The sequence below is a fragment of the Leifsonia sp. NCR5 genome (assembly GCF_002105485.1).
In the GTDB taxonomy this organism is placed as follows: Bacteria; Actinomycetota; Actinomycetes; order Actinomycetales; family Microbacteriaceae; genus Leifsonia.
This window is the reverse complement of record NZ_NCSR01000005.1, coordinates 1-57671: the sequence shown is the minus strand read 5'-3', so window position 1 is coordinate 57671 and position 57671 is coordinate 1. Positions and strand designations below refer to the sequence as shown.

Below are 57671 nucleotides of genomic sequence, written 5' to 3'. Positions count from 1 at the left end.
GTGCGGATCGTGGCGGAGAGCGGTGTGCACACGCTCGCGCTCGGCGACGCGTCCGACCTCGGGTACGCGGCGCTCGCCGCGGCGGTGGTCCGGTTCGCGGCGGGCGGGGATGCGCCGGTCGGCCGGGAGCGCACGCTCGCCGTGTACCGCACCGCCCTCCGGGCGGCCGCCGTCGCGCGCGGCGCGCTGCCGGAGACCGTGGGAGCGCCGGCATGACGGGCACGGTGACGCTGCGGACAGCATCCACGTCGGACGACACGGCGATCGCTGCACTCTGGGCGGAGGCCTTCGCGGAGCCGGGGATGCTCGCCCAGTGGGAGCTCGATCCGAACAGGCACGCCTCCACCATCGTCGCCGAGGACGGCAGCGGGGTGATCGGGAGCGTGTATCTGCTCGATCACGGCCTGCGCAGCGCGGGCGGACGGATCGCGCGCGTGCTCGGGCTCGCGAATGTCGCCGTCGCCACGCGGGCACGCGGCAGGGGCGTCGCGCGGATGCTGACCGACGAGGCCGTGGCGTACGGCCGGCGCACCGGCTACGACTGGGCGCTCCTCTTCACCGGGACTCCGCACGTCTATCGCGGTGCGGGGTTCGTGGTCTTCCAGCAGCGCAGGCGCCGGATCGGGTCGCTCGCATCCCCGGATGGCGACGGCGGGCGCCCGGGCGGGATCGGCAGACGGCCCATCTTCGGCCTCGCGCCGGAACACCTCTCCACCATCCACGACGCGGCGACGGCGGCGCTGCCGCTCAGTGCGGTGCGCGACGAACTCGGCTGGCGGCGCGCATACGGCTGGTATGCGGGCGCCGACGTTTACCTCGCGACCGGACGCGACGCCAGGGAGGCGGCGTACGCGATCGTCCGCACCGCGGGCACGCAGCACGGCGGCGCAGACGCCGCCGTGCTCGAAGCGGGAGGCAGCCCCGAGGCGCTCACCGCTGTCGGCCACGCGGTGCGCGCCGACCTCGCAGCAGCAGGCGTCTCGACCATCGAATTCGACCTGCCGGGCGGCCAGCCGTTCGACGCCCTCGTGGATGCGTTGAGCAGCGACGCCGCCTGGCAGCCGGACGGGACCGGCATGATCCACCCGCTCGACGGGACGCTCGCCGACGCGCTCGCGACAGCCGAGCATCCATCGGCCCACCACTGGACGGGAGACTACCTGTGACAGCACTCGGAGCACGGCAGGCTGTGCCGCACACGGACGCGGCCATCGGCATCGCCCGGCGCGACATCACGCCCCCGGCCGGGATCAGGGCGAAGAACTGGGGGCCGGCGGACTGGGAGCGCTCGGAGGGAGCGCACCGTCCGATGACGCTGACGGCGCTCGCCGTGGGCGACGCAGAGCCCGTGCTGCTGATCGCGGTCGACGGGACGTGGTGGCGCAGGGTCGACGACGAATGGTCGGTGCGCTCGCGGGTGCTCGACGCGCTGGGGCTCCGCGACGACCAGCTGATGATCGCCCTGTCGCACACGCACGCCGGTCCGGTGCTCTGCTCCGCAGACGCCGACCTCGACGGGGGCGACCTCATCCCCGGCTATTTGGACAGGCTCGCCGAGGCCGCCACGGACGCCGGCCGCGAGGCGCTGCAGTCCGCGGAGCCCGCCAGCATCGACTGGACCACCGGTCGGTGCTCGCTCGCGGCCGACCGCGAACTCGACCTCGACGGACGCGCGCTCGTCGGGTTCAACCCCGACGCGGAGACCGCTGACGACACGGTGCTGGTGGGCAGGGTCAGCGCGGCGGACGGCACGACGCTCGCGACCATCGTCAACTACGCCTGCCACCCGACCACGCTGGCCTGGCAGAACAGGCTGGTGTCTCCGGACTACGTCGGCGCGATGCGCGAACTCGTCGAAGAGCAGACTGGGGCGGCCTGCCTCTTCCTGCAGGGCGCATCCGGCGAGCTGGCCCCGCGCGAGCAGTACACGGGAGACCTCGGCGTCGCCGACCGGCACGGCAGGGCGCTCGGGCACGCGGTGCTCTCCGCCCTCGACCTCCTCCCTGCGCCTGGGCACGAACTCGAACTGTCCGCGGTGGTCGAGTCCGGCGCCCCGCTCGCGATGTGGACCGAGACCATACAGACGCAGAGCGACGCTATCGCGACCAGCAGGGATGCGGTGCTCCTCGACCTCGCGCCCCTCCCCACCATCGAGGAGCTGGAAGAGCGGTGGGCGGACATCGACCCGCGCAGCAGGGCCGAACGTCTCGGCAGGGCGCGCAACCTGCGCGACGGCTACGTCCTGGGTGAGCAAGTCGAGCATCCGGTGTGGACGTGGCTGCTCGGAGACGCTGTGGTCGTCGCGCATCCCGGAGAGGCGTACTCGCGGCTGCAGCGCACGCTCCGCTCCGCGTTCCCCGGCCGCCCCGTCGTCGTGATGAACCTCACCAACGGGCCGGGTTTCGTCTACCTCCCAACGCGCGACGCGTACGAGCGCGGCGCGTACCAGGCCTGGCAGACCCCGCTCGCCCCCGGCTCCCTCGACAGGCTCGAGGACGCAGCCGTGTCCGCCATCCGCACGATCATCGAGGAGCAGCAATGACAGCGTCACCCGTTCCACCTCGCACCCCCGCAAGCACGCGCCGCGGGCTGATCGTCGGTCTGAGCGCGGCTGCGCTCGGCGGCGTCGGCGTGCTCAACGCCGCCGCCCCGGCGGAGGCGACCGCACCGCAGAAGCCGGGAGCGTCCGGGGAGGTGCAGCAGGCCAGGACGGTCGCCGATCTCGGCAGGATCCAGGCGAAGGACGGCCAGCTCGCCATCGCGGCCGGATACCGCACGCCCGGCGACGCAGGACGCCTGATCTACCGGGGCGCCAGCGCGAAGGGCACGAAGGTGAACGGCGGCACCGTCGTCCCCGGCAAGAACGGGACCGTCTGGGTGCTGCAGCACGACGGCACCCTCGACTTCCGTGTCTTCGGCATCGACGGGCCGGGCCGGGCGGCAGACGACGCGCTCGACGCGATGGTCGGCGACCCCACCGTCGAGCGGATCGAGGCGCACACCGACCTCAACTTCGTGCGGCGCCACGTCTTCACCCGCTCCCGCATCGAACTCGACTTCGGCGGCCATCTCATCACCACGGAGGGCATCGCGGCGAACAGCCACGACAACCCGTTCGGCGCCGTCCTCTTCTTCACGGGAACGCCGGAGGGTGCTGCCGTGCAGTACGCGCTGGCGGAGGCGTGGCCGGAGCTGACAGACGCGGTCTCCGTGCCGGACGCCTCGGTGTTCCCCGTCGACAGCTGGTGGGCGGTGCAGTGCGCACCCGTCGCGGGCGGAGGAGGGGATGAGCGGGAGCTGCAGCGCTTCGTCCGCGTGACGCAGCAGCTCGACGCCACGCACATCCGGGTCGACTACCTGAACGGCTGGCCGCTCGAAGCCGGCCGCAGCCTCAGCTGGCGCAAGGTCGCGCCGGTGGAGCGCGTGCGCGTGCGCAACATGCGCTTCGTGGGGTCGGGGCCGTACACCGGGCCGACCGACGGCTCGCTCCCCGACGCCCGCGAACTCACCGGATCGCACCCGACGGCCTTCGAGTACGCCGTGCACTGCGACGTGTCCGACATCCATGCCACGCACACCTGGTGGCCGGTGGTGATGCGCCGCTGGAACACCCACTTCGTCACGGAACGCTGCTCGATCGAGAACCCGCCGACTGTCTTCTACGGCGGCGCCGGCTACCTCACCCAGCAGATCTACTGCCTCTACGGGCACGTCCGCGACTGCGCGTCCTCGAACGCCAGGCACCTCAACGACCTCACCGCCAGCGCGTACTGCATGGTGGAGAACTGCCACGGCGACGGCGACGACCAGGGCGGCAACCCGTTCACCACCCACGGCCAGTACGAGCACGACCTCACGTTCATCGGATGCTCGGGCCTGATGGACATCGCCAACTCCGGAGCGCAGTGGGGCACGTCGGCGAAACGCATCACGGTGCGCGACCATGTCTGCTCCTGGTTCGTCGCCGGCACCAAGATCACCGACCTGACCCTCGAGAACGTGCGGGTCATCGGGCGGTCGACCTTCGACCCCCAGGCGACGCTCACGATAAACGCGGACGGCGCCCAGCTGCGTGGATGCACGGCAGGGCTGTTCGCCGTCGGCCAGCGCAGCGCGCGCTCCACCCGCCCGACGGTGATCGAGGACTGCACGTTCTCGCTGCCGAAGGGGCAGGTGCTGGTGCAGACGCCCGTGACGGCGACCGTCTCGTTCGTGCGCTGCCGCATCGACGGCATCGACGGCACCGTCGCCAGGGGGAGCGGGGCCGTCCGCTTCCACGACTGCGACCTGAGCGGCCCGGCGAAGGGCGACCCGTTCCAGCTCGCGGGAGCGGAGGTGACCGTGCGCGGAGGGACGCTCACCGGGGTCGCGCTGGTCGCGACGGCGGCGAAGGATCAGGTCGTCACCGTCGACGGCGCCCGGCTGAGCACAGACCGCACCGGCGGTGCGACGCTGAGCAGGGCGGCGGGGGCCGGCGTGGTCACCTGGCGGATCGACGGCGTGACCTCCTCAGCGCCGACGGGCACCCCGCACCTCGCGATCGAGTCCGGCGTCAACCACGCCAGAATCGTCGGCTCCCAATTCGGCGGGGGACGCATCCAGTTGCCGGACGCCGGCTTCGCAGCACCATCCACCCTGCTCTACGACGCGGCGATCGAGCGCGGCGTGGAGCGAACCGTTCCCGAACAGACGAAACGCATCATCGTCGGCGACAGCATCGTCGTCGACTGACACGAAAAGGAATCCACGGATGAACAGTGTTCAGGGCACCACCACCGATGCAGCATCCACCGCAGGCGCACCGGCGTCCGGTACGAGACGCGGCCTGATCGTCGGCCTCGGCGCCGTCGTGCTCGGCGGCGCGACCGCGATCGGCGCGGCCACCCCGGCCGACGCGGCCGTCGTGGCGAAGAGCAGCGGCTCCGGCTCGATCCGCCAGGCGCGGCTCGTGCGCGACCTCGCCGGCGTCAAGGCGTCCGACGGCGAGCTGATCGCGGTCGCCGGGTACAGCGTGCCGGGGGACGCGGGCGATCTCGTCTACCGCGGAGCGTCGCGCTTCGACGGCACGCCGAACGGCGGCACCGTCATCGCGGGCAAGAACGGCACGGTCTGGCTGCTGCAGCACTCCGGCACCGTCGACTTCCGGCAGTTCGGTGTCTTCGGGCCGGACAAACCGGCCGACGACGCTCTGGATGCGATGGTCGGCGACCCGGCCGTCTCGCGCATCGAGGCGCACACCGACCTGAACTTCCTGCGCAGGCACATCTTCACCCGCTCCGGACTCGAACTCGATTTCGGCGATCACCTGATGACCACGGAGGGCATCGCCGCCAACACGTACGACAACCCGTTCGGCGCCGTGATGTTCTTCTCCGGGGTGGTGACCAAGGACGTCCAGGTGGCCACTCTCGCCGAGGCGGTGCCCGATCTCGGCGACATCTTCCCGGTCGCCGACGCCAGCTGGTTCGCCGTGGACTCCTGGTACGCCGCCGACGTGAACGCGCTCAGCGGGCGCTGGGAGAAGGAGCTGCAGAAGCTCGTCCAGGTGACCCAGATCGTCGACCCGACCCACATCCGGGTGAACTACAAGAACGGCTGGCCGCTCGCCGAGGGGCGCACCATCACCTGGACCCGCGTCGAGCCCGTGCAGAACATCCGGATCAGCAACCTCGTCTTCCGGGGCAAAGGCACCGACCAGTACACCGGCTCGCACCCGATCGCGTTCGAGTACGCGGTGCGCTGCGACGTGGAGAGGGTGGTCGGCTCCCTCACCTTCTGGCCGCTGATCATGCGGCGCTGGAACACCTTCTACTCGACCATCGAGTGCACCCTCTCGAACCCCACATCCGTGACGTACGGCGGGGCGGGCTACCTGACCCAGCAGATCTACTGCCTGTACGGCTACGTCGCCAACTGCCACACCTCCAACGCCAGGCACCTCAACGACTTCACCGCGAGCGCGTACTCGATGGTCGAGAACTGCCACGGCGACGGAGACGACCAGGGCCCGTTCGTCACCCACGGCCAGTACGAGCACGACCTCACGTACACGGGCAACTCCGGGCTGATGACGTTCGCCAACTCGGGAGCGGCCTGGGGCTCGGCGGCCAAGCGCATCACGGTGCGCAAGCACGTCTGCTCCTGGTTCGTCGCGAGGGTCCGCATCACCGACCTCACCCTCGAAGACGTCAAGGTCATCGGCAAACCGTCGCTCGCGGGATCCGGGATGCTCTGGATCAACGCAGACGGCGCCCAGCTCACCGGATGCACGGCGGACAGCACGCTGGTGATCACGCAGTCGTCGTCCGCGTCGTCGCGGCCCACCGTGATCCGGGACTCCTGGTTCCGGTTCGCGGCGCCGGGCAACCTCACCGACGCCAGCGTGAAGGCTCCCGTCCTGTTCGACGCGACGACGCTCGAGAACGTGGGCGGCGTGAAGATCCTCGGCGCGGGCGACATCACCTTCCGCGACAGCAGGCTCGGCGCGGCGGCCGGTGCCGACGCCCTGCAGACCTCCTCCGCGAACACCCGTTTCGAGGGCACCGTGCTCGACGGAGTCTCCGTGCTCGCCGCCGGGACGGCCGCCCAGACTGTCGAGGTCGTCGGCGGGAGCCGCGTGTCCGGTGCGGGAGGGACGGGCATCGGCCGCGGCGGCAGCGCAGCGGTCACCGTGCTCTTCGCCGACAGCACCTTCGCCCGCTCGGACAACGGGAGCGCCCACGTGTCGCTGACCGGAGGGACGAACCACTACCGCGCATCCGGTTGCCGCTTCGACGGTGGCAAGCTCGAGTTGTCCGCTGCAGGCTTCGGGTCGGGATCGACCCTGCTGCACACGGCGAACGTCGAGACATCGGTGAAACGCGTCGGCTTCCCCGACGACTCGGACCGGGTCATCACCGCGGGCAACATCTCCGTCTGACCGGCACCGGCTCCAGCACGGCACGCACCAGCACATCAGCTCCACCAGAAAGGATCACCATGACCGCAACCCCCGCATCCACCCCCGTCGCCGTCGTCACCGGAGGGGCGGCCGGGATCGGCTGGGAGATCGGCCGCCGCCTGGCAGCGGACGGATACACGGTGGTCGCCGCCGACCTGGTGCCCGGCTTCACGGAGTCTGCACCGGTCGACGGGATCGTGCACCGCAGGCTCGACGTGACCGACCCGGAGGACGTCGCCGCGGTCTTCGACGGGATCGCGGCCGAGTTCGGCAGGATCGACGTGGTCGTGAACAACGCGGGCATCCAGCGTCACCGTGCGATCGAAGACCTGGCCTGGGACGAGTGGCGCGCGGTGGTCGACGTGAACCTGCACGGTGTCTTCCTCAGCCTGCAGGCGGCCGGACGGCACATGCTCGCGGCGGGAGGCGGACGCATCGTCAACATCTCCTCGATCTCGTCGCGCGGCTCGGCCGGGCGCGCGCCGTACGCGGCGACGAAGGCGGCGGTGATCGGCCTCACGGCCACGGCGGGCGCCGAGTGGGCGGCGCGGGGAGTCCGGGTGAACGCGGTGGCGCCCGGCTACGTGGACACCGGCGTCTTCCGCCAGGGGGTCGCGGCAGGCACCCTGAACGAGCAGACGATCCTCGCGCGCATACCGGCCGGTCGTCTCGCCCAGGCCGAGGAGATCGCGGCGGCGGTGTCGTTCCTCGTCTCCGATCAGGCGTCGTACATGAACGGCCAGACCATGTACGTGGACGGCGGCTTCATGGTCGACTACGGGGTGCCGCTGGCCTCGGTGCCGAAGCCGTGAGCGCCGTCGTCTCCTCCGCACCGGATGCGGTGGTGCGCGACCTCCGCACCTCCACCGTCTCCCTGCCGCTCGCCCGGCCCCTGCAGCTCGGCGCGATGACCGTCACCCGGCGCGAGTACGCCGCCGTGCGGGTCTCCGACGGCGAGGGCAGCACCGGGATCGCGTACGGGCTCACCCGCGAGGCTCCGATGGCCGAGCTGGTCGAGCGGCTGATCGCGCCGCACGTCGTCGGCGGAGAGCTGGACGTGCCGGCGCTCTGGGAGCGCGCACTGCGGGGGAGCGCCATCGTGGGGCGCGTCGGACTCGTGCGCCGGGCGATCGGCCTCGTGGACATCGCGCTCTGGGATCTGCTCGGCCGGCGCACCGGACGCCCGGTCTGGCAGCTCGTCGGCGCGGACGACAGCCCGCGGAAGGCGATGCTGGTCGCCGCGTATCCCACGCCTGGACGCAACGTGCACGACCTCGTGGACGAGGTCGTCTCGCAGGCCGAGGACGGCTGGCCGCTCGTCAAGCTGTCGCGCTCGCCGGACACGGCGCTGATGCGCGAGCTGCTCTCCACGCTGCGCAGGGAACTGCCGGCGACCACCGGCATCGTCGTGGACGTCGGCTTCGGCTGGCCGGACGCCGACACGGCCATCGCCGAGGTCGCCGAGTGGGGCGACCCGGAACTCGCCTGGCTGGAAGACCCCCTGCTGCCGGAGGACGTGACCGGGTGCGCGCGCCTGCGCAGCGCGACCGGCCTCCGCGTCGGAGTCGGTGACGAGGTCACAGACCCCGGCGTCCTCAAAGCCCTCGCCGATGGCGGCGCCATCGACCTGGCGCGGCTCGACGTCGTCGCCATCGGCGGGATCACCCCTGCGCTCGAGTTCGCCGCGTGGGCGGAAGACAGGGGGCTCCCGGTGTCCTGTCACATCAGCCCGGAGACGAGCGTGCACCTCGGCCACGGCGTCGGCGTCGAGACGTTCGGGCGCGGGCCCGGCGGCAACCCATACGACCCGTCGCCGCAGCTGGTGGTCGGCGGTCCGGTCTTCGCGGACGGCACGGCGCGGCCGACGGCGGAGCCCGGCCTCGGGTTCTCCTTCGCGCCGGGTACCTTCGACTTCGGGAGGAACGCATGAATCGCAGCGTCGTCGTCACCGGGAGCGGCAAAGGCATCGGCAGAGGGATCGCGGAACGGCTCACCGCGGACGGCTGGACCGTCGTGGGGGTCGAGCGGAGCGCATCCCGGTCGGTGGAGGACGGCGTCTGCGCGGCCGTCGTGATCGGAGACAGCGCGGACAGGGCCACCCACCTGCGCGCGGCCGACGAAGCGAGGGCTCTCGCGCCGCTCGGCGGCTGGGTCAACAACGCCGGGATCACCCGCCGCACCCCGCTGCACGACCTGGACGAGGCCGCCGTGCGCGAGCTCGTCGACATCAACGGCCTCGGCTACCTGTGGGGATGCTCGGCCGCGGTCTCCGCATTCGTCGACCAGGGCACGCCGGGCGCCATCGTCAACGTCGGCTCCATCCACGGCCGCGCGAGCTTCGTCGACCACGCGGCGTACGAGTTCACCAAGGGTGGCATCGACGCCCTGACCCGTAGCGTCGCCGTGACCTACGGGCCGTACGGGATCCGTGCGAACACCGTCGCTCCCGGCGGTGTGCGCACGCCCCACCTGGATGCGCAGATCGCCGCGGCCGCCGACCCGGCCGCCGAGGAGCGCGCCCTCGCAGACGGGCCGCCGATGCGCAGGATCGCCACCGTCGAGGAGGTCGCGGCGCTCGCCGCGTTCCTGCTCGGAGACGAGGCGTCGTATCTCAGCGGCCAGTCGATCGCGGTGGACGGCGCCTGGACGGCGGCGTTCGGCGCACCGCAGGCCGACGCCGCCATCGCGGAACGGTTCGGGCTCAGGCCTTGAGCATGGAGGCGCGGCGGATCAGACCGCCGTGCACGTCGAATGTCGCGATGGTCTCCGTGCCGACGCCGTCGTTGACCACGTTCTCCCTGGCCACCACCCAGCGGTCGCCGAACAGGGCCGTCGCGTCGATGCTGCAGCTCAGCAGCGGGTTGTCGAGGCGTCCGGCGTAGAACGCGCGGATGGCCTCCCTGCCCACCAGCGGCGCGTCGGCGACGCCGGTCACCACCGCATCGTCGGCGTACGTGGCGACGAAGGCCTCGAGGTCGTGCGCGTTGAACGCATCCACCTGTGCTGTCACGGTCTGAAGCGCGGCGAGTGCCGTCATCCGGTGTCTCCTTCTGTGTGCGGGTCGCGCGGTCGTCGGCTGTCGGTCAGTCGATGCGGACGCCGCCGTTGACGTCGTAGGTCGCGCCGGTCACGAAGCCCGCCTTCGGTGAAGCGAGGGTGCCGATGATCCAGGCCACGTCGTTCGGCGCGCCGAAGCGGCCGAGCGGGATGGAGGATTCGAGCGCGTCGTGCCCGTCGTCCGAGAGCTGGTCGGTGATCGCGCTCGTCACGGGTCCGGGGGTGACGGCGTTGACGCGGATGCCCTCGGCGGAGAGGTGCCTGGCGAAGCTGCGCGTGATCGCCAGGATGGCGCCCTTGCTCGCCGCGTAGTGCATCCCGGTCTGCAGCGCGCCGACCTGGCCGGCGATGGAGGAGAGGTTGATGACGGAGCGGTCGCCCTCGGCCGCGCGCAGCAGGGGGAGGGCAGCCCTGGTGAGCAGGAAGGTGCCTCGGCCGTTGGTCTCCATGACCGCATCCCACTCGTCGATGTCGATGTCGTCGAAGTGGCGGTACGGGCAGACGCCTCCGTTGTTGACGAGGACGTGCAGGTCTCCCCACGCCTCCGCGACCTCCGCCACGAGCGCGTCGATGGATGCGGGGGAGCGGAGGTCGAGCCTGCTGACGTGCACCTCCGGTGCGCCCGCCGCGGTGCAGAGCTCGGCGACGCGGAGCGCTGCCGCCTCTCCCGAGGTGTACGTGAGCCAGACGGCGTTGCCGTCGGTGGCGAGTTGCACGGCGGTCGCCGCGCCGATTCCGGAGCTGGCCCCTGTGACGAGTGAACGGCGAGGATTCATACCCAGAACGCTATAGCATTTCGTCCGGATCTGCCGCGAAGAGCGTGGGGATGTGGCGATAAAACGCTAGATGCTATAGCGTTTTGACATGACTTCCGACCTTGTCGTGATCACCGACTACGACCTGCCGGGCAGCGCTGCGGACGACACGCTGCGCGCCGCGGGCCTGACAGCGCGCCGGGCCGCCTCCGCCTCCGCCGACGACATCGTCGCCGCGGCAGAGGACGCATCCGCCCTGATCGTGCAGTGGGCGCCGATCACCGCCGACCTGCTCGACCGCCTCCCCTCCGTGCGCTTCATCAGCAGGCTGGGCATCGGCTACGACATGATCGACGTCGCCGCGGCGAGCGAGCGCGGCGTGCTCGTCGCCAACACCCCGGCGTACTGCATCGACGAGGTCGCGACGCACACCATCGCCATGATCCTCACGCTCGGCCGCGGCCTGGTCGGCTACGACCGCGCCGTGCGCAACGGCGAATGGTCGGCCGTCGCCGCATCCCCGATGGCCATGCGCCCGTCGGCGACCACCGTCGCCGTGGTCGGCTACGGCCGCATCGGCTCCCTCGTCGCCCTCCGCTGCCGGGCGCTCGGGTTCCGGGTGATCGTGGCGGACCCGGTCGTCCCTGCCGCGCGCATCCTGGCGGACGGGCTGGAGCCCGTCACCCTCGCCGACGCCGTCGCGCAGGCCGACGTGCTCACGCTGCACGCGCCGCTCACCGCCGCGACGCACCACCTGATCGGCCAGGCGGCGCTCTCGTCGATGAAGCAGGGAAGCGTCATCGTCAACACCTGCCGCGGCCCGCTCATCGACGAGGAGGCCCTGGCCGACGCGCTCGAAGCTGGCAGGCTCGCCGGGGCGGCGATCGACGTCTTCGCGACAGAACCGCTCCCGTCCAGCAGCAGGCTCAGGATGCTCGACAACGTGCTGCTCACCCCACACGCCGCCTGGTACTCTCCTCAGGCGCTCGCCGACCTGCCGGTGCACGCAGCGAACAACATCATCGACCACTGGGCAGGCCGTTCTGTGCCCGCCGTCGTGAACGCGGCGGCCGCGCAGCCGGTGCGCTGAACGCCCGCCAGACCCGCTCGAACGAGGAGACAACCGGATGCGCTTCCTGCGACTCGGAGACCACGGCGCCGAACGCCCCCACCTGCGTGACACGGACGGCACCGTGTACGACCTGAGCGGCGTGACCGACGACATCGACCCTGCGTTCTTCGCCGCGGACGGCGTCGCCCGTGCCCGCGCCGCGCTGCAGGACGGGGAGCTCCCCGTCGCGACCGGCTGGCAGGATCTCCGCGTCGGCGCGCCCGTCGCTCGCCCCGCCGCGATCGTCTGCATCGGCCAGAACTACGCGGCGCACGCCGCAGAGTCCGGGGCCGAGCCGCCCGAGCATCCCATCGTGTTCTTCAAGCACCCCAACACGCTCGTCGGCCCCGACGACGACGTGCTGCTGCCGCCGGGCGCCCAGCGCGCGGACTGGGAGGTGGAGCTCGCCGTCGTCATCGGCCGCAGGGCGCGCTACCTCTCCTCTCCCGCCGATGCGCTCGACCACATCGCCGGCTTCGCCGTCTCCAACGACGTGTCGGAGCGCGAATACCAGCTCGACGTCTCCGGTGGCCAGTGGTCCAAGGGCAAGTCGAGCGAGACGTTCAACCCGTTCGGCCCGGAACTGGTCACCCCGGACGAGGTCGACCACCGCGCACTCCGCCTCCGCTCCTCGGTGAACGGATCGCCCAGGCAGGACTCGACGACGGCCGACATGATCTTCGGCGTCGAGCACCTGATCTGGCACCTCAGCCAGTTCATGGTCCTCGACCCGGGCGACATCATCAACACGGGAACGCCGCAGGGCGTCGCGCTCTCCGGACGCTTCCCGTACCTCGCAGACGAGGACACGATGGAGCTGACGATCGACGGGCTCGGAACGCAGCGCCAGCGGGTGCGCAGGGCGGTGCTCGCGGGCTAGGTCTGCTCCGGGACATTGCTTTTGGCCGGGGGACACACAATAGAGGCATGACCTTCCACGCCTCCGACCGGGTGGTGCCCGTCACGGTGAACCGCATCGAGATCACGGCGCACGTGCCGTTCGAGACGCTGCGCCGCGCCTTCGAGGCCGAGGTGCCGCTCGTCGACGCCGCCCGGTTCGAGCAGCTCGTCGCATCCGGGGCGGAGTGGAAACGGTTCGCGCAGGAGGCGGAAGGCGCGGGCATCCACCGGTTCGTCGCGTTCTGGCGCAACTACCCGACGCCGATCATGCGCGTGGGCGGTGCGGACATCCCGAGTGCCGTCTACCTGATCGGCGACTACATCACGGCATCCAGAGTCTTCCGGCACGACCCTGCCGCGATGCTCTACACGCCGACCAGACTCGAACTGCACGCCGGCCGCGACGGAGGAACCATCCTCACCGTCGACCAGCCCAGCTCCCAGCTGGTCAGCCTCGGCAACAACAAGATCACCCAGGCGGGCTTCGAACTGGACAGGATGCTCGGCGACCTGCTCGAAGAGCTGGGCCTGCCGCGGCCGGAGGCGCTGCGGCGGTAGGGGTCGCTGCACGGGCCGTGGTGGCGACCCCGGGACGGCGCCCGACCAGGCATTCGGGCGAAGACCGCTTGACAGACGTTCGGTACCGAATGAAAATAGTACGGTACCGAACAGACGGGAGCAGGCATGTCACACGAACGCATCGCGCTCATCACCGGCGCCAATCAGGGCGTCGGATTCCAGGTTGCGAAAGAACTGGTCGCCGCGGGCGTCACGGTCGTGCTGGGGTCGCGGGACCTCGCGCGCGGGCAGGCCGCCGCTGCTCAGATCGGCGACGGCGCGATCCCCGTCCAGATCGACGTGACCGACACCGACTCCATCGCGGCGGCGGCGCGCTGGGTCGAGGACGCGTTCGGGCGGCTGGACCTGCTCGTCAACAACGCCGGGATCTCCCGCGCCGTCCAGACCGACGGCGACTTCCTGGCGGACTACGAGACCAGGAACAGGGCGAGCACCGCATCGCTGGCAGAGATCAGGACGGTGTGGGAGACCAACGTCTTCGGCACGCTCGCCGTGTATCAGGCCATGCTGCCGCTCCTGCGGAAGTCGCAGGATGCACGCATCGTGAACGTCTCGAGCGGAGTAGGGTCACTGACCGCGAACGCCGATCCCTCCTACCCGTATCACTCGATGTTCGGCCCGGTCTATCCCGCATCGAAGGCAGCACAGAACGCGATCACGCTGGCAATGATGGTCGAACTCGAGTCCACCGACATCAAGATCAACCTCGTCTCGCCGGCCTTCACGGCGACCAATCTCAACGGGTTCGCGGGCACGGAATCACTCGAAGACGGCTCGCGTGAGGTGGTCCGCGTGTGTCTGCTCGGTCCTGACGGGCCGAGCGGCACATTCACCCGCTGGGAGAACACGCCCATCCCCTGGTGAATACTGGGCCCATGACGGATACCGGGGAGCCGACGCTCGGCTCGTGGGCCAAACGCTACTACTACGCCAACCGGGCGGCCGTAGACGCGGTACTGCGCACTCACGGGATCGGCTCCACCCAGTGGGCGGTGCTCTACGAACTCGCCGGCAACGGCACCATGGCTCAGAGCGAACTCGGCCGCGCCCTGCACCTGGAGCGCGCGAGCCTCAGTGGAATCGTCACAACGCTCGTCCGCAAAGGTCTCGTCGAGCAGTCCCCTTCCCCCCGTGACCAGCGCCAGAGACTCCTCACCCTGACCGCCGCAGGGCACGACCTGTGGAACACCGTGCCCGACCCGTTCGCCGACGTCCGCGCCGTCGCCCTCGACGGCATCGACCCCGCGGAGATCGCCACGGCGATCCGCGTCCTGCGCCAGGCGACCACCACCCTCGACAACCACGCGTTCTGAAGGTGTCGAGGCCGCCCAGGATGAGCAGGCCTCGAAGCGGTAGGCCCTACCCCTCCGCCCGCACCCCCGCATCCGGCGCCGCGACCGGCACCAGGCGTCGCAGCTGGGTCACGTGCTTCGGGCTCAGTTCGTCCAGGCTCGCCACTTCGAGGAGCTGCATCGTGCGCACGATCTGGTCGCGCAGGATCTCGATGGTGCGGTCGACGCCGGCGCGGCCTCCGGCCATGAGGCCGTAGAGGTATGCGCGGCCGATCAGGGTGAACTTCGCGCCGAGCGCGCAGGCCGCCACGATGTCTGCGCCGTTCATGATGCCGGTGTCGATCGCGATCTCGGTGTCTGCTCCGACCTCGCGCACCACTTGGGGGAGCAGGTGGAACGGGATGGGCGCTCGGTCGAGCTGGCGGCCTCCGTGGTTGGAGAGCACGATGCCGTCGACGCCGAGGTCGACCAGGCGGCGGGAGTCTTCGACGTTCTGGACGCCCTTGATGACGATTTTGCCCGGGAACAGGTCGCGGATGATCGCGAGGTCGTCGAAGCTGATGGAGGGGTCCATCGCCGCGTTGAGGAGGTCGCCGACCGTGCCGCCCGTCGCGGAGAGCGACGCGAATTCGAGTTTCGGCGTCGTGAGGAAGTCGTACCACCACCAAGGGCGCGGGATCGCGTTGACGATCGTGCCGAGCGTCAGCTGCGGCGGGATGGAGAAGCCGTTGCGCTTGTCGCGGAGGCGGGCGCCGGCGACCGGCGTGTCGACGGTGAAGAACAGGGTGTCGAAATTGTTCGCGGCCGCGCGGCGGACGAGTTCGTAGGAGATCTCGCGGTCGCGCATCACGTACAGCTGGAACCAGTTGCGGCCGTGCGGGTTGGCGGCCTTCACGTCCTCGATCGAGGTGGTGCCCAGCGTCGACAGCGTGAACGGGATCCCGGCGGCGGCAGCTGCCCCCGCGCCGGCCGTCTCGCCCTCCGTCTGCATCAGCCGGGTGAAGCCGGTCGGCGCGATGCCGAACGGCAGCGACGACGGACCGCCCCAGATCGTGCACGACGTGTCGACCGTCGACACGTCGCGGAGGATCGACGGGTGGAACTCGATGTCCTCGAACGCCTGGCGCGCGCGGGCGAGCGAGAGCTCCCCTTCCGCAGCGCCCTCGGTGTAGTCGAACGCGGCCTTCGGGGTGCGGCGCTTGGCGATCGTGCGCAGGTCGCCGATGGTGAGCGCGCCCTGCAGGCGGCGCTTCTTCGCGTCGAGTTCCGGCTTCTTGAACTTCATGAGCTCCAGAAGCTCGGCGGGTTTGGGGACCTGGCGAGTGACCATGATGCTGCCTAACGGGGTTCGTGGTGGACGGGAACGGGGAGAACGGGGGAGGCGTCGCGGTAGTAGCCGCTGATGTGGTCGTGGATCCTGGACTGCGCACCAGCCCTGTCTCCGGAGGTGATCGCATCCACGATCGCGCGGTGCTCGCCGCGCAGCCGGGCGGCCATCGCCTCCCAGTCCTGGATGCGGCCGAGCCCGGAGACGACGTAGCTCTCGATGGAGGTGCGCAGCCCGGCCATCATCGCGGCGACCACGGAGTTTCCGGATGCGTCGGCGAGCGCCAGGTGGAACTGCGCGTCGAGCGCGAGGAACTCCTCGGGCGTGAGCGTCGGGTCGTCCATCGCATCCAGCAGCTGCTCCGCGTCGTCGAGCCGGATGCCGGACGGCCGCTCGGCGAGGTCGACAGCCACGGCCGTCTCCAGCAGGAGACGGGTGCGCACCACGTCGGCGACGGGGAAGTTGCTCGCGGCGACCTGCAGCCGCATGAGAGCCTGCATCCCGCCGACCGGGCGCGCGACGATGATCGCGCCGGAACTCGGACCGGAGCCGGTCTGGGTGCGGACCAGCCCCATTGCTTCGAGGACGCGGATCGCCTCGCGCACGCTCGACCTGGCCACGCCCAGTTCGGCCGCGAGGGTGCGCTCGGGAGGGAGGTGGTCGCCGACGCGCAGCTCGCCGTCGACGAGCCGCGCTTCGATGGAGGCGAGCACGCCCTCCCAGGCGCGGGGCTCGGTGGTCATCGCGCTCTCCCTCGTGTGGTCAGACCGTGTGGTCCGTCCACACTAGCGACGGGCCGCCCGGATGTCCAGGCGGCCCGTCGCGGTCAGGCTGTCACGCGGTCACGCGGTCACGCGGTCACCGCCGCCGTCGCGCCTTCCTCCTCCCCCACCGCAGCGCTCGCCGCGGCCACCGCATCCTGCGACGGCGCGGAAGCCAGCGCCTTCCGCGACCCGAGGAACAGCACGGCGCCGAGCGCGAACGTGAGCAGTTCGGTCGCCGTCATCGCCCAGATCACGCCGTTCAGCCCGAAGACCGCATTGCCGACCAGCACCACCGGGATGAACAGGATGCCCTGCGACACGGCCATGATCGTCGCGTTCCTGATCTGCTCCGTCGCCTGGAACACTGCGATCACCAGACCGGTGAACCCGTTGAACAGGGTGGAGATGAGCATGGCGGTGAGGATGAGCGTGCCGTCGGAGATCACGGACGGGTCCGCGCTGAACAGCGCGAACACCTGGTCGCGGAACAGGAACACGATGGACGAGAACACGAGGGTGATCCCGGCGATGGCGACGGCGCTGCCGACGATCGCGCCGCGCAGCCTGGCGTGGTTGCGGGCGCCGTACGCGTAGGCGAACAGCGGAATGGCTCCCATGAACACGCCCATGCAGATCATCTCCGGCAGCTGCACGATGCGGAGGGCGACGCCCATTGCCGCCAGCAGCGCGTCCCCGTATGCGATGGCGATCCAGTTCATCACGAGGGTCGTCACGATGAGGAACGACGACATCAGCAGCTCGGAGGCTCCGACGCCGAACACGGTCTTCAGCATCTCCGGGTCTGCGCGAAAGTGGCGAGGAGCAAGCGAGACCGCGCTGCTCTTCTTCGTCAGCCACCAGATGTAGTAGCCGACGGTCACGACGTTGGACAGCCCGAGCGCGATGCCTGCGCCGAGCACGCCCCAGCCGAGCACGAGGATGAACAGCACGTCCAGCACCAGGTTGGCGACAGTGGATGCGATGAGCCCGGTCATCGAGGCGACGGCCGCGCCCTCCGCACGCACCAGCTGTTCGAGCGCGAACGCGGCGACCAGCACCGGCGCGAAGCCGAACATCGCCCCGATGTAGAGAGCCGTCGGTTCGAGGGATGCCCCGCTGGCGCCGACCGCCGTGGCGAGCGGCACGGCGAAGATCACGCCGAGCACGCCGATGACGACGCCGGCCGCCAGCGCACCCCATAGGGTGAACGACGACACCTGCTTGATCCTGGTGGCCGCACCGGCGGCGGAGGCCTGATCCGCATCCGGGTCGTCCTGCATCCCGAGCAGCCGCGAGACGAAGGTGCCGCCGCCGACGCCGAAGACGCCGCCGATCGCCATCACGAGGGCGAACACCGGGAGGGAGAAGGTGAGGGCGGCGAGCAGCGGTGTGGAGTGCAGTGCGCCGATGAAGCCGGCGTTGATGATGTTGTAGACGACGCCGACGGAGAAACCGGCGACCATGGGCACGCAGAGGTGCACCAGGGAGCGCCAGATGGGCGCAGAGGCGAGGTAGGTACGGTTCGAGGACATGACGGAACCTCCGTTCCGGGTAACGGCTTTTTCGGTGGGTGTGAGGGTGGGGGAGGGTGCGCGCTACGAGTCGAGCGTGTCCGCGACGCGTCGGAGGAGCGCGATGAGGCGATCCTGTTCCTCGGTGTCGAGAACGGAGAAGGTGCGTTCCTGCTCGGCGGCGAGGTCGTTCTGGAATCCAGCGACGACCTCTGCGCCCTCCGGGGTGACGCTGATGAGCTTCACCCGCGAGTCGTCCGGGGACGGCGTGCGCGTGATGTAGCCGCGTTCTTCCAGTCCCTGCAGGAGGCTGGCGACACTGGCCGGGGTGGTGCCGGACATCTCGGAGAGTTCCCGGGCGATCACGCCGTTCTCCTGATGCTCTTCGATGTATCCGAGCGTGAACGCCTGCGACCTGCTCAGGCCGCTGGTGCGCACCCAGGCGTCCGCCGTCGCTCGCTGGGCGAACGAGAGCGTGCGGATGAGGGCGGTCAGCTGTTCCGATCGGGATGACATAGTTAGAAACCTAATAGTTAGAAATCAAACTGTCAAGCAACGGATGAGCAGCCCGTCGCGATCAAGATGGTGCCCCGGTCCCACACCGCCTCCGCGGCGCTGGCACCGCCGCCCGATTAGCAGGAGACGCCCGGCCCGTAGCGTCGAAGCATGAGCGACAACACCCGTCCGACCACCGAGTCCGCCGCCCAGAATCCCCCGCCGAGGAAGCGGGGACGGAAGTTCCTTCGCGTCACCATAGTGACGATCGTCAGCATCGTTTCCGTGGTGGTGATCGCCCTCGCGACCACCACGACGATCAACGCCATCGCCACCGCCTCCGAGGCGAAAGAGATCAGGAAGTACGGCCGGCTGGTCGACGTCGACGGAAAGAAGATCAACGTCGACATCCAGGGAGCGGGCGCCCAGACCATCGTGCTGCTGCCCGGCTTCGGCACCGGCTCGCCCGTCATCGACTTCGCACCCCTCGTCGACAAACTGAAGGCGAACTACCGCACGGTCGTCGTCGAGCCGTTCGGATACGGCCTGAGCGACGAGACCGACCGGCCGCGCACCAACGCGAACATCGCCAGGGAGGTGCACAGTGCCCTGCAGGCGCTGCACATCGACCGGTACGTCCTGGGCGGCCACTCCATAGCCGGGATCTACGGACTCCAGTATGTGAACACCTATCGCGACGAGGTGACCGCCTTCGTCGGCATCGACACCAGCGTTCCCACCCAGCCGGGCATCGACGAGGAGCTCAACGTCGCGGGACTCCGCACCCTCAAGACCCTCGGTCTCGTCCGGGTCCTGACCGCGCTGGGCGACGACCCGTACACCGGGCTCCCGTACACCGACGCGCAGAAGTACCAGTCGAAGATCATCTCCCTCCGCAACGGGTTCACCGACACGTACGCCGACGAGATGGAGCGGTTCGGCTCCAACTTCCACGACGCACAGAAGCTGGCCTTCCCGAAAGACCTCCCGCTTCTCCTCTTCGTGCAGGCGGACAACACCGACGTCGACGGCTGGATGACGCTGCACAAAGAGCAGGCGGCCAGTGTCGAGCGCAGCGAACTCATCCCGCTCGACGCCGACCACTACCTGCACCACACGAAGTCGGCGGAGATCGCATCGGCGATGAACGCCTTCCTCACGGCCGGCTGACACGCATCCGGCGACCTCGTGGCAGGATGCTTGCGATAGCCATCCACATCGCCAGGAGGTCGCCATGCCGTCCCGCAACCACCGCGTCGCCGTCCTCGTCCTCGACGGCGCGAAACCCCTCGACGTCGGTATCCCGGCCCAGGTGTTCTCGCACCGGCCGAGCACGCCGTACGAGGTGCGCGTCTGCGGGGCGGCGCCGGGTCTCGTGACCGGCGGGGACGGCCTCTCGTACCACGTGGCAGACGGCCTCGACGCGCTCGCGGAGGCGGACACGGTGTTCGTCCCCGGATACCGGGAGCCGGCGACCACGGAGCCGTCCGCAGCGGTCGTGGCGGCGCTCCGCGCTGCCAACGAGCGCGGGGCGCGCCTCGCCGCGATCTCGACGGGCGCGTTCGCGCTCGCCGCAGCCGGGCTCCTCGACGGCAAGCGCGCCACCACGCACTGGCACTACACGAGGGCGCTCGCCGCCCGGTACCCGCTCGTGCAGGTGGACGAGAACGTGCTGTTCGTCGACGAGGGCGACGTGCTCACCTCGGCGGGTGCCGCCTCCGGGATCGACCTGAGCCTGCACCTGGTGCGGCGCGACCACGGCGTCGGCCTGTCCAACCACGTCGCGCGCCGGCTGGTCGCCGCCCCGTATCGCAGCGGCGGGCAGGCGCAGTACGTGCCGCGCAGTGTTCCCGAGCCGCTCGGCGACCTGTTCGCGACGACCAGGGCGTGGGCGCTGGAGCACCTGTCCGAGCCGCTGACACTGGATGCGCTCGCCCGCAACGCCCGCGTGTCCCCGCGCACGTTCTCCCGCCGCTTCGTGGAGGACACCGGGTACACCCCGATGCAGTGGGTGCTCCGGGCGCGCGTCGACCTGGCCCGCGAGCTGCTCGAACGCAGCGACCTCGGCGTCGAGCAGATCGCCGACAGCGTCGGCCTCGGCAGCGGAGCGAACCTGCGGCTGCACTTCCAGCGCATCCTGGGCACGTCGCCGACGGAGTACCGGCACACGTTCTCCGCCTAGGCGAGATCCTTGCGCACGCTGTCTTTCGAGCCACTGTCGCATCCCGTCGCGGCGATCGAGCATGGAAGGCGGAACGAAAGGAACCCCTCCCCATGACCCGCATCGCCATCAACGGCTTCGGCCGCATCGGACGCAACACTCTCCGCGCACTGCTGGAGCGCGGCAGCGACCTCGAGGTCGTCGCCGTCAACGATCTGACCGCTCCGGAGACGCTCGCCCACCTCCTCAAATACGACAGCACCCTCGGCCGTCTGGGCCGCAGCGTCGAGGTGGATGGGACGGATCTCGTGGTCGACGGCCGCCGCATCCGGGTGCTGGCCGAGCGCGAGCCCGCCGACCTGCCCTGGGCGGAGCTGGGCGTGGAGCTCGTGCTCGAATCGACCGGGCGCTTCACGTCTGCGGACGCCGCGCGCGCCCACCTGCGCGCCGGTGCCAAGCGCGTCCTGGTCAGCGCGCCCTCCGACGGCGCGGACGTCACCCTCGCCTACGGCGTCAACACCGACGCGTACGACCCGGAGAAGCACGTCATCGTCTCCAACGCCTCCTGCACGACCAACGCCCTCGCGCCGCTCGCCTCCGTCCTGGACGACCTGGCCGGCATCGAACACGGCTTCATGACCACGGTCCACGCGTACACCCAGGAGCAGAACCTGCAGGACGGGCCGCACCGCGACCTCCGCAGGGCGCGCGCGGCCGGCGTGAACATCGTGCCGACCACCACGGGCGCGGCGAAAGCGATCGGCCTGGTGCTTCCGAACCTCGACGGCAAGCTTTCCGGGGACTCCATCCGCGTGCCCGTCCCCGTCGGCTCGATCGTGGAACTGAACACCACCGTCTCGCGCGAGGTGACGCTCGACGAGGTGCTCGCCGCCTACCGCGACGCGGCGGCCGGACCGCTGAACGGCGTGCTCGAGTACGCGGACGAGCCGCTGGTCTCCTCCGACATCACGGGCCAGCCCGCCTCCTCGATCTTCGACTCCGCGCTCACCAGGGTGAGCGGAAAGCACGTGAAGGTGGTCGCCTGGTACGACAACGAGTGGGGCTTCTCGAACCGGGTGGTGGACACGCTGGAGCTGCTCGCAGCGTGAGCGCCGCATCCTGAGTAGCCGCATCCCGTCGTGCACGGAACGGCCGAGCCCGCAACCGGTGGTGCCCGGCCGTTCCCGCGCGTAGAACGCAGGTATGAAAGCACTCACCTGGCAAGCGAACAAGCGCGTCGACGTGGTCGACGTGCCCGACCCGCGGTTCGAGCAGCCCACCGATGTCGTCATCCGCATCACCTCGACGGCCATCTGCGGCTCCGACCTGCACCTGTACGACGTGCTCGGCCCGTTCCTCTCCAAAGGGGATGTGCTCGGCCACGAGCCGATGGGCATCGTGGAGGAGGTGGGCTCTGCCGTCCGGTCGCTCAGCGTCGGCGATCGCGTCGTCATCCCGTTCGTGATCGCGTGCGGCGACTGCTACATGTGCAGGCTCGGGCTGACGACGCAGTGCGAGACCACCCAGAACCGCGAGCACGGCACCGGGGCGTCCCTCTACGGCTACACCGAGCTGTACGGCTCGGTCCCCGGCGGCCAGGCGGAGCGCCTGCGCGTGCCGATGGCCGACTTCAACGCCCTCCGCGTCGGCAGCGAACTGCCGGACGACCGCTACCTCTTCCTCAGCGACATCCTGCCGACGGCCTGGCAGGGGGTGCAGTACGCGAACGTTCCGGAGGGCGGGACGCTCGGCGTGATCGGGCTCGGCCCCGTCGGCCAGTTCGCCAGCCGCATCGGCAAGCACCTCGGCTACCAGGTGGTCGCCGTCGACCCTGTGCCGGAGCGCAGGGCGATGGCCGAACGCCACGGCATCGACACCTTCGACCTCAGTGACGACGCGGCGGCCTGGCTCCGCGAGGCGACGGACGGCCGCGGGCCGGACGCCGTGGTCGACGCGGTCGGGATGGAGGCGCACGGCAACACGGTGGCCGGTGTCGCCCAGTCCGCCGTCGGCCTGCTGCCAGACCCGGTGGCCAAGAAGCTGATGACGACCGTCGGCGTCGACCGCCTCTCTGCGATGATGCTCGCCTTCGACGCGGTGCGCCGCGGAGGCACAGTCTCCCTCAGCGGCGTCTACGCGGGCGTCGCAGACCCCGTGCCGTTCATGAACCTGTTCGACAAGCAGATCGCCATCCGGATGGGCCAGTGCAACGTGCACACCTGGCGCGACGACATCCTCCCCCTGGTCGAAGACCCCGCAGACCCGCTCGGCACGGAAGACCTCGTCACCCACCGCGTCGGCCTGGAGGAGGCGCCGAGGATGTACGACCTGTTCCGCGACAAGGAGGACGGCTGCATCAAGGTGGTGCTCACGCCCTGAGGTCAGCGCTCGACCTCGGGAGTCACCCGCCCGAGCGCCGCGACCTCGCGGACGGCGGCCGCGACCGCCGCGTGGTCCTTCCGCAGGATCGCCCCGTGGTTGCTCCGCACCTTGGCGCTGATCGCGATGTTGGGGTTTCTGGCCACCACCTCGGCGAGGCCGGCGCGGATCACCTCCTGCTCGTCGCCGCGGCTGCCGAGGGAGGTGCCAGAGGCGACCACGTGCCGGGTGGGCACCACGATCCCGTCGAGCACCGGGCCGAGTTCGCCGGTGCTGCCGAGCCTGCCGAGTTCGATGTTGCTCTCCGCCTGCTGGGCCGCGCTCATCCTGGGTGTGAGTCCGGTCGGGCGGAGGAGCGGGGTGAACCAGCCCATCCGGCGGAACAGGGTCCGGATGCGCTCCTCCATCGCGTCGTCGAGCCAGTCGTACGGCTGTGCGCCGTCGACCAGCACCGCGCCGATGGTCCTGGTGGGATTGCGGTTGGCCCAGTGCGCTGCGACGTACGCGCCGTACGACCAGCCCACCAGGAGCGCGCGGTCGACCCCGCGTGCCGCGAGCACGGCGTCGACGTCGCGCACGGCCGCCTCGAACGAGTAGTCCGACGACGTGCCGGACTTCCTGCCGCGGGCGCGCTCGTCGTAGGTCGGCACCATGCCGGTCCATGCGGTGCTGTTCGTCATGGTCTTCTCCTCGTGTTTTTCGCGCCTCGGCCGGATGCGTGTCAGACGCTGTGCGCGTCGATGTCTCCGGATGCGGTGGTCGCGGTGATCAGCACCACCGGCTCGCCCGCGGCGTTCGTGAGCGTGTTGGTGATGCGGCCGTACGACGTGCCGGCGTCGAGTCCGGCCGCGATGCCCGCAGGCACTCCGACCGACAGGTCGCCGAACTGCGTGCTGACGACCACGGCGCCCTGCAGCGCTTCGCCGATCTGCACGGCGCCGCGGGCGGTCGCGACCTCGCCGGGGCCGGTGAGGCGGCCGATGGCGACGTCGCCGTCCAGGGCCGAGACGCGCGCGGTGGCCGCTTCGTCGACCTTGACAGGGCCGGTGGACCTGTCGACGACGACCTCGCCGAAGCTGCCGGCTCCGCGCAACTCGGCGCTGCCGGTCGCCCGGATGCTTGATCCTGCCGGAAGCTGCACCGTCACCTCAACGGCGCCGCTCGGGCCGAACAGTGCGTTGTCCTGCGGGGTGGCCACCCGCAGGACGCCGTTCTCGAACGCGACGGTCGTGCGCTCCGCGGCTTTCACGTCGCGGGACTTCGCCGCATCCAGAGGGCGGACCTCGACGCGGGTGTCTGCGCGCTCCGCCGCGACGAAGCGGAGGTGCGCGGCGGGCACGTCGACGAGGGTGTCGATGGGAGAGGGGGTGGTGAAGGTCTGCATGGTGCTCAACTCCTGATGGCTAGATGGTGCTGGCGGATGTTTCCGGTGTGCGAAACGCTACGTTGCGTTCACAAATCATGCAACGGCAATGTTGCGTTAGATAAGTAAAAACCCAGATCAAACGTGCTATATCGTTGCACTCGTCCAGAAAGTAACGCAAAACCACGTTGCACTGAAACCTCCGTGAACGCTACGCTGACCCCGACGACGAGAGGGAGGCCCGGATGGCGGCAGGCAGGCTCACGAGACAGGAGCGGCAGCAGATCGCCCTCGGGCTGGCCGACGATCTGCCGTACGCCGAGATCGCGCGCCGCATCGACCGGCCGACCTCCACCGTCACCCGCGAGGTGATGCGCAACGGCGGCCCCACCGCCTACCGGGCAGACCTCGCCCAGCGTGCGACGGAGCAACGCGCGCACAAGCGCCGCGGCGCCGGCACCGACGCCGGCCGGACCGCGCAGCGCTCACCGCGCTCCGATGGACGGGACTCCCCGGCCATCCGGGAGTACGAGGACGCCTTCACGACGCTGTTCATGCAGTCCGGACTTCCGCGCGTGGCCGCCGGCGTCCTCACCAGCCTCTACACGACGGACGCGGGGAGCCTCACCGCGGCCGAGCTGGTCAGGCGTCTCGAGGTGAGCCCGGCATCCATCTCCAAGGCCATTGCGTTGCTGGAGGGTCAGGGCCTCGTCATCCGGGAGCGGGGAGACGGCCGCAGGGAGCGCTACATCGCCGACGGCGACGTCTGGTACCAGTCGATGATCGCCGCCGCCCGCTCCAACGCGCAGATCGCCGAGACCGCGAGAGAGGGCGTTCGGCTTCTCGGCGCAGCCACGCCCGCCGGAACCCGGCTCGAGAACATGGCGCGCTTCATGGACTTCGTCGGCGACAGCATCGCCCGCGCCGCCGAGCAGGCCCGCGGTCTCCTCGGTGCCAGCGGGGACGGGGATGCGCAGGGTCGCTCGGACGCGTAGCTCCGAAGAGGAACCTGGCCGCCACCGCCGATGACTTCGGTGGCGGCCAGGAGCTAGGCGCCCGCGAGGGGGATGAACACCCGCATGGTGCTCGGGCCGCGATTGGCCCACTGGAAGTAGGGGCGCAGTTCGACCACGGCTGCCGTGCGCGGGTCCGCGTGCGGCGCGGTCCCGTACGGCCAGCCTCCGGAGGCCGAGGAGACGAGGTCGACGGGAGCCGCCGCCCCGTCGGGCGTCGCGGTGGGCGCGGTGTCGGAGCGGAGGCGCACCGCATCCACGTGGTCGCCGTCCGGGAGGTCGGTCGACTCGACGCAGAGCACGAGCGGGCCGCGCTCGACGGCCGCCGTGCCGCGCAGGGCGTCGATCCGCGGGTCAGGGTAGGTGAGGCGCGGCGTCATGGGGAGGTCGAGGAGCAGCGGCTCTTCCGGATCGAAGACCCGGCGCACCCGCACGTAGCCGTCCCGCGGCAGCACCGGTTCGCCTCCCAGGGAGGCGCCGGCGCCGGACGCCCACGACGGGATGCGCACGCTCAGCTCGATCTCCTCGGCAGCGTCCACGGTCACGGAGACCCGGCCGTCGAACGGGTAGCCGGGTGCGCGCACCTGGATGCGCACGGGCGACCCGGCGACGGACGTCTCGATGTCGATGTCGCCGAACTGGTGGAGCTGCACGCCGTCCGGCGACGCCGTCGCCACGTAGGACGCGACGCTCGCCAGCGTGCGCGCAACGTTCGTCGGGCAGCACGAGACCTCGAACCACGGCGCGCGCAGGCTCGCCTCCGCGCGCTCGCTGAGCTGGTCCTCCGCAGGAACGGACCCGAGCTCGCGCTGATGCAGCGTGTTCGCGTAGTAGAACGCCCGTCCGTCCTCCCGTGGGGAGACCAGCACAGCGTTGAGCAGGGTGCGCTCGATGACGTCCGCGTACGCCGCGTCCCCGCTCTGCAGGAGCAGCCGCCAGCTGAGCATGACCGACCCGATCGCGGCGCAGGTCTCCGCGTACGCCCGATCCGGCGGCAGCTCGAAGTCGCTGCCGAACTCCTCGTTCTGGTGGTGCGAGCCGACGCCTCCGGTGAGGTAGGTTCTGGTCGCCACCGTGTGCGCCCACTGCCGCTTCACGGCGGCGAGCAGCGCGTCGTCGCCGAACTCGACCGCCACATCCACCGCCCCGGCCGCGAGGTACTCCGCGCGCACAGCGTGACCGCGCAGGGTGTCGGCGTCCCGCACCGGAACGTCATCGAGGAAGTACTCGCTCGACTGGAAGAGCGTGGTCTTCAGGCGCTTGCGGCCCCTGCGCTCGATGAAGATGCGGGCGAGGTCGAGATACCGCGGTTCGGAGAGCGCCCTGCCGAGTTCGGCGAGAGCGGGCTCGATCTCCGGATGCCCGCAGATCGCATCCCGGCCATCTGGCCCGAACTCCCGGTAGACGTGGTCGGCGAGGCGGCGGGCGACGTCCACGATCAGGTCGTCGTGCCCAGTGCGCACGCGGGCGACGGCCGCCTGGAACAGGTGGCCGAAGCAGTACAGCTCGTGCCCCCACTCCAGATCGGAGAACCGCGGGCGCTGGCCCTCCCTGCCGAACGAGGTGTGGAGGTAGCCGTCCGGCTCCTGCGCCGCCGCGACGCGTTCCACCAGCGAGCGGTACGTCTCATCCAGTGCGGGATCCGGGGCGCGGCCGAGCTCCCACGCCATCGCCTCGAGCAGCTTGTAGACCTCGGAGTCCACGAACTCGATGCCGTCGTGGTGCTCGGCGACGGTGCCGTCCGCCGCTCTGTCGAAGTTCCCGATCCAGCCGATGCGCTCCATCCAGGTGAGGCAGTGGTCGATGACGGCCGAGGCGTTCAGCTCCTGCTTCTCCGCCCAGAATCCGCCGACGAAGCGCACCTCGTCCTGGCCGAGCGGCCGGAGAGCCGACCGGGACGGGCTGACCGGACCGCCGGTCCTGGTCGCGTCGAGAGTGTCGGTCATCGTTCTCCTAGAGAGTGGGTGCGGCGGGCCGCGTCGAGCGTGAGGGTGAGGAAGCAGCTGGCCGTCCAGGTGTATGCGCGGTCGCGCAGACCGGCGCCGGTCACGGCGTCGAAGTTCTCGGCGAAGCCCGACCGTTCGCAGGCCGCGCGGAACCGGAGGCTCACCTGGTCGGCGAGGTCGGTGTGGCCCGCGCGCCGCAGACCGTCCTCGATGAGGAAGGTGGACGGCGCCCAGATCGGCCCTCGCCAGTATCCGTCGCTCTCGTAGAGTGGCGACGTGACGGGTTCGGTGGCCGGGCCCCACTCGGTGAGGTGCGCCGCGATCGTCCCGGCCAGGGTGGAGGCGACCTCCGCGGGAAGGCGTTCGCCGAGCACGATGGGGAGCGCGTTGAGCAGGCTGGTCGCCGGTGCCGGTTCGCCGCTCAGCGCATCCAGGGCGAGGAAGCCGTCTCCGGTCCAGAGCCGGTCGAACAGGGCGGCCTCGATCGTCGCCGCCTCCGCCCCCCACTCGGGTGCGCTCAGCCCCAGCATCGCCGCAAGCTCCTGGAGTTCGTGCAGCTGCAGGAGCAGGAAGGCGGAGAGGTCGGGCGAGACGATGACCCGCGACCGGTCGAACGTCGTGGAGTTGTCCCAGCCGCTGTCGTTCCCGTGCTGGTAGTAGGGCAGTGGATGCGCGGGGGCGCGGCGGAAGTCCAGCCAGAACCGCGTCCAGGCGGCCAGCCGCCGGTACACCTCGTGCAGTTCCGCCGCGGTGAACGGCCGGGACGACCGCGCGCGCAGCTGGGCGAACGCCCAGCCGTGGATCGGCGGCTTGACGAAGTTGTAGAGCACCTCCGAGTGGGTCAGCGAGTCCGGCAGCGCGCCGGACGCGTCCTGGTGGTCGAAGGGGAGGAGGAACTGGGCGAGCGCAGCATTCGGGTCGGCCTCCGCGAGCGCGATGGCGTTGAAGCAGTGGTCCCAGCTCCAGACCTTGTCCATCCAGTGCTTGGACATCAGGACGGCTTCCCGCCCGACGAACCCGGATGGCGCGACGGTGGCGGACCACATCACGTACGCGGCCTTGCGGACGGCGGCGTCGAGTTCGCCGCGGGCGCTCCCGGCGTCCCCGGCCAAACGGCTCGCGTAGTCCTCGAACGCACGGGCCTGCCTGGCGACGATCTCGTCGAAGTCGGTTGCGCCGTCGTAGGCGGCAGCCGCCGTGTCCAGCTCCTCGACCGCCAGCTCCCATGCCACGCCGGAATCGAGCGTGACCGACCGCTCTGCCGCACCCACCGTTCCGGCGCCGACCACCGTCGCCTCGCCGGAGAGCACCGTGAACCGGTACCGCCGTCCGGACTCGTAGCTGGTGAGCAACACGGCGCCGTCCAGCGGATCGCGGAAGAGGTAGGCGCCGGTGAACGGGGTCAGCTCGCCGGACGCGACGAACCGCATCCCGAGACCGGTGCCCCGGAAGCGGATGGTGCTGCGCCCGTCGAAGACGGCATCGACGCGGCCGCCCTCCGCGACCCAGGAGAGGACCTCCGGCGCCAGGACCAGACGCGGAGACACCAGGGCGCCGCCCGCCTCGGGCAGCAGCCGCAGGATGGGGTGCATCCCGGTCTGGTGCGTCACCAGGTGCACGTCCTCGGCTCGCTCGTGCAGGCCGACGATGCGGGAGAGGTCGATCCACGCGCCGCGCGCCGAGAAGGGGACCTCGTCGATGTCGAGGGGCGTCATCGCCTCAGTCCTTCACCGCGCCGGCGGTCACGCCGGCGGCGACGTACTTCTGGGCGATCACGAGCAGCACGGCGGCCGGGATGGATGCGACGACGGCGGTCGCCATGATCGCGTTCCACTCCTGGTTGTTGTTGCCGATGTACTTGTAGATGCCGAGCGTGATCGTCTGCATCGTGCCGCCGCTGTTGAGCGTCGACGAGAAGATGAAGTCCGACCACGCCCACAGGAACGCGAACAGCGACACCGTGACCACCGAGTTGCGGCTCACCGGCAGCACGATGGAGCGGAAAGTCCGCCAGCTCCCCGCGCCGTCGATCTTGGCGGCGCTCATCAGCTCGTCGGGGATGCCGGACATGAACGCGGTGAAGATCAGCACGCCGAACGGCACCGCGAGCGTGGAGTCGGCGATGATCAGCCCCCAGAGCGTGTTGAGGATCCCGAGGTTGAGGTAGATCGCGTAGAAGCCCATCGCCATGATGATGCCGGGGATCATCTGCGCGATCAGCAGCACGAAGTTGAGCACTCCGCGGCCTCGCGGACGCAGCTTCGCCAGCGAGTACGCCGCGGGCGCCGAGATGGCTACGGTCAGGATCACCGTGCCGAGGCCGACGAGCAGGCTCGTGCCGAGGTAGGGGAGCTGCTGGCTGATCACCGCCTGGTAGCCCTCGAACGTCGCGTGGATCGGGAACAGGTTCGGCGGGCTCTTCCGCATCTCGGTGGTGGGCGTGAGCGAGACGTTGATCATCCAGTAGACGGGGAAGAGCATGATCAGGGTCAGCACGACCCCGACGATCGTCTTCCACCACGGTCGCTTCCCGTTCATGCGGCGTCCTGCTTTCGCTGCGTGCGGATGTAGATGAGCCCGAAGATCAGGGCGATGACGATCAGGACGTTGCCGACGGCCGCCGCCGGGCTGAAGTCGGGCAGCGTGGATGCGAAGCCCAGCTGGTACGACCAGGTCGCGAACGTCGTCGACGACGTGCCCGGCCCACCGCGGGTCATGATCCAGATGATGTCGAACACCTTGAGGGTGTAGATCAGGCCGAGCAGGATCGTGATGGCCGAGACCGGCTTCAGCAGCGGGAAGGTGACCCGCCAGAACTTCTGCCACCCGTTCGCGCCGTCGAGGGATGCGGCCTCGTAGAGGTCGGTCGGGATGTTCTGCAGGCCCGAGTAGATGATCACCAGGTTGAACGGGATGCCGATCCAGATGTTCGCGATGATCACGCTGGTGAGTGCCCAGTCCGGCGACGTCAGCCAGTTGACCCCGGAGAGCCCGAAGGCGTTGAGGGTGGCGTTCACCACCCCGGAGTCGCTGTTGAGCATCCAGGACCAGGTGGAGGCCGAGACGATCAGCGGGAGCAGCCACGGCACCAGGAACAGGGCGCGCAGCGTGGCCGACAGCCGGAAGTTCTGGTAGAAGAACACGGCCAGCGCCATCCCGATCGTGAACTGGAAGACGATCGAGACGATGGTGAAGAGGGCGGTGTGCAGGAAGGCCGGCCCGAAGGTCGGATCCTGGAACACCTTGACGTAGTTGTCGAACCCGACGAACGGAGCGCCGCCCTGGACGAAGGACCGGACGGTGTAGTCGCGGACGCTGAGCTCGATGTTGCGGTAGAGGGGGTAGGCGTAGAACACCGCCAGGTAGATCACTACCGGGGCGAGGAACGCCCAGGCGGCCCACTGCGTGGAGCGCCGGGAGCGCCGTCGAGACCGGGGTGGGGTGGCGACGTGCGCCACCCCACCGTGGTCTCCGACAGAACCGGGCGGCACTGTCTGGGTGGTTGTCATCGGTTGTACCTCAGGTGCGTTTCGGTTCGGATTACTTGGTGGCTGCCGCTGCGGCGGACTGGGCTGCCTTGAGTGCGGCCTCCGGAGTCTGGGCGCCGCTCAGCGCGTTCTGCACCGCACCCCAGAGCTGCTGGGAGATCTTCGGGTACTTGGTGCCGAGGTTGTCGCTGGTGCGACCCTTGGCGGCCGCGACCGCGTCGACCCACGGCTGCAGTTCCGGGTTGGCCGCGACCTGCTCCTTCTGCGCTGCCGAGGTGGGAGCGATGTAGGAGAGGGTCGTGTCCGTCTTGACGAAGTTCTTCGTGCTCGTCAGGCAGTCCGCGATCTTCTTGGAGGTGGCGTAGCGGGCGGTGTCCTTCTGGACGGGGAGCGTCATGAACTCGCCGCCGGTCGGTGCGGCCGCCGCGCCTCCGTCGATGCCGGGAACCGTGAGGATGCCGTAGTCGATACCGGCCTTCTTCACGTTGCCCAGCTGCCAGGTGCCGTTCTCGCCGAACGCGAAGTCACCGGTGGCGAACTCCTGCCAGCTGGTGGTCTGCGTGTTGTTGATGACCGAGTTGGGCGCGTAGCCCTTCTTGACCCAGTCCGTCCAGAGCGTGAGGGCCTGGACGGCCTTGTCGGAGTCGAGCTTCTTCAGGTCGGCGCCGGAACCCCAGAACCACGGCAGGAACTGGAAGCTGCCCTCCTCCGTGCCGATGGCCGAGAAGGTGATGCCCTTCTTGCCGGCGGCCGTGACCTTCGCGAGAGCGTCGGTGAGGCTGTTCCAGTCCTTGACGGTGCTGATGTCGACCCCCGCGGTCTTCAGCACCGCCTTGTTGTAGTAGAGGGCGAGGGTGTTCGCGCCGATCGGCACGCCGTACGTCTTCCCGTCCACGACGCCCGCGGCAAGGATGTTCTTCTGGATGTCGGACGTGTCCAGCTTGTTCTCGCCGGTGTCGGTGAGGATGCCGGCGTCGGCCAGGGTCGAGACGACGGGGTTGTCGACGAGCAGCAGGTCGGGGGAGTTGCCCTGCTGGCCGGCGAGCAGCGCCTTGTTGGTGAGGTCGCTGGTGTCGTATCCGGTGCGCTTGATCGTCACTCCGGCGTCGGTGCCGCACTGCTCGACGAGCTTGGTCCAGTCGGCCGAAGCGTCGAACTGCGGGTACGGGTCCCAGAACGTGTACGTCCCTCCGGCGCTGCTGCTCGAGCCGGAGCCCGAGCCGGAGCAGGCGGCAACGCCCGCGACGATCGCGGCGGCGACGACCGCAGCGCCGACGAGCCGGCTGGTCTTCTTGGTGATCACAGTATTCCTCCTTGAATCATGCATTGCGGGTGGCCGACCGGGCTGCGCGAGACCGTCATCGGGTGCTCCCACGGTCGGTGATCTCCGGCGCGACGAATCTCGTCACCGCCGGTCCGGCGAGATCGGGGGAGGTGATCCGCCGGACGAGCTGCCGGACCGCTGAACGGCCCAGCTGATCGGGGGAGCTCTCGACCGCCGTGTACGGCAGCGAGAACGCCCTTCCGAAGTCTTGTGCGTACAGGCTGACGACCGAGAGGTCGTCCGGGACGCTGACGCCGCGCGCGGTGAGCACGGACGGGAGCGCGGCGATCGTGGCGTCGTTGTGGACGATCATCGCGGTGGCCGAGGGGCGCGCATCCAGGATCGCATTGATGCTCCGGCCGATCTCCGGCTGCCTGGCCTCGCCGTAGTACGAGTGCATCTGCAGCCCGTATCGGGCGGCGCGCTCCTGGGCGGCGTCCCGGAATCGCCAGCCGTATGCGCCGCCGCGCTCGAAGACGTGGGTGGGAGGGGAGACGACGATGATCTCGCGGTGGCCGCGCGCGTGCAGGTGGTCGACCAGCATCCTGGCCGACTCGCCGAAGTCCAGGTCGAAGACGTCGAGCCCTTCGGTGCGCTTGGGGAGTCCGACCAGCGCGCCGGGCTGGCTCGCCTCGCGGAGCGTTTGGAGCCGCGGGTCGTCGTGGACGACGTCGAGGAGCACGACGCCGTCCACCATCCCGGAGCTGGTTACCCGGCGCAGGGCGGCGACGCTGTCCATCTCGGTCACCAGCAGGATGTCGTAGCCCAGCTCTCTGGCGGTGTCGGAGACGGGGAGGATGTACTCCAGCATCGCCGGGGCGAACTCGTCGGCGTGGAACTGGGTGAGCAGGCCGATGACCATCGTCTGAGAGGTGGCGAGGGCGCGTGCACCGGCGTTGACGATGAAACCGAGGGCGTTGATGGCGTCGTCGATGCGCTGCCTGGTCTTCGGCGAGATCGAGCGCTTGCCGGACAGCGCGTAGGAGACGGTGCTCGTGGAGACCCCGGCGGCCCTGGCCACGTCGGTGATCGTGACAGCCATCGTTCGCCTCCTTCGCTCCATCGAGAAGTGGGTTCGTTTCGGGATGTGTCGAACCGCTTCGACGAAGATAACTCACAACGACGAGGCGCACAAGTCGAACCGCTTCGATTTTGCGAAAAACAGGCCTCAAGTGCCCCTCGAAGGCGTGGATCGAGGAGAGAACGTCCCGATTCCGGGCTGGTCACTCCGGTTTGTGAACCGGTTCGACTCGCAACGGCAGAGGCTGCGGGATGCGCGTCAGGACAGCGCGCGCGTGCTCCCGCGGTCGACGAATCCCGGCTCGATCAGCCGCACCTGCGGCTTCGCCGCCCGCTCAGGGTCGGCGATGCGCTCGATCAACCGGGTCACGGCCCACTCGCCCAGCGCCTCCGGCCGGGTGTCCACGGCGGTGTACGGCAGCGAGAAGGCGGTGCCGAACTCCGCCGAGAACATCCCGACCACCGAGAGGTCGTCCGGCACCGTGAGGCCGCGGGCGTGCAGCAGAGACGGGAGCGCGGCGATCGTGGCGTCGTTGTGGACGATGAGCGCCGTGGCGTCGGTGTACGTGTCGAGCGCTGCGTGCATCGCCTCGCTGAGGGCGGGCTGCCTGGACTCGCCCTCGAGGATGTGCAGCTGGATGCCGTGGCGGGCTGCCCGTTCGGCCGCCGCATCCCGGAACCGCCAGGCATACGACCCTCCGCGCTCGAACACGTGTCTCGGCGGCGTGACGAGCAGGATCGCGCGGTGCCCGAGGGCGGCGAGATGGTCGACGGCGCTGCGCGCAGCCTCCCCGAAGTCGAGGTCGACCGCGTCGAACCCGTCCGCGTTCTTCGCGTAGCCGATCAGGGCGGCCGGCTGCCTGGTCTGCCGGAGCGGGTCCAGCCGGGGGTCGTCGTACGTGACGTCGAGCAGCACGACGCCGTCGACCATCGCCGACGACGTGGTCCGCCTGATCGCCGCATCCACGTCGGGGTCGGTGACCATCAGCAGGTCGAAGCCGTGCGTCCGCGCCGTGGTCGAGACCGGGAGCACGTACTGCAGCATCGCCGGGGCGAACTCGTCCTCCTGGAACTGCAGGAACATCCCGAGCACGTTCGTCTGCGAGAGGGCGAGCGCCCGGGCCCCGGCGTTCGGGGTGAAGTCGAGCTCGACGATCGCCCGCTGGATGCGCTCCCGCGTCTCCTCGGAGATGGCGCGCTTGCCGGACAGCGCGTAGGAGACGGTGCTCGGCGTGACGCCTGCCACGCGCGCCACATCCCGGATCGTCGCCGCCATGCGCCCTCCCACTGTGTGACCTCAATCTTCACACAGCGGCCGCCTCAGTCGACAGCGGGCCCGGCGGAGACCGTGATCGCTTCGCGTAGGGCGGCGACGGCTGCCCCGCGCGCCCAGTCGGTGAAGGTGTGGCGCTGCACGACCAGGCGGCAGTTGGCCGCGGCGCCGAATGCGTGCGCGAGGAACTCTTCGCGGAAGCGACGCTCGTAGAGGTCGTAGTCCATGACCCCTTCTCCGGCGATCACGACGACCTCCGGCCCGAAGAGGTTCACGGTGGCCGCGAGGGCGGCGCCGATCGCCGTCCCTGCCCGCTCGAAGGCGTCCACCGCGCTGGGGTCGCCCTCGTGGGCGAGGCGGATCGCGTCGTCCAGGGTCAGCTCCGGCTCGTTGCGCGCGCTGCGCACGGCGTCCCGGATGGCGTTGGAGGACGCGACCGCTTCGACGCACCCTCGCCGGCCGCACACACAGAGGGCATCCGACGACGCGAGGGGAAGGTGTCCGATCTCGCCCGCGACGCCGTGCGAGCCGACCACGACGTCGCCGTTCACGTAGATTCCGCATCCGATGCCGGCGCCGATCGTGACGATCGCGAACGAGTTCGCATCCCTGCCGACGCCGAACCAGTGCTCCGCCTTCGCGAGGGCACGCACGTCGTTCTCCACGGTGACGGGGAGCCCGAGCCTGGACGCGAGCTCGGTGCCGAGAGGGACGTGATTCCAGTTCAGCAGGGGTGAGTGCCTGACCGTCCCCGTCTCGGTGTCGATGTCGCCGGAGACCGAGACGCCGACCCCGCTGAGATGCTCGGCGTCGCTGCCGAGCTGCTCGATGAGGGACGACACCGAGCTCACGATCGCCGCGATGGCCGTCTCCGGATCGTGGCTCTTCAGCCGTCGGCGCGTCGAGCCGACGACGTCGTTGCCGAGGTTGACGGTCACCGCGAAGATCTCCCCGGCGTTGACCTTGACGCCGATGGCGATCATCGAGCGCGGGACCACGCTCAGCGGGCGCACCGGCCGGCCGGGGAACGAGTGCTCGGCGTGTTCGCCGACGGTCACGTAGCCGCTCTCGATGAGCGGGCTGACCGTCTTGGTCACCTTGGCTTGCGAGAGCCCGGTGAGCCGGCCGATGTCGAGCCGGCTGACCGGCCCGTGCGTGATGATCCTGGTGAAGATCTCGGCGGACTTCGCCGTGCCGAGAGACGGCCGGCGGCCGACGCTGGAGGGCATGACGATGTTGTCTGGCACACACCGAGGCTAACGCACACGAACGATTTTGTTGCCGCCGTGTGTTAATCGATGAACATCCATGCCGCCCAGGATGCGCCGAACCGGCCAGTGCCCGGCCCGCGCGGCGAGCATCCGGAATAGATTATTGACAACGGCAAAAAAATAGGTTTTGCTGTACACGGATCCGAGCCGGCCGACCCGTCGGCAGGCACAACAGACCTATTGGAGTCTTCGATGACGAAGGTGAGAAACACCCGGGCGTGCGCCGCCGAACATCGCCGGCATCGCGAGCAGGAGAGGCGCCTCCCGTGACGGCCGCCCCGCCCGCGACGAGTGTGCGGCCCGCCTCGACGGCTCAGAAGCCGCCGTCGCCGGCGACGCCGCCCCGGAAAGTCGCATCCCGACGCAGAACCCTCGGGCAGCGCTGGCGGATCTCCCTGAGGAGGCACTGGCAGCTCTACCTGCTGACGGTGCTTCCCCTCGCGTACTTCATCATCTTCAAGTACGTGCCGATCTCCAACGCGATCATCGCCTTCAAGAACTACAGCCCCGTGCTCGGGGTCTGGGGAAGCCCGTGGGTCGGCTGGACGAACTTCCAGCTCATGCTGCAGAACCCGCAGTTCCCCACGCTGCTCACGAACACCCTCGCCCTCTCCGGCTACGCGGTGCTGGCGAGCTTCCCCATCCCGATCATCCTGGCGCTCGCGCTCAACGAGGTGCGGCACCGCTGGTTCCAGAAGACCGTGCAGCTGGTCACATACGCCCCGTACTTCATCTCGACGGTCGTCGTGGTCTCCATGATGATCCTGATCATGGCGCCGAGGCTCGGGATCCTGAGCGAGGTCTTCGGATTCTTCGGCATTCCGTCGCCCGACTTCCTCGGCGACCCCGACTACTTCCGGCACGTGTACGTGTGGTCGGACGTCTGGCAGACGGCCGGCTACTCCGCGGTCATCTACATGGCGGCCCTGTCGGGGATCGACCCGTCGCTCTACGAGGCGGCCAAAGTGGACGGAGCATCCAGGCTCCGGAAGATCTGGCACGTGGACATCCCCGGCATCATGCCGACCGCGATGATCGTGCTGATCCTGAGCGTCGGCAACATCATGTCGATCGGGTTCGAGAAGGCCTTCCTCCTGCAGAACCCGCTGAACCTCGGCCAGTCCGAGATCATCGCGACCTACGTGTACAAGCTGGGCATCCTCAACGCCGACTTCGGTACGGCGACCGCCGTCGGCCTCTTCAACTCGGTCGTCAACCTCGTGCTGCTCCTTGTCGTCAACTGGGTGGCACGTCGAGTGAGTGGGAGTGGACTGTGGTGACCATCGACCGTGTGACAGAACGCCGGAAGCCGGCAGGCACGACGCGCATCCCGAAGCCGCGCCGCATCAGGGAGTCGGCCTCCGACCGCGCTCTGCTCGTGGTGATCTACCTCGGCCTGATCTTGGCGGCCCTGGTCGTGGTGCTCCCGCTGCTGTTCATCCTCGCCAGCTCGTTTTCCTCGCCGCACGCGGTCACGGCAGGCCAGGTGTTCCTCTGGCCGGTGGACTTCACGCTGAAGGGCTACCAGACCGTGCTCGCAGACCCGCAGGTGCTGCTGGGCTACGCGAACTCCCTCTTCTATATGGTCGCCGGCACCCTGATCAGCACGACGTTGACCGTCTGCATCGCCTGGCCGCTCTCCCGCCCCACCTTCATGGGCCGCAACGTGATCATGTCCATCCTGCTGTTCACCATGCTGTTCAGCGGCGGCCTGATCCCGACGTACATGGTGGTGCAGAACCTCGGGCTGCTCGACACCCGCTGGGCGCTGCTGCTCCCGCAGGCCGTCGCCGTCTGGCAGGTGATCATCGCGCGGACGTTCTTCCGCTCGGCGATCCCCGAGGAGCTGGTCGAAGCGGCCGAACTCGACGGCGCGAGCGAGTGGCGCTTCCTCTGGACGATGGTGCTTCCACTCTCCAAGCCGCTGATCGCGGTCATCGCCCTCATGTACGCGATCGGGCAGTGGAACGGCTACTTCGACGCCCTGCTCTACCTCAAGAGCTCCGATCTGTTCCCGCTCCAGCTCGTGCTGCGCAACATCCTGGTGCTCAACGCCACGAACGGGGGGACGAACGACCTCGCCGCCCAGGCGCAGAACCAGGATCTGGTCAACCTGCTCAAGTACGCGCTCATCGTCATCACGAGCGTTCCGGTGCTGATCATCTACCCGTTCGTCGCCCGCTACTTCAACAAAGGGGTGCTCATCGGCTCGGTCAAGGGCTGACCAGGCCGATCCGCCGCCCCGCTCTCTCCCCACCGCAACACCGCACGTCCCGTCACGCAATTCAGGTTCCAAAGGAGGAACGAACGATGATGTCCACCACAGGCAGTCGCGCCGGCCGGCGCAGACTCTCGGTAGCACTCACGGCCGCTGCCAGCGGCGTCGCACTGCTCGCACTCGCGGGCTGCACCCCCAGCTCGGCGTCCGCCGGCGACGACAAGATCGGCGGGACGGCGCACCTGAGCGTCTTCGCGCAGCAAGGCACGGGGCAGGATCTCGCCACGAACGCCTTCACCAAGGAGGTCGCGAAGAAGTTCAACATCGACTTCACCTGGCAGACCACCACACAGGACTCGTCGGTCGCCCCGGAGAAGCGGCAGATCCTGATGGCGAGCGGCGACTACCCCGACGCCTTCCTCCTCATCCCGTGGGTGGACCAGTTCAACCAGGTCGACGTCGAGAAGCTCGCCCAGCAGGGCGTCGCCGTGCCGCTCAACGACCTCATCAAGCAGTACGCGCCCGACATCCAGAAGGTGCTGGACAGCAACGCGGACTACAAGGCGATGGCGACGTCTCCCGACGGCAAGATCTACGGCCTCCCGCAGCTGGCCGAGACGCAGCACATCCAGTACCCGTCGAAGCTCTGGATCAACACCGACTGGCTCAAGAAGCTGAACCTCTCGATGCCGAAGACCACGGAGGAGATGAAGAAGGTCCTCGAAGCGTTCAAGGACGGCGATCCGAACGGCAACGGTGCGAAGGACGAGATCCCGCTCAGCGGTGACTCGCACGACACGCTGATCCCGTACTTCATGAACGCGTTCATCTACGACCCGCAGAACCCGGACAAGGGAATCCAGTCCACCACGGTGCTCAACAAGGGCAAGGTCGACATCCAGGCCAACAAGGACGGATGGCGCGATGGCCTGAAGTACATCAGGTCGCTGTGGCAGGCCGGTCTCATCGACAAGGGGGCGTTCACGCAGAACCCCGCAGCGCTCGCCCAGGAGGGCAACAACGCCGGACCGGTCGTACTGGGCAGCGCCAGCGCCCTTCACCCGTACATCTTCGTGAGCCCGGGCGCGAAGGACGGCAGGGACAAGCAGTACGACGCCGTGCCGCCGCTGACCGGGCCGGATGGCGCAGACTATGCGACATACGCCTTCGGCAGCACGCCCGGTGCGACGTTCCTGCTGACCAACAAGGCCTCGAAGAACGACCAGGTCGCCGCCATCAAGCTGGTGAACTACCTGTTCACCGAGAAGGGCCAGCTCGACGGCAACTTCGGTCCGGAGGGGAAGGGCTGGGCGAAGGCCGCCGCGAGCGACAAGGCGCTCGACCCGTCGGAGAAGCCGGCGTTCACCAACCTGCAGCTGTCCCAGGATGCGGCGAACGCCGTGCAGTGGGGCGCCCTGTCGACCTACAACCAGAACGCGGCGTTCCGCGGATCGCAGGCCGTGCCGACGGACATCTACGACACCTCGGGCTACGAGCGTCGCCTGTTCGATGCGACCCAGCTGTACAAGGGGCACGAGGACACGAGCCAGATCTACCCCACCTGGCGGGTGTGGCCCGACCCGGCCAAGGCGACCCAGATCGCGACACAGCAGACCAACATCGACAACTACGTGACCCAGAACGCTCTCGCCTTCATCACGGGCTCGAAGAACATCGACACGGACTGGGACTCGTACGTGAAGGGCTTCGACGGCCTCGGGCTGAAGGACTACCTGAGCAGCCTGCAGACGGCGTACGACAAGTCCAAGAAGTAGTCAGCGCGACGGCGGGCGGGCACCTCGACGGGTGCCCGCCCGCCGGCGTCTCCGGATGCGTTCGGCCGGTCAGCCTGCCAGGGACCGGATGGCCGTCGCGGCGGCGCCCCTCGCCCAGTCCTCGAAGGTGTGCGGCCGGACGACGATGCGGCAGAGACCTGCCGAGGAGAAGACGTGCTCGTCGTAGGTCTGGCGCAGCGACGCCTCGAACAGGTCGAAGTGGGCCACTCCCTCCCCGCCGATGATGACGAGTTCGGGGCCGACCAGGTTCACCAGGCTGGCGATGGCCGCGCCGATGACGCTTCCCGCCTCGGCGAAGGCCCGCTCCGCCGCCTGATCGCCCGCGCGGGCGAGAGCCACCGCATCCGGGATGGTCACGGCGCGTCCGTGCGCGGACGAGACGGCGGCCTCGATCGCACTGGTCGCTGCAACCGCCTCCACGCAGCCGCGGCGCCCGCACGCGCAGATGCGGTCGGGGGAGGTGAGCGGCAGGTGACCGATCTCACCGGCGACGCCGTACGCGCCCTCGACCACGTCGCCGTTCAGGTGGAGGCCGCTGCCGATGCCCCGTCCGATGGTGACGATCGCGAACGAGCGAGTGCCGAGGCCGACGCCGAACCAGTGCTCCCCGACGGTGAGGGCGCTCACGTCGTTCTGGACGACGACGTCGACGGACAGGCGCTCCCGCAGCATCGCGCCGAATGGGACGGCCCGCCAGCCCATCAGCGTGGAGTCGCGCACCACACCGGTCGTCCTGTCGACGTCGCCGGACACCGCGACGCCCACCCGGGCCAGCCGGGATGCCAGTGCGCCGAGCCTCTTCTGCAGGTGATCGCACAGGTCGGCGACGGCGTCGGCGACTGCGGCAGGGTCGTGCGAGGCGAGCGGCAGGCGTTCGGAGGCGATGACCCGGGTGGTGAGGTCGGTGGCGACGCCGATGAGCTCGTCGACGTTCACCTTCACGCCGAGCGTCACGACCGCATCCGGCACGATCGCGACCGGGCTGACCGGACGGCCTGGCAACCCCGTCAGCTGGGGGTCGAGTGCGTCGCTGACGATCCCGGCGGCCACGAGAGGCGTGACCGCCTTCGTCACCGCGGCCTGGGACAGCCCCGTGAGCCTGGCGACCTCGATCCGGCTGATGGGGGAGCGGGTGAGGACGGCGGTGAAGACGCGCGTGGCCGCATCCGACGACGAACCGAGCAGCGCGACGCGTCTGCGCGTCTCGTCGTCCGTGGATTCGTGCACGCCTACCTCTGTCGTCGACCGGTCTCCATCTCCAAGCGTACGGGGAACTCGTCCACGGGATGCTGAACGGTGTGCTCCCCGCGGGCAGGAATCTGAACGTCGCGGTCGGTGGTCCCGTACCGGATGCGCACCGTCACCGGCTCCGACCGGGGGTTGCGCAGCACGGCGGTCACGAGGCGGCCGTCCGACCACTCCAGGTCGGCCGTGAGCCCGCCGCGGACGCCCAGGCCGGTGGCCCAACCGTCCGGCCATGCCGCCGGCAGAGCGGGAAGCAGGTGCACGACGCCCGCGTGGGACTGCAGCAGCAGCTCCGCGATGGCGGCCGGGAAGCCGAGATTGCCGTCGATCTGGAAGGGCGGATGCGTGCTGAACAGATTCGGCAGGAGTCCGCCCCACTCCGAGCCGTCGACCGGCCCGTGCCTGAGCGCATCGCCGTCGTACCGCGTGAGCGCCTGCTGCAGGAGTTCGTGCGCCGTCTCGCCGTCGCCCAGGCGGGCGCGGAGTGCGATCTTCCAGGCCCAGGACCATCCCATCGCGCCGTCACCGCGGGCGTCGAGGAAGCGTCGCGCTGCGTCGGCGAGCGCCGGGGTGCCGTCGGGGGTGATCAGCTCGAGCGGGTAGAGGGCGACGAGCGCTGACAGGTGGCGGTGGGCGGGCTCGTGCTCCTCGACCTCCTCCGACCATTCGAGCAGTCGTCCGTCGCTGCCGATGCCGGGCTCGGGGATGACCGCGAGCGCAGCCTCGATCTCCGGGCGCAGCCGGTCGGTCCGTCCGAGCGTGTCCAGCGCGCGCAGGGATCGCTGCAGGAGGGAGCGGATCAGCTCCGTGTCCATCGTCGCCGTGAGCCCGAGCGCGCGCGGCACGCCGTCGGCGTCCCGATACGAGTTCTCCGGAGAGGTGGAGGGGGCCAGGTACCCGACGCCGTCCGCATCCACCTGGAGCCAGTCGAGGCAGAATTCGGTCGCGCCCCGCATGAGCGGCCAGATCCGTTCGCGCAGGAGATCGTCGTCCGCGGTGAACTCGTAGATGTCCCAGAGCGAGTGGGTGAGCCAGACCCCGCCCATCATCCAGATCGCCCAGCTGGGAGCGCCGTGGCCCATCCCGACGGGAAGGCTCCAGCCCCAGAGGTCGCTGTTGTGGTGGGCCACCCAGCCGCGGCAGCCGTACAGCTCGCGCGCGACGTCGCGCCCGGTGAGCGCCAGCCGCTCGACGAGGGAGATCAGCGGTTCGGCGCAGGCCGTCACCGCGAGTGGTCCGGCTGCCCAGTAGTTCATCTGGGTGTTGATGTTGATCGTGTAGTTGGACGACCACGCCGGGCGCAGTTCGCCGTTCCAGATGCCCTGCAGGTTCGCGGCCGGTCCGCCCGCGCGCGACGACGACGTGAGGAGGTACCGGCCGTACTCGGCCGCGACGGTCGCCCTCAGCCCGTCGTCGTCCAGCAGGACGTCGGTGTCCACGTCCCAGAGTCCTTCGCGTCGTCCGCCGATCGCGAACCGCGCCGCCGCCGGATGACGGGGTTCGTCATCCGCGGCCGGGGCGCGACCGCCGGCGATGGCGCCGGTGGCTCTGTCCCGTGCGCGGTCCCGGATCGTCTCGGTGGAGACGGTCCGCCACTCGTCGTCCGCGCCGGCCCACCATGACTCAGCGCGGGTGGAGGACGAGAGGGCGATCAGCAGTGTGCGGGCGCCACGGACGACGAGACCGGAGTCTCCGTGCTCCGTCGTGCCGTCGCTCCACACGGAGACGGCCGCGGCGGCGAAGCCGTCGTAGCCTCCGTCCCCCTGCTCCGCGTAGCGCAGGGGAGGGTGGACGGACTGCTCGTGCAGCGGCGCACCGTCGACGGGCACCGCGACGTCGATGGTCAGCGTCTCGCCGGAGGCCGTGCGCCCCAGTTCACGTAGCGGCGTGGTGAGGGTCAGGCGCACCTCGGGCAGTGGCTCCGTCGCGGTGATCGACACCTGCAGCGTCCGGGCATCCACGCGGGAGACGCGCTCGACGCGGGCGCCTCCGACCTGCAGCGTCTCCGTGACGAGCCGCCGGTCGAGGTCCAGGATCCTGGCGGGCTCGCCCTCGACCTGCTGCGCGCCGGGGAGCTCGACGCCGAGATCGACGAACGGGAGGAACTCCTGGCTGTAGCGGCCCTCGAAGGTGAGCAGCAGCTCCTCCGCCCTGTCCAGGTCGCCGGCCGCCAGCGCGGCGCGCACCTCGGTCAGACGTTCCGGTCCTGCTCCCTGGGCGACCAGGCGGCGGAGTTCGTCCGCCGACGTCTCGGGGGTGCCGGACCAGACGGTCGCGTCGTTGACCTGGTAGCGGCCGGCCGCGCCGCCGAAGACCATCGCGCCGAGGAAGCCGTCTCCGAGGGGGAGTGCCTCCTCCCAGCGGGTCGCGGGGGCGTGCCAAGCGAGCCGGAGCGTCTGCTCGGGCGTCGCGTCGGAGATCGTCATCGGTCGTCCTTCCGGGGGTTGCACTCGAAACACTAAGCGTGGTTAATTTACATTGTCAAGTAACCTCCATTCGCTAGGAGCTCCTCATGCTCGACGGCTACGGCGCCGTTCTTGCCCTGCGTGCAGCAGGCACATCCATCGTGATCGACACGGCAGGACGCGTGCCGCGCGTCCTGCACTGGGGAGCCGACCTCGGCCCGCTCAGCGACGCGGAAGCTGCGGCCCTCCGCGAGACCGGCGGCCCCGCCGTGCTCAACAATGCGCCGGACATCCCCCGGGCGTTCAGCCTCTGGCCCACCGAGTTCGAGGGATGGGCGGGCACGCCCGCGCAGGAGGGCCACGCCGCAGGGACCGCCACCACACCGCGACCGCGCACCGTCGCTGCGCGCTCCGAACACGATGGTGACGACGGCGGCGGCAGCATCGAGATCGAGCTGGAGGATGCGGTCACCGGGCTGCGGTCGACCATGACCATCCGTCTCGACGGCTTCGGGGTGCTCTCCGTCGATGTCTCCGTCGTGCGCGATGTCGCGCTGGACGCGGCGGCCACCGACGTCCCGTACACGCTCGACGCCCTTCGCGTCCTGCTCCCCGTGCCCGATCGGGCCGTCGAGATGCTCGACTTCACCGGCAAATGGTGCCGCGAGCGGGCGCCGCAGCGCGGCGAGCTCTCCTTCGGCAGCCATGTCCGCCGCGCCCGCCGCGGCAAGCCGGGGCACGACGCCCCCTTCCTCGTCGTCGCGGGAACGGAGGACCTCGGTTTCGGCCGCGGGGAGGCGTGGGCCACGCATCTCGCCTGGAGCGGCGACGCCGAGTACGTCGTCGAGCGGCTCACCGAGGGGGCGGGCGCCTTCTCGTCGGTCATCGGCGTCGGGGAAGGCCTCCGGCCCGGCGAGATCGCGCTCGCCGCCGGCGACAGGTACGTGGCGCCCACGGTGCTGTTCGTCTGGTCCGGTGCTGGACTGGACGGCATCGCCGACCGCCTGCACCGGCGGCTGCGGGCGCGCCCGTCGCACCCGCGCTCGCCGCGTCCTCTGACCCTCAACTCGTGGGAGGCCGTCTACTTCGACCACGACCTGGAGCGGCTCACCGCCCTGGTGGATCGCGCATCCCGGGTGGGTGTCGAACGCTTCGTGCTCGACGACGGCTGGTTCCACGACCGCCGCGACGCGAACGCCGGCCTCGGAGACTGGGTGGTCGACCGCACCGTCTGGCCCGACGGGCTCGGCCCGCTCGTGGAGCACGTCAGGGAACGCGGAATGCAGTTCGGGATCTGGTTCGAGCCGGAGATGGTGAACCTCGACTCCGATCTTGCGCGCGCGCATCCCGAGTGGGTGCTCGGGCCGCGCGAACTCGGTGCGGCCGCTCGCGACCAGTACGTGCTCGATCTCACGCGTCCGGAGGCGTACGAGCACGTGCTCGGGCAGATCAGCGCCATCGTGGACGAGTACGCGGTCGACTACATCAAGTGGGACCACAATCGGGACCTCTCCGAGGCGGTGAGCGGCTACGCGGGTATCGACCGCCCCGCCGTGCACGACCAGACCATCGCCCTCTACCGGATGCTGGACACGCTGCGTGCGCGCCACCCGCACCTCGAGATCGAGACCTGCTCGGGAGGCGGCGGTCGCGTCGACCTCGGCATCCTGCAGCGGACCGACCGGGTCTGGGCGTCCGACTGCAACGATCCCGTCGAGCGGCTGCAGATCGAGCGGTGGACCAGGATGCTCGTCCCGCCGGAGCTCATCGGCTCCCACCTCGGCGCCGAGAGGTCGCACACGACGACCCGCCGCACGGACCTGTCCTTCCGGCTGATCGTGGCGCTCACGGCCCACGCCGGCATCGAATGGGACCTGCAGGAGGCGGACGACGAAGAACTGGCGGTCATCGCCCAGTGGGGCGCCGTCTACCGGGAACTGCGCGGTCTCATCCATTCGGGCCGGATCGTCAACGCCGACGTCGCCGACGACGCGACGGTGTTCACCGGGATCGTCGCCGACGACGGCTCGCGCGCCGTGTACACCTGGGCGCGGCTCGCCACCTCGGCCCCCGGGCAGTCCGGCCGCGTGCGCTTCCCCGGCCTCGACCCGGACGCACGGTACAGCGTGCGCATCCGCGACGAGTTCGGTCCGGCCAGCCGCCACCAGAGCGCCGACCCGTCCTGGATCACCGCCGCTCTCGACCAGGCGGGCACCACCCTCCCCGGATCGGTGCTCGCCGTCGCCGGCGTCCCGCTCCCCACCCTCAACCCCCAGCAGGCGATGTTCTTCGACCTCGTCAGGATCCCCTGACGCCGGACGCAGGCCAGGCACGCCACCCAGACGGCCCACCGCACCGACCGCTCCTCCCGCACCGACGCGTCAGGGGCTCTTCAGAGAGGAAGAACGCATGACTCGCAGAACACGCATGCGACGGGGCCTGCCGGCTCTCGTCGCCGCGGTCGCGGCGTTGGGACTGGTGGCGGCTGCCGCCGTCCCGGCTTCCGCGACGCCGGATCCGACCACGACGCCGACGCCGAGCGCGACGGCCACGGCCACGCCTCAAGCCACGGCGACGCCGCAAGCCACGGCGACGCCGCAAGCCACGGCGACGCCGCAGTCCACCGCTACGGCGACGCCCACGGCCACACCGAAAGCATCCACTGCTGCCGTGCCGTCGCCCATCCCGCCGGCCGCATCCACCGCCGACCCGTGGGCGCTCACGCCGTACCTGGGCTGGAGCAGCTACAGCATGCAGGTCTACAGCGGGAACGGGAAGTGGATCACCGCAGACCAGCTGATCGCCCAGTCCGACGCGATGAAGGCCAAGCTCGGCAAGGCCGGCTACGACCGCATCAACGTCGACGCCGGCTGGAGCGACGGCGTCGACGCCAACGGCAGGCCGACGCCCAGCGCCGCCCTGTACCCGCAGGGGCTCAAGAAGGTCATCGACCACGTGCACGCCAACGGTCAGAAGTTCGGCGTCTACCTGATCCCCGGCATCTCGTCGGAGGTTGCAGACAAGGCGTACCCGATCGCGAACGCACCGGGCTGCACCACGCACGACATCATGAAGCAGCCTCCGCAGCAGGCCGACTACTGGAAGATCGGCTACCGCATCGACTTCTCGAACCCGTGCGCGCAGAAGTACGTCGACTCGATCGCGGACGAACTGGCCGACCTCGGCGTCAACTTCGTCAAGTTCGACAGCGTCACCCCCGGTTCCGGCATCAGCGACGGATCGGTGGATGCGCGCGACGATGTCGCCGCGTGGTCGTCTGCCCTCAAGAAGCACGGCATCTGGTTCGAGCTCTCCTGGGCGCTCGACATCAACTACGCCGACTACTGGAAGCAGTACGCGAACGGCTGGCGCGTCGACTGGGATGTCGAGTGCTACTGCGGCGGCGAGGCCCTCACGCAGTGGGACAACATCAACAGGCTCTTCCCGCGGGCCGCTGACTGGTGGAGGCACGCCGGTCCGGGCGGATGGAACGACTTCGACTCCCTCGACGTCGGAAACGGGAAGATGGACGGCCTGACCCCGGATGAGCGGCGCACGGCGGCCACGCTGTGGGCGATCTCTGCGGCGCCGATGTACACCGGCAACGACCTCACGAAGCTCGACACGCTCGGCCTCGAACTGCTCACCAACAAGGAGGTCATCGCCGTCGACCAGGCCGGCGTCCCCGCCCGTCCGGTGTCCACGACCGCGAAGCAGCAGGTCTGGTACGCCCTGAACGCCGACGGCAGCTACACGGTCGCGCTGTTCAACCTCGGGCGTTCCGAGTCGGACGTGACAGCGAACTGGTCCGACATCGGGCTGAAGGGCCCTGCCACCGTCCGCGACCTGTGGTCGCACAAGAACCTGGGCCGCGTCAAAGACGCGTTCGTGGCCTCCAACGTGCCCATCCACGGTGTGCGGCTGCTCAGGGTGACGCCGGACAGGGATGCGACGGTGACGGTCAACGACGACGCGCTCGGGATGAAGTACGGCGGAATCTGGACCCGCAACGGCGGGGCGGAGGTCGCCTCGACCACCCAGGCGCTGACGGTGAACGTGACGGACACGGGCACCCCTGCGCCGTCCACGTCCACCGGGCCGACGCGCACGACGAGCATCAACGACACCGACCCCGGCATCGCGTATTCGGGTCAGTGGGGGTACAGCTCCGGCCGCAACTTCGGCGACTACCAGGACGATGTGCACTACGCCGAGCATCCGGGCACTGACTCGTTCTCGTACACGTTCACGGGCACCGGCATCTCCTACGTGACCGAGCTGGACTCGTCGGAGGGCGGCGCGGACGTGTACATCGACGGGTCGCTGGTGAAGACGATCAGCGCATCCAGCGCCCCGTCCGCTCCGCATGTGCCGCAGCAGACGGTGTTCACGGCGACCGACCTCACCAACGGGCAGCACACCCTGCGCGTGGTGATGAAGTCCGGCCAGTTCATGCTCATCGACCGGCTCGACGTGCTGCAGCCGAACCTGATCGACCCGTCATCGGTGTCGTTCGACACCAAGGCTCCGGCCGCCGCCTCGTTCTCCGTTCTCCGCGACCCCGGCGAGTTCACCGGCATCACGGCGAACGGGAAGACGCTCGCACAGGGCTCCGACTACACCGTGTCCGGCTCGACCGTCACGCTCAGCACCGCGTACCTCGCGACGCTGCCGGTCGGCGCCGCCACGCTGAACGTCGGCTTCCGCGGGGACTACCTGGACGATGTCCACTCCACGAAGGACACGGGCGCCTCGGTCTCGTACGCCTTCTCGGGAACGGGCGTCGGCTGGCTGGCCCCCACCGGCCCCGACCAGGGCATGGTCGACGTGTACATCGACGGCAAGCTGGTCAAGCGCGTCGACACGCACAGCGACACCCGCCGCACCCAGCAGAAGGTGTTCAGCACGTCCGGCCTCCGGAACGGTAAGCACACCATCATGCTGGTCAAGGAGTCGGGCGATCTGATGCGCACCGACGCCGTGCGATACACCGGCCGCTGATACCGAGGGTGGGCCGGGCGCGCCGCCTGGCCCACCCCATCCCTTTCTTTCGTATTTCCTCAGGAGCGATGCGATGACGATCACCCACCCCGGCACCGAGTTCCCCGCGCTCCTCGGCCGCGAGCCGCTGCCGACACCGGACGACTACGACGACTTCTGGGCGGAGGCCCTGGACGAGGCCAGGTCCCACCCCCTCGACCTCCGGCGCGAGCGCATCGACACCGGCCTGTCCGCGATCGACGTCTTCGACGTGTCGTTCGCCGGGTGGGAGGGGAGGCGGGTGCACGGCTGGCTGCGCATCCCGCACCACCGCAGCGGTGCCGTGCCCGCCGTGGTGCACGCCAACGGCTACGGCGCGGGGCGGCTGTCGCCGATCGACGACCTCACCTGGGCGGCCGCCGGGTTCGCCCAGCTGCTCGTCGGCACCCACGGGCAGGAGGGAGGGAGCACCGGCCACCTCCTGCAGGGCATCGACGACCCGCGGCGCTCCTACTACCGCGGCGTCTTCGTCGACGCGGCGCGTGCCGTGGATGCGCTGCGCTCCCTCGACGAGGTGGACGCGACCAGGGTCGCGGCGATCGGCAACAGCCAGGGCGGCGGCATCGCCCTGGGCGTCGGCGCACTCGTCCCCGACCTCGTGGCGGTACTCGCCCAGGCTCCCTTCCTGACCGACGCGCCGGACGGCATCCGGCTGGCGGCGAACGGCCCGTGGCTGGAACTCCGCGACTACCTGACCGCGCATCCCGACCGCGCCACCGCGGTCGCGCGAACGCTCGCATACGTGGACGGCGTCACCTCCGCCAGACACGCCGTCGCCCCCGGCTGGATCAGCGACGGCCTGGCAGACGACATCTGCCCGCCGGAGACCGCCCGCGCGGCGGCGGCCGCGTACGCCGCCCCCGTGATCTTCCGCGAGTGGCCGGGAGCAGGGCACGAGGCAGGCGGCGCGGCTGACCGCCAGGGCGCCATCGGCGTGTTGCGTGAGCGGTTCGGCCTCGGTCTGCGACACGGAAATGTCGGTGGTTCCGCGTAAATTCAAGGAAGAGCCAAAAAAGTTCGAAAACACTACATGTAGTGGAATGACAATCGTGTCATTCGGGTTATATAGTGGGTGAACACCGCAAGATGCGGAGCACAACGAGACTTCTAGGGGAGGCCATCATGGACTACGAAAGCGACAGTGTTGGCGGCTACTCGGTTCCCGTCGACCCCATGGATCTGCTGCAGTGCGACAGCTGCCAGTAGGCAGCAGCACCAGCACGAGAACCCCGACGGCTTCGGCCGCCGGGGTTCTTCTTTGTCTGCGTGGCGTTATCTGCGCGGCTTTGTCTGCGTCGTTTTTCCTGCGCGGCGGGGGCCGCGCGCCGCTTCCGTAGAATGGGCGAGTGGCAGTGAACCCAGAGTTGCAGGGGCGGACGTTCGCCCCGACCAGTCCTTATCTTGTCGGGCGCGAGAAGATCCGCGAGTTCGCGCGGGCCGTCCTCGCCACCAACCCGATCAACGTCGACGTGGAGGCCGCGCGCGCCGCCGGTCACGCCGACCTGGTCGCGCCGCCGACGTTCCCGGTGGTCGTGCAGGAGCAGACCCTCGCCCAGCTGCTGGCCGAGCCGGATGCCGGCATCGACTTCAGCAGGGTCGTCCACGGCGACCAGCGGTTCAGCTACACGCGCGCGGTCGTCGCCGGTGACGAGCTCACGGCGACGCTGACGGTCACGAGCGTCAAGTCGCTCGGAGCGCACTCGATGGTCACGGCGGAGTCCGTCATCGTCGACGCGTCCGGCGAGCACGTCGTCACCGCCGTATCCACCCTGGTCGTTCGAGGAGACGAGTGATGCCCGAGTTCGACACCCTCTCCGTCGGTGACGTCGTCGCCGAGCAGAGCTACCACCTGACGCGCGACAACCTCGTGCGCTACGCGGGCGCGTCCGGCGACTTCAACCCCATCCACTACCGTGACGACATCGCCACCTCGGTGGGCCTTCCTGGCGTCATCGCGCACGGGATGCTCACCATGGGCCTCGCGGTGCAGCCCGTCGTCGACTGGGCGGGGGACCCGGCCAGCGTCGCCGACTACCAGGTGCGGTTCACTCGCCCCGTGGTCGTCGACCCGGCCGATGGCGCCGACGTCTCCGTCGTGGCCAAGGTGGGACAGCTGGATGCGGAGTCGCGGGCAGCCCGCATCGACCTCACCGTGACCTTCGACGGCAGCACCGTGCTCGGCAAGGCGCAGGTCCGCGTCTCATTCGCCTGATGTCAGACCAGACCCCCGCCCTCTCCTCGCTCACCACCCTGCAGGTGGGAGGCGTGCCGGAACGCCTGCTCGAACCGTCCACGCGCGACGAGCTGGTCGCGACCGCGCTCCACGTGTGGCGTGACGGCGACGAGTGGGCGCTCCTCGGCGGCGGCTCCAACACGGTCGCCAGCGACGACGGGTTCGACGGGACGATCATCCACGTCGTCACCCGCGGCATCGACCGCCTCGACGCCCCGGCCGGACGCATCCGGTTGCGGGTGCAGGCGGGGGAGCCGTGGGATGCGCTGGTCGCCCACACGGTCAGGAACGGCTGGTCGGGCATCGAAGCCCTCTCTGGCATCCCCGGCTCGACGGGAGCAGCGCCCGTGCAGAACATCGGCGCGTACGGCCAGGAGCTGGAGTCTGCGCTCGCCGGCATCGAGTTCCTCGACGCGAGCACCGGCGAGCTGCGCACCATGACCAGCTCCGACCTGCGCCTCGGCTACCGCACCTCCGTGCTGAAGCAGGGGATGCGCGGGGTGGTGCTGTCCGTGGACCTCGAGCTGGAGGACGGCAACCAGCCCGGCGGCTTCGGAGCGCCGATGAGCGCCCCGATCGCGTACGCGCAGCTGGCGGATACTCTCGGCGTCGCCCTCGGCTCCCGGGTGCCGGTCGCCGAGCTGCGCCGCGCCGTGCTCGCCCTGCGCGCATCCAAGGGCATGGTGCTCGACCCGGCCGACCAGGACTCGGTCAGCGCCGGCTCGTTCTTCACCAACCCGATCGTCTCCGAGAACTTCGCCCGCTCGCTTCCGGCCACGGCACCGCGCTGGCCGGTGACGCCTCCGGAGCCCGATCGCGTGCTCGGCCTCGCAGCGCCCGACCAGGAGGGCGGCGGCGTGTGGCCCGGCGACATCCCGGGCCTGGCAGGCGGCCCGTACGTGGTGAAGCTGAGCGCCGCGTGGCTGATCGAGCAGTCCGGCATCCGCCGCGGCTTCTCGCTCCCCGGCTCCCGGGCGGCGATCTCCGACAAGCACACCCTGGCGATCACCAACCGCGGGGGAGCGACGGCCGCCGACGTGACCCAGCTGGCGTCGTACGTCCAGGCCCGCGTGCAGTCCGAGTTCGGCGTCATCCTGCATCCGGAGCCCGTGCTGCTCGGCGTCTCGCTCTGATCCCGGCGACGGCGGCGACCGGCTTCCCGCTTCATCAGCGCGACGGCGCTCGCGTTCAGCAGGAGACTTCGTAAGACACGCCGCAGCGAACTCCGTTCGAACGGAGAAACGATCCCGAATTGACTCACTTCTCCGGCGATGCGGTGTGCAGGACCGGAGTACCGCGCATCACGCGCGCAGCGCGGCCGCGAACGGCAGCACAGCAGACGCGCCCGCCTGCCGCAGCGTGCGCCCTGCGACCGTGATCGTCCAGCGGCTGTCGACCAGGTCGTCCACGAGCAGCACCGGCACGCCCTGGGGCAGGTCCAACGCGTCGGCGGAGAAGCGGTTCCACACCGACGACAGACGGAACGCGCTGTTTCCTCCGGCCTCGCCGGACGGACCGCCGTCGACCAGGTCGAGCGTGCCGGCGAACGGGAGCCGCCCGGCGTCGGCGAAGCCACGCGCCAGCGTCTGCACGAACTGCGGACGGCGGCGAGACGGCATCGCCACCACCGCGGCCGGGCGCTCCGCCCAGTTCCAGTCGGCCAGCACCCGGATGCACGCGGCCAGCAGCGCGGGAGGGCACGGCTGGTCGACGGCTCCCGCCCCGAGCAGTTCGCGCAACGGGCCGCCCCAGCCGAGGTCGGTGAGCCGGGCGAGCGCCCGTCCCGGCTCCAGCTGCTCGTCCTGGCCGATCTTGCCCTTCACCGGCACGCCGAGCCGGTCGGCGCCCGTCGGCCAGAGTTTGCGCGGTTCGATCTCGACCCCGACCCTGTCGAGCGCGGACGCCACCGACGAGCTCGCCGAGTCGTCGATCGCGGCCGGATACCAGGCGCCCGCGCAGTTGTCGCAGCGACCGCAGGGCTGAGCATCCGGGTCGTCGAGCGCGCGCTGGAGGAACATCATGCGGCACTCGCCGGTGGACTCGTAGTCGAGCATCGACTGCTGCTCCGCGGTGCGCGCGGCGGCGATCCGCTCGTACCGCTCCCGGTCGTATGTCCACGGCGTGCCCGTGCTGATCCAGCCCTTCGCGACGCGCTTGACGGCCCCATCCACGTCGAGCACCTTCAGGAGCAGTTCGAGCGTGGACGGCTTGAGGTCGACCTGGCTCTCCAGTGCGCGGGTCGACTGCGGCTCGGAGTGCAGCGCGCCGAGCACGGCGTCCGCCTTCGCCTCCGACGGCATGGATGCGGTGGCGAAGTAGTCCCAGATCGCCCTGTCCTCCTGCCCGGGCAGGAGCAGCACGTCGGCGTTCTCCGTGGCACGCCCGGCGCGGCCGACCTGCTGGTAGTAGGCGACGGGCGAGGACGGGGCGCCGAGGTGCACGACGAAGCCGAGGTCGGGTTTGTCGAACCCCATGCCGAGTGCGCTCGTGGCGACCAGCGCCTTCACCTCGTTGCGCTTCAGCCGCCCTTCCAGGTCTTCGCGCTCCGCCGTATCGGTCTGGCCGGTGTACGCGTATGTCTCGTGCCCGGCCTGCCGCAGCAGGCGAGCGGTGTCCTCCGCAGCGGACACCGTGAGGGCGTAGACGATGCCGCTGCCCGGCAGCCGTTCCAGGTTGCTGACCAGCCAGGCGAGCCGGGCGCCGGCATCCGGCAGCGTGAGCACGCCGAGGCGCAGCGAGCGCCTGGCCAGCGGCCCGCGGATGGTGAGCACGTCTTCGTGACTGCCCGTGCCCATCTGCTCAGCCACGTCGGCCACCACGCGTTCGTTGGCGGTGGCCGTGGTGGCGAGCACGGGCACGCCGTCCGGCATCGTGGCGATGAGGTCGCGCAGCCGTCGGTAGTCCGGCCGGAAGTCGTGGCCCCAGTCGGAGATGCAGTGGGCCTCGTCGATCACCAGCAGGCCGCTGCGGGCGATGAGGTCTGGCAGGAACTCGTCGCGGAACTGCGGATTGTTGAGCCGCTCGGGGGAGACGAGCAGCGCATCCACTGTGTCGTCGCGGAGGCGCTGAGAGACGTCGTCCCACTCGTGGCGGTTGGCGGAGTTGAGGGTGACAGCCCTCACCCCCGCGCGTTCGGCCGCCGCCACCTGATCGCGCATGAGAGCGAGCAGCGGGGACACCAGGATGGTGGGGCCGGCGCCGCGGGAGCGCAGCACCATGGTGGCGACGAAGTACACCGCCGACTTGCCCCAGCCCGTCCGTTGCACCACCAGGGCACGCCTGCGGTCGTCGACGAGCGCGGAGATCGCCTCGAACTGCCCGTCGTGGAAGTCGGCCTGCGGATCGCCGACCAGGGCGCGGAGGGTGTCGACGGCCTGATCTCGTGTGGTGCTGGTGGTGCTCATGGACTCATCGTTCCAGAGAGCACCGACGCCGAGGCCCACGGGGCTCAGATCGGTGGAGAACTCGCGGGTGTGGAAAACGCGCGCGTCGCGCTCGTCAGGCCCCGTCCTTCCTGATCCAGCGGAACGTCAGCCGGCACGCCAGCAGCCCGGCGACCAGCCAGACCAGCAGCACGACGGCCATCCACCCCAGCTGCCAGCTGCCGCTCGGCTCCTGCGACTCGAACGATGCGGGCAGGAACACGCTGCGCATCCCTTGCGCGATCCACTTCAGCGGAAAGATGCTCGCGATGTTGCGCAACCACTCCGGCAGCAGGTTGAACGCCAGGTACACGCCGGAGATGAACTGCAGCACGAGCACGATCGGGATGATCACGGCCGTCGCGCTCTTGCCCGTGCGCGGCACGGCGGACAGCGCGATCCCGAGCACGGCCGACGTCACGATGCCCAGCGCGTAGATCCACGCGAACCGCAGCCACAGCTCCGGCTCCGTCGGCAGTTCGACGCCGAACAGCACCCTCGCCATCACCAGCAGCAGCGCGATCTGCAGGATGCTCGTGACGATCACCTGCCCCATCTTCCCGATGAAGTACGAGACGACGGGCAGCGGGGTGCCGCCGAGGCGTTTCAGGGTGCCGTCGCTCTTCTCCACGGCGATGTCGACGGCGAGGTTCTGCACGCCGCTCAGCAGGATGCCCGCCGCGATCATGCCGGGCAGATAGTAGGCGGCCTGGCTGATGCCGCCGGAGCCGTCCGGCGCCTCGCCCACCTTGCCGAGGCCCTGGAACGCGACGGAGAAGATCCCGAGCATGACCACGGGGAAGAGGAAGGTGAAGAAGATGGTGTCGGCCTGGCGGAAATAGGTGAGCACCTCGTACCGGATGCGGACGAAGCCGAGCGGAAGCGTCCTCATGCTACGGACTCCGACCCGGTAGAAGCAGACGCCGACGATTCCGCCGCCTGCACCAACCCCAGATACACGTCCTCCAGGCTCGGCCGGATCACCTCGAGGTCCCGCGGTTCGCCGCCCACCTCGGCGGTCAGGCGGGCGACCACCGCCGCCGGCGCGTCCGTGCGCTCTTCGCGCAGCCGCCCGTCTGCATCGCGCCACCGCACGATCGGGATGCGAGCCGCTCGGTCTCCGATGGTGTCGACCGCCCCGATGTCGATCAGTTCGCCGCGCGCGATCACCGCGACCCTGTCGCTCAGCTGCGCGGCCTCGTCGAGGTAGTGGGTGGTGAGCAGGATCGTCGTCCCTTCGCGTTTAAGGTCGCGGACCAGCTGCCAGAACTCGCGCCGCGCCTCGGGGTCGAACCCGGTGGTCGGCTCGTCCAGGAACAGCAGCTCCGGCCGCCCGATCACGCCGAGCGCCACATCCAGCCGTCGTCGCTGACCACCCGACAGATTCCGGATGCGCACCTTCGCCTTCTCTGCGAGCCCGACGGCCGCGATCAGCTCGTCAACATCCCGCCTGGCCGGGTAGAAGCGCGAGAAGTGCGCCACCTGCTCGCGCACCGTCACATCGGCGGCCTCCCCGCCGGACTGCAGGACGATCCCGAGTCGCGCCTTCCACGCCGACCCTCCGCGGTGCGGGTCGACGCCGAGCACGCTCACCTCGCCCGAGCTGCGATCCCGGTAGCCCTCGAGGATCTCGATGGTGGTGCTCTTGCCCGCCCCATTGGGGCCGAGCAGGGCGAAGGTCTCGCCCTGCTCGATGTCGAAGCTGACCCCTCGGACGGCCTCGAACGGCCCGTACGACTTCCGCAGGTCACGGACGACGACGGCTGGACCTCCGGGGGGACGAGCGCTCATCCACCCATCATGCCCGGCGGCGGCGCTGAGCGCTCCTCACTCCGCCGAGAACGGCGAGCACCACGATGATCCCGCCCGCGACCGCGAGGCCGAGAGCCCACGCGCTCGCCGGCGTGAGGGACGCGAACCACACCTGCGCGGCGATCAGCCGGTCGCGGGCGGAGAGCACGGCGAGGGTGCCGCCGGCGAAGACGATGAGTATGGCCCCCCAGACCACCCCGCCCCAGCGGATCTGCGCCGAGCCACGGGATGCGCTGGGCTGCTGCTGCTGCGCGCCCCATCCCGGTTCCTGGCCGAAGACGACCGTCGGGGTGCTGTCTGCGTTGGTGCCCGCTGTGTTTCCGGTCACGCTCATCGTGCGACCTCCTCGGTGCTCTGCTGGACGACCACCTGGTCGAACTGCTGGACGCGGACGATCGCGTCCGCCTTCTTCGACGGCCCGACCATCAGGTCCACGGTGCAGAGACGGTCGTCGTCGGACGTCGTGCAGGTGTGCTCGGTGCGGCCTCCGTCGGCGTCGCCCACCGAGATCCCCTGGCCGCGGGTGGTCGCGACGATCGAGACCGTCTTGTCCGCTCCGAGGAGGAGGGTGGTGGTGCCCCCGCCCTTGACGAAGTCGACCACCGGAGTTCCGCGGTGCGATTCGAGAGCATCCTCGAAGACGATCGTCGTGTCACCGAACGGCTGAGCGTACTGAGCGTTCCCCGTCGGTCGCAGCCAGGCTCCGTCGAAGACGATCTGACCGCTGCGCGGCACCCACGCCGTCACCAGTGTGACCACGGCGAGCAGGATGCCGAGGAAGATCAGGAACCCGCTGCGCCTCCTGGCCAGCCCGGCGATCAGCGTCGCGACGCCGAAGACGAGCGTGGCAGCGGCGAGGGCGGCGGTCACGCCGTAACCGGTCAAGCCGGTGGTGGGCTCCCAGATGGCGGACACGATGGCGGCAGCCACGAGGGCGAGGCCGATCGTCGCCCAGCCGAACGCAGCGCCGATCCGTGGGTTCGCGGCCCGGTACGCCCTGCGCTGCGCGGCCGCCTCCGCGGTCGCGACCGACGCCTGGGCGCGCATCTCCGCGGCGCGCTGCCGCTTCACGGCGCGCATGTCCTCGTCGAGCCTGGCCTTCCACTGCGCGTGCTCGGCCTGCCAGCTGGCGTGCCTGGTGCGCCAGCCGTCCACGTCCTCCTGCGAGGCGCCGACGGTCGGCGCGGGCGGCTCGGTCGGCTCGGCGGTGACGTCGAGCAAGGGCTTGGTCGCTGAGGAGTCGGCCTCTGTGGCGTCTGCCGGGGAGTCGAGCGGAACGGTGTCCGCCGCATCCGGTGCACCCGACGCACCTGACGCATCCGGTGCACCCGCCGCATCCGGTGCCGACGTGGTGGCGGAAGCGGCCCCCGCCGCGTCCGCCGCCGTCTCCGGCCCCGTGGCCGTGCCTGCCGCATCGGCGGTCCACACGCCCGGCCCAGGTGCCCCCGCCGCACCGGACACGCCGCCAGCCACGCCAGCGGCAACGCCACCAGAAGCCGCAGCCCCCGGCGACGCCCCCGCGCCCGCACCA

The 57671-nt window shown here is 69.9% G+C and carries 50 protein-coding genes and 1 pseudogene (1 of these 51 running past the window's edge); 27 read left to right on the top strand and 24 right to left on the bottom strand.

Translation table 11 applies throughout. The annotated features are described in order from the left end of the window. The 8 genes in view from B7438_RS06070 to B7438_RS06035 are tightly spaced (at most 59 nt apart) and all read left to right on the top strand, a layout consistent with a single transcriptional unit that may run on beyond the window. Positions 1 to 216, top strand: the final stretch of a protein-coding gene (locus B7438_RS06070; protein WP_179150737.1) for a Gfo/Idh/MocA family oxidoreductase. Its footprint begins 705 nt before the window's first position; the window shows 216 of its 921 coding nt (coding positions 706-921); its start codon lies off the left edge, out of view; it ends in the stop codon at positions 214 to 216. Beyond that, positions 213 to 1166 carry a GNAT family N-acetyltransferase gene (locus B7438_RS06065; protein WP_085368663.1) on the top strand — a complete coding sequence of 318 codons (954 nt, stop codon included), beginning with the start codon at positions 213 to 215 and terminating at the stop codon, positions 1164 to 1166. The genes B7438_RS06070 and B7438_RS06065 overlap by 4 nt, the downstream gene beginning before the upstream one ends. Continuing rightward, positions 1163 to 2542 carry a hypothetical protein gene (locus B7438_RS06060; protein WP_085368662.1) on the top strand — a complete coding sequence of 460 codons (1380 nt, stop codon included), beginning with the start codon at positions 1163 to 1165 and terminating at the stop codon, positions 2540 to 2542. The genes B7438_RS06065 and B7438_RS06060 overlap by 4 nt, the downstream gene beginning before the upstream one ends. After that, positions 2539 to 4731, top strand: a complete 2193-nt coding sequence (locus B7438_RS06055) for a peptidase C14 (protein ID WP_085368661.1) — start codon at positions 2539 to 2541, stop codon at positions 4729 to 4731. Before B7438_RS06060 ends, B7438_RS06055 begins: the two co-directional genes overlap by 4 nt. A gap of 19 nt (positions 4732 to 4750) precedes the next feature. After that, entirely contained in the window at positions 4751 to 6919 is a 2169-nt protein-coding gene (locus B7438_RS06050) for a peptidase C14 (RefSeq protein WP_256921886.1), read from the top strand. A 59-nt stretch (positions 6920 to 6978) separates the two neighbouring features. Continuing rightward, positions 6979 to 7752: an SDR family NAD(P)-dependent oxidoreductase gene (locus B7438_RS06045; RefSeq protein ID WP_085368660.1), complete on the top strand. Its 774-nt coding sequence runs from the start codon at positions 6979 to 6981 to the stop codon at positions 7750 to 7752. Beyond that, positions 7749 to 8870: a mandelate racemase/muconate lactonizing enzyme family protein gene (locus B7438_RS06040; protein ID WP_256921885.1), complete on the top strand. Its 1122-nt coding sequence runs from the start codon at positions 7749 to 7751 to the stop codon at positions 8868 to 8870. The genes B7438_RS06045 and B7438_RS06040 overlap by 4 nt, the downstream gene beginning before the upstream one ends. Next, positions 8867 to 9652, top strand: a complete 786-nt coding sequence (locus B7438_RS06035; protein ID WP_085368659.1) for an SDR family NAD(P)-dependent oxidoreductase — start codon at positions 8867 to 8869, stop codon at positions 9650 to 9652. The genes B7438_RS06040 and B7438_RS06035 overlap by 4 nt, the downstream gene beginning before the upstream one ends. Here the strand turns inward: B7438_RS06035 and B7438_RS06030 are convergent. Together B7438_RS06030 and B7438_RS06025 are read right to left on the bottom strand one after the other, a co-directional pair. Further along, a complete protein-coding gene (locus tag B7438_RS06030) occupies positions 9642 to 9977 on the bottom strand; it encodes an SgcJ/EcaC family oxidoreductase (RefSeq protein ID WP_085368658.1) in 336 nt (111 codons plus the stop codon). The two genes, B7438_RS06035 and B7438_RS06030, sit on opposite strands and share 11 nt — an antisense overlap. 46 nt (positions 9978 to 10023) lie before the next feature. Next, positions 10024 to 10773 (bottom strand): SDR family NAD(P)-dependent oxidoreductase, encoded by a 750-nt coding sequence (locus tag B7438_RS06025; protein ID WP_085368657.1) that lies wholly within the window; start codon positions 10771 to 10773, stop codon positions 10024 to 10026. 88 nt (positions 10774 to 10861) lie between these two features. Between B7438_RS06025 and B7438_RS06020 the strand changes: the two genes are divergently transcribed. The 5 genes from B7438_RS06020 to B7438_RS06000 all read left to right on the top strand — a co-directional run bounded on the left by B7438_RS06020 (position 10862) and on the right by B7438_RS06000 (position 14655). Next, positions 10862 to 11842 (top strand): C-terminal binding protein, encoded by a 981-nt coding sequence (locus tag B7438_RS06020; protein ID WP_085368656.1) that lies wholly within the window; start codon positions 10862 to 10864, stop codon positions 11840 to 11842. Between the two features lie 37 nt (positions 11843 to 11879). Next, entirely contained in the window at positions 11880 to 12743 is an 864-nt protein-coding gene (locus B7438_RS06015) for a fumarylacetoacetate hydrolase family protein (RefSeq protein WP_085368655.1), read from the top strand. 47 nt (positions 12744 to 12790) lie between these two features. Continuing rightward, the gene (locus B7438_RS06010; RefSeq protein WP_085368654.1) at positions 12791 to 13321 is read left to right on the top strand and encodes a hypothetical protein; all 531 of its coding nucleotides are present in this window, start codon (positions 12791 to 12793) and stop codon (positions 13319 to 13321) included. A gap of 126 nt (positions 13322 to 13447) precedes the next feature. After that, positions 13448 to 14206: an SDR family NAD(P)-dependent oxidoreductase gene (locus B7438_RS06005; protein WP_085368653.1), complete on the top strand. Its 759-nt coding sequence runs from the start codon at positions 13448 to 13450 to the stop codon at positions 14204 to 14206. A gap of 11 nt (positions 14207 to 14217) precedes the next feature. Next, positions 14218 to 14655: a MarR family winged helix-turn-helix transcriptional regulator gene (locus B7438_RS06000; protein ID WP_085368652.1), complete on the top strand. Its 438-nt coding sequence runs from the start codon at positions 14218 to 14220 to the stop codon at positions 14653 to 14655. Between the two features lie 46 nt (positions 14656 to 14701). On the opposite strand, the gene B7438_RS05995 is transcribed toward B7438_RS06000, so the two are convergent. The 4 genes from B7438_RS05995 to B7438_RS05980 all read right to left on the bottom strand — a co-directional run bounded on the left by B7438_RS05995 (position 14702) and on the right by B7438_RS05980 (position 18752). Continuing rightward, the gene (locus B7438_RS05995) at positions 14702 to 15964 is read right to left on the bottom strand and encodes an alpha-hydroxy acid oxidase (protein WP_085368651.1); all 1263 of its coding nucleotides are present in this window, start codon (positions 15962 to 15964) and stop codon (positions 14702 to 14704) included. Positions 15965 to 15972: 8 nt separating this feature from the next. Beyond that, positions 15973 to 16704, bottom strand: coding sequence for a FadR/GntR family transcriptional regulator (locus B7438_RS05990; protein ID WP_085368650.1), 732 nt, complete (start codon positions 16702 to 16704; stop codon positions 15973 to 15975). A gap of 107 nt (positions 16705 to 16811) precedes the next feature. Beyond that, positions 16812 to 18257, bottom strand: a complete 1446-nt coding sequence (locus B7438_RS05985; protein WP_085368649.1) for an MATE family efflux transporter — start codon at positions 18255 to 18257, stop codon at positions 16812 to 16814. 63 nt (positions 18258 to 18320) lie between these two features. Continuing rightward, positions 18321 to 18752, bottom strand: a complete 432-nt coding sequence (locus B7438_RS05980) for a MarR family winged helix-turn-helix transcriptional regulator (RefSeq protein WP_085368648.1) — start codon at positions 18750 to 18752, stop codon at positions 18321 to 18323. Between the two features lie 150 nt (positions 18753 to 18902). Here B7438_RS05980 and B7438_RS05975 point away from each other — a divergent pair, with 150 nt between their 5' ends. The 4 genes from B7438_RS05975 (at position 18903) to B7438_RS05960 (ending at position 23271) form a co-directional block, all read left to right on the top strand. Beyond that, on the top strand, positions 18903 to 19901 hold the full coding sequence (locus B7438_RS05975) for an alpha/beta fold hydrolase (RefSeq protein WP_085368647.1): 999 nt from the start codon (positions 18903 to 18905) through the stop codon (positions 19899 to 19901). 64 nt (positions 19902 to 19965) lie between these two features. Further along, complete coding sequence (locus B7438_RS05970; RefSeq protein ID WP_085368646.1) at positions 19966 to 20913, top strand: GlxA family transcriptional regulator; 948 nt, start codon at positions 19966 to 19968, stop codon at positions 20911 to 20913. A 92-nt stretch (positions 20914 to 21005) separates the two neighbouring features. Beyond that, positions 21006 to 22001: a type I glyceraldehyde-3-phosphate dehydrogenase gene (gap, locus tag B7438_RS05965; RefSeq protein WP_085368645.1), complete on the top strand. Its 996-nt coding sequence runs from the start codon at positions 21006 to 21008 to the stop codon at positions 21999 to 22001. Positions 22002 to 22095: 94 nt separating this feature from the next. Beyond that, a complete protein-coding gene (locus B7438_RS05960; protein WP_085368644.1) occupies positions 22096 to 23271 on the top strand; it encodes an alcohol dehydrogenase catalytic domain-containing protein in 1176 nt (391 codons plus the stop codon). 2 nt (positions 23272 to 23273) lie between these two features. On the opposite strand, the gene B7438_RS05955 is transcribed toward B7438_RS05960, so the two are convergent. Together B7438_RS05955 and B7438_RS05950 are read right to left on the bottom strand one after the other, a co-directional pair. Continuing rightward, on the bottom strand, positions 23274 to 23951 hold the full coding sequence (locus B7438_RS05955) for an alpha/beta fold hydrolase (RefSeq protein WP_085368643.1): 678 nt from the start codon (positions 23949 to 23951) through the stop codon (positions 23274 to 23276). A 41-nt stretch (positions 23952 to 23992) separates the two neighbouring features. Next, the gene (locus B7438_RS05950) at positions 23993 to 24655 is read right to left on the bottom strand and encodes a DUF4097 family beta strand repeat-containing protein (RefSeq protein WP_085368642.1); all 663 of its coding nucleotides are present in this window, start codon (positions 24653 to 24655) and stop codon (positions 23993 to 23995) included. Between the two features lie 224 nt (positions 24656 to 24879). Here B7438_RS05950 and B7438_RS05945 point away from each other — a divergent pair, with 224 nt between their 5' ends. Further along, a complete protein-coding gene (locus B7438_RS05945; protein ID WP_085368641.1) occupies positions 24880 to 25629 on the top strand; it encodes a helix-turn-helix domain-containing protein in 750 nt (249 codons plus the stop codon). A gap of 53 nt (positions 25630 to 25682) precedes the next feature. Here the strand turns inward: B7438_RS05945 and B7438_RS05940 are convergent, their stop codons facing one another. From B7438_RS05940 to B7438_RS20480, 9 genes are all read right to left on the bottom strand, one after another. After that, positions 25683 to 27593, bottom strand: a complete 1911-nt coding sequence (locus B7438_RS05940) for a glycoside hydrolase family 127 protein (protein WP_085368640.1) — start codon at positions 27591 to 27593, stop codon at positions 25683 to 25685. Beyond that, positions 27590 to 29308, bottom strand: coding sequence for an amylo-alpha-1,6-glucosidase (locus tag B7438_RS05935; RefSeq protein WP_085368639.1), 1719 nt, complete (start codon positions 29306 to 29308; stop codon positions 27590 to 27592). Before B7438_RS05935 ends, B7438_RS05940 begins: the two co-directional genes overlap by 4 nt. A 4-nt stretch (positions 29309 to 29312) precedes the next feature. Continuing rightward, positions 29313 to 30131 (bottom strand): carbohydrate ABC transporter permease, encoded by an 819-nt coding sequence (locus B7438_RS05930; RefSeq protein WP_085368638.1) that lies wholly within the window; start codon positions 30129 to 30131, stop codon positions 29313 to 29315. Continuing rightward, positions 30128 to 31102 (bottom strand): carbohydrate ABC transporter permease, encoded by a 975-nt coding sequence (locus B7438_RS05925; RefSeq protein WP_085368637.1) that lies wholly within the window; start codon positions 31100 to 31102, stop codon positions 30128 to 30130. The genes B7438_RS05930 and B7438_RS05925 overlap by 4 nt, the downstream gene beginning before the upstream one ends. Before the next feature lie 31 nt (positions 31103 to 31133). After that, complete coding sequence (locus B7438_RS05920) at positions 31134 to 32384, bottom strand: extracellular solute-binding protein (protein WP_085368636.1); 1251 nt, start codon at positions 32382 to 32384, stop codon at positions 31134 to 31136. 55 nt (positions 32385 to 32439) lie between these two features. Further along, on the bottom strand, positions 32440 to 33447 hold the full coding sequence (locus tag B7438_RS05915; RefSeq protein WP_085368635.1) for a LacI family DNA-binding transcriptional regulator: 1008 nt from the start codon (positions 33445 to 33447) through the stop codon (positions 32440 to 32442). Positions 33448 to 33684: 237 nt separating this feature from the next. Next, positions 33685 to 34701: a LacI family DNA-binding transcriptional regulator gene (locus B7438_RS05910; RefSeq protein WP_085368634.1), complete on the bottom strand. Its 1017-nt coding sequence runs from the start codon at positions 34699 to 34701 to the stop codon at positions 33685 to 33687. Positions 34702 to 34745: 44 nt separating this feature from the next. Continuing rightward, positions 34746 to 35945, bottom strand: a complete 1200-nt coding sequence (locus B7438_RS05905) for an ROK family protein (RefSeq protein WP_256921884.1) — start codon at positions 35943 to 35945, stop codon at positions 34746 to 34748. A gap of 9 nt (positions 35946 to 35954) precedes the next feature. Continuing rightward, complete coding sequence (locus tag B7438_RS20480; protein WP_168688651.1) at positions 35955 to 36107, bottom strand: hypothetical protein; 153 nt, start codon at positions 36105 to 36107, stop codon at positions 35955 to 35957. A 128-nt stretch (positions 36108 to 36235) separates the two neighbouring features. Here B7438_RS20480 and B7438_RS05900 point away from each other — a divergent pair, with 128 nt between their 5' ends. The 3 genes from B7438_RS05900 (at position 36236) to B7438_RS05890 (ending at position 39962) form a co-directional block, all read left to right on the top strand. Further along, complete coding sequence (locus B7438_RS05900) at positions 36236 to 37249, top strand: sugar ABC transporter permease (protein WP_247597285.1); 1014 nt, start codon at positions 36236 to 36238, stop codon at positions 37247 to 37249. An 11-nt stretch (positions 37250 to 37260) separates the two neighbouring features. Continuing rightward, entirely contained in the window at positions 37261 to 38193 is a 933-nt protein-coding gene (locus B7438_RS05895; RefSeq protein WP_247597286.1) for a carbohydrate ABC transporter permease, read from the top strand. Positions 38194 to 38279: 86 nt separating this feature from the next. Continuing rightward, entirely contained in the window at positions 38280 to 39962 is a 1683-nt protein-coding gene (locus B7438_RS05890) for an extracellular solute-binding protein (RefSeq protein WP_085368632.1), read from the top strand. Between the two features lie 69 nt (positions 39963 to 40031). Here the strand turns inward: B7438_RS05890 and B7438_RS05885 are convergent, their stop codons facing one another. Together B7438_RS05885 and B7438_RS05880 are read right to left on the bottom strand one after the other, a co-directional pair. After that, positions 40032 to 41210, bottom strand: coding sequence for an ROK family protein (locus B7438_RS05885; protein ID WP_085368631.1), 1179 nt, complete (start codon positions 41208 to 41210; stop codon positions 40032 to 40034). A gap of 2 nt (positions 41211 to 41212) precedes the next feature. Beyond that, the gene (locus tag B7438_RS05880) at positions 41213 to 43654 is read right to left on the bottom strand and encodes a glycoside hydrolase N-terminal domain-containing protein (protein ID WP_085368630.1); all 2442 of its coding nucleotides are present in this window, start codon (positions 43652 to 43654) and stop codon (positions 41213 to 41215) included. A gap of 86 nt (positions 43655 to 43740) precedes the next feature. Here B7438_RS05880 and B7438_RS05875 point away from each other — a divergent pair, with 86 nt between their 5' ends. The 6 genes from B7438_RS05875 (at position 43741) to B7438_RS05845 (ending at position 52039) form a co-directional block, all read left to right on the top strand. After that, a complete protein-coding gene (locus tag B7438_RS05875) occupies positions 43741 to 45945 on the top strand; it encodes an alpha-galactosidase (protein WP_085368629.1) in 2205 nt (734 codons plus the stop codon). 97 nt (positions 45946 to 46042) lie between these two features. After that, complete coding sequence (locus B7438_RS05870) at positions 46043 to 48634, top strand: X2-like carbohydrate binding domain-containing protein (protein WP_085368628.1); 2592 nt, start codon at positions 46043 to 46045, stop codon at positions 48632 to 48634. A gap of 73 nt (positions 48635 to 48707) precedes the next feature. Then, complete coding sequence (locus tag B7438_RS05865; RefSeq protein ID WP_085368627.1) at positions 48708 to 49667, top strand: acetylxylan esterase; 960 nt, start codon at positions 48708 to 48710, stop codon at positions 49665 to 49667. A 352-nt stretch (positions 49668 to 50019) separates the two neighbouring features. Continuing rightward, positions 50020 to 50466 carry a MaoC family dehydratase N-terminal domain-containing protein gene (locus tag B7438_RS05855; RefSeq protein WP_085368626.1) on the top strand — a complete coding sequence of 149 codons (447 nt, stop codon included), beginning with the start codon at positions 50020 to 50022 and terminating at the stop codon, positions 50464 to 50466. Beyond that, positions 50466 to 50885 carry a MaoC family dehydratase gene (locus B7438_RS05850; RefSeq protein ID WP_085368625.1) on the top strand — a complete coding sequence of 140 codons (420 nt, stop codon included), beginning with the start codon at positions 50466 to 50468 and terminating at the stop codon, positions 50883 to 50885. The genes B7438_RS05855 and B7438_RS05850 overlap by 1 nt, the downstream gene beginning before the upstream one ends. Further along, the gene (locus tag B7438_RS05845; RefSeq protein ID WP_085368624.1) at positions 50885 to 52039 is read left to right on the top strand and encodes a UDP-N-acetylmuramate dehydrogenase; all 1155 of its coding nucleotides are present in this window, start codon (positions 50885 to 50887) and stop codon (positions 52037 to 52039) included. Before B7438_RS05850 ends, B7438_RS05845 begins: the two co-directional genes overlap by 1 nt. Before the next feature lie 168 nt (positions 52040 to 52207). Here B7438_RS05845 and B7438_RS05840 read toward each other — a convergent pair whose 3' ends face one another. The 5 genes and pseudogenes from B7438_RS05840 to B7438_RS05820 form a co-directional block, all read right to left on the bottom strand. Continuing rightward, entirely contained in the window at positions 52208 to 54310 is a 2103-nt protein-coding gene (locus B7438_RS05840; RefSeq protein WP_085368792.1) for a RecQ family ATP-dependent DNA helicase, read from the bottom strand. A 94-nt stretch (positions 54311 to 54404) separates the two neighbouring features. Next, entirely contained in the window at positions 54405 to 55220 is an 816-nt protein-coding gene (locus B7438_RS05835; RefSeq protein WP_085368623.1) for an ABC transporter permease, read from the bottom strand. Next, a complete protein-coding gene (locus tag B7438_RS05830; protein ID WP_085368622.1) occupies positions 55217 to 56119 on the bottom strand; it encodes an ABC transporter ATP-binding protein in 903 nt (300 codons plus the stop codon). The genes B7438_RS05835 and B7438_RS05830 overlap by 4 nt, the downstream gene beginning before the upstream one ends. 7 nt (positions 56120 to 56126) lie before the next feature. Continuing rightward, positions 56127 to 56474 carry a hypothetical protein gene (locus B7438_RS05825; protein ID WP_085368621.1) on the bottom strand — a complete coding sequence of 116 codons (348 nt, stop codon included), beginning with the start codon at positions 56472 to 56474 and terminating at the stop codon, positions 56127 to 56129. Next, positions 56471 to 57671 (bottom strand): annotated as a pseudogene (locus tag B7438_RS05820) (hypothetical protein); the annotation flags it as partial. The pseudogene B7438_RS05820 and the gene B7438_RS05825, both read right to left, overlap by 4 nt.

Coding starts and splice junctions, on each gene's coding strand:
- B7438_RS06065 (WP_085368663.1), top strand. CDS start 213: ATGACGGGCACGGTGACGCTGCGGACAGCATCCACGTCGGACGACACG.
- B7438_RS06055 (WP_085368661.1), top strand. CDS start 2,539: ATGACAGCGTCACCCGTTCCACCTCGCACCCCCGCAAGCACGCGCCGC.
- B7438_RS06050 (WP_256921886.1), top strand. CDS start 4,751: ATGAACAGTGTTCAGGGCACCACCACCGATGCAGCATCCACCGCAGGC.
- B7438_RS06045 (WP_085368660.1), top strand. CDS start 6,979: ATGACCGCAACCCCCGCATCCACCCCCGTCGCCGTCGTCACCGGAGGG.
- B7438_RS06035 (WP_085368659.1), top strand. CDS start 8,867: ATGAATCGCAGCGTCGTCGTCACCGGGAGCGGCAAAGGCATCGGCAGA.
- B7438_RS06030 (WP_085368658.1), bottom strand. CDS start 9,977: ATGACGGCACTCGCCGCGCTTCAGACCGTGACAGCACAGGTGGATGCG.
- B7438_RS06025 (WP_085368657.1), bottom strand. CDS start 10,773: ATGAATCCTCGCCGTTCACTCGTCACAGGGGCCAGCTCCGGAATCGGC.
- B7438_RS06020 (WP_085368656.1), top strand. CDS start 10,862: ATGACTTCCGACCTTGTCGTGATCACCGACTACGACCTGCCGGGCAGC.
- B7438_RS06015 (WP_085368655.1), top strand. CDS start 11,880: ATGCGCTTCCTGCGACTCGGAGACCACGGCGCCGAACGCCCCCACCTG.
- B7438_RS06010 (WP_085368654.1), top strand. CDS start 12,791: ATGACCTTCCACGCCTCCGACCGGGTGGTGCCCGTCACGGTGAACCGC.
- B7438_RS06005 (WP_085368653.1), top strand. CDS start 13,448: ATGTCACACGAACGCATCGCGCTCATCACCGGCGCCAATCAGGGCGTC.
- B7438_RS06000 (WP_085368652.1), top strand. CDS start 14,218: ATGACGGATACCGGGGAGCCGACGCTCGGCTCGTGGGCCAAACGCTAC.
- B7438_RS05995 (WP_085368651.1), bottom strand. CDS start 15,964: ATGGTCACTCGCCAGGTCCCCAAACCCGCCGAGCTTCTGGAGCTCATG.
- B7438_RS05990 (WP_085368650.1), bottom strand. CDS start 16,704: ATGACCACCGAGCCCCGCGCCTGGGAGGGCGTGCTCGCCTCCATCGAA.
- B7438_RS05985 (WP_085368649.1), bottom strand. CDS start 18,257: ATGTCCTCGAACCGTACCTACCTCGCCTCTGCGCCCATCTGGCGCTCC.
- B7438_RS05980 (WP_085368648.1), bottom strand. CDS start 18,752: ATGTCATCCCGATCGGAACAGCTGACCGCCCTCATCCGCACGCTCTCG.
- B7438_RS05975 (WP_085368647.1), top strand. CDS start 18,903: ATGAGCGACAACACCCGTCCGACCACCGAGTCCGCCGCCCAGAATCCC.
- B7438_RS05970 (WP_085368646.1), top strand. CDS start 19,966: ATGCCGTCCCGCAACCACCGCGTCGCCGTCCTCGTCCTCGACGGCGCG.
- gap (WP_085368645.1), top strand. CDS start 21,006: ATGACCCGCATCGCCATCAACGGCTTCGGCCGCATCGGACGCAACACT.
- B7438_RS05960 (WP_085368644.1), top strand. CDS start 22,096: ATGAAAGCACTCACCTGGCAAGCGAACAAGCGCGTCGACGTGGTCGAC.
- B7438_RS05955 (WP_085368643.1), bottom strand. CDS start 23,951: ATGACGAACAGCACCGCATGGACCGGCATGGTGCCGACCTACGACGAG.
- B7438_RS05950 (WP_085368642.1), bottom strand. CDS start 24,655: ATGCAGACCTTCACCACCCCCTCTCCCATCGACACCCTCGTCGACGTG.
- B7438_RS05945 (WP_085368641.1), top strand. CDS start 24,880: ATGGCGGCAGGCAGGCTCACGAGACAGGAGCGGCAGCAGATCGCCCTC.
- B7438_RS05940 (WP_085368640.1), bottom strand. CDS start 27,593: ATGACCGACACTCTCGACGCGACCAGGACCGGCGGTCCGGTCAGCCCG.
- B7438_RS05935 (WP_085368639.1), bottom strand. CDS start 29,308: ATGACGCCCCTCGACATCGACGAGGTCCCCTTCTCGGCGCGCGGCGCG.
- B7438_RS05930 (WP_085368638.1), bottom strand. CDS start 30,131: ATGAACGGGAAGCGACCGTGGTGGAAGACGATCGTCGGGGTCGTGCTG.
- B7438_RS05925 (WP_085368637.1), bottom strand. CDS start 31,102: ATGACAACCACCCAGACAGTGCCGCCCGGTTCTGTCGGAGACCACGGT.
- B7438_RS05915 (WP_085368635.1), bottom strand. CDS start 33,447: ATGGCTGTCACGATCACCGACGTGGCCAGGGCCGCCGGGGTCTCCACG.
- B7438_RS05910 (WP_085368634.1), bottom strand. CDS start 34,701: ATGGCGGCGACGATCCGGGATGTGGCGCGCGTGGCAGGCGTCACGCCG.
- B7438_RS05890 (WP_085368632.1), top strand. CDS start 38,280: ATGATGTCCACCACAGGCAGTCGCGCCGGCCGGCGCAGACTCTCGGTA.
- B7438_RS05880 (WP_085368630.1), bottom strand. CDS start 43,654: ATGACGATCTCCGACGCGACGCCCGAGCAGACGCTCCGGCTCGCTTGG.
- B7438_RS05875 (WP_085368629.1), top strand. CDS start 43,741: ATGCTCGACGGCTACGGCGCCGTTCTTGCCCTGCGTGCAGCAGGCACA.
- B7438_RS05870 (WP_085368628.1), top strand. CDS start 46,043: ATGACTCGCAGAACACGCATGCGACGGGGCCTGCCGGCTCTCGTCGCC.
- B7438_RS05865 (WP_085368627.1), top strand. CDS start 48,708: ATGACGATCACCCACCCCGGCACCGAGTTCCCCGCGCTCCTCGGCCGC.
- B7438_RS05850 (WP_085368625.1), top strand. CDS start 50,466: ATGCCCGAGTTCGACACCCTCTCCGTCGGTGACGTCGTCGCCGAGCAG.
- B7438_RS05845 (WP_085368624.1), top strand. CDS start 50,885: ATGTCAGACCAGACCCCCGCCCTCTCCTCGCTCACCACCCTGCAGGTG.
- B7438_RS05840 (WP_085368792.1), bottom strand. CDS start 54,310: ATGAGCACCACCAGCACCACACGAGATCAGGCCGTCGACACCCTCCGC.
- B7438_RS05835 (WP_085368623.1), bottom strand. CDS start 55,220: ATGAGGACGCTTCCGCTCGGCTTCGTCCGCATCCGGTACGAGGTGCTC.
- B7438_RS05830 (WP_085368622.1), bottom strand. CDS start 56,119: ATGAGCGCTCGTCCCCCCGGAGGTCCAGCCGTCGTCGTCCGTGACCTG.
- B7438_RS05825 (WP_085368621.1), bottom strand. CDS start 56,474: ATGAGCGTGACCGGAAACACAGCGGGCACCAACGCAGACAGCACCCCG.